The organism is Candidatus Avelusimicrobium luingense (genome assembly GCF_902757105.1).
GTDB lineage: Bacteria > Elusimicrobiota > Elusimicrobia > Elusimicrobiales > Elusimicrobiaceae > Avelusimicrobium > Avelusimicrobium luingense.
Map to the genome: position 1 here is coordinate 44,820 of NZ_CACVTK010000003.1, position 56,388 is coordinate 101,207.

Here is a 56,388-nt window from a genome sequence, read left to right on the forward strand (position 1 = left end):
TGCAGAAAAATTCCGTCAGGAATTTTATCGGAAGGCGATATCTGCCCGCATCTGATTTTGTTTCATAAATCGGGCGTGGCAGCAACACCAACTGCTTGGGCGCATTTGACTAAAAAAAGATACAATAAATCTATATGGCTAAAAGAGATATTGTTCAAGTTACCGTTAAAGGTATTGAGTTGGATATGGAAGGCGAAGGGCTCGGCGTGGTAGAAATGTCCGACCTGGCCGGCCGCGTAGAAGCGTACATGGACCAATTAGATGAAATTGATACGCTCAAACGCGCTTTAATGGCCGCCGTCCATTTTGCCGCCCAAAATTATACACAAACCCAAAACGAAGGCGGCAAACACAAAGAAGAAGTTTCACGCTTAAACGATTTAATTTTGAAATTCAAAAGCGCTTTAGACACACCGCAAAAATAATTTATGCACGACGAAGAAACCACCGTTCCGTTGGCCGCGCGCCAAGCGCCTAAAAAATTGGAAGATTTTGCCGGACAGCCGCATTTATTGGGAGAGGGCAAAATGCTTCGCCGTTTGCTGGAAGCGGATATGATTAAATCGGCGGTTTTCTTTGGGCCGCCCGGTTGCGGCAAAACGGCAACGGCGCGCTATATTGCCTCGCGCACGCAAGCCATCACCGTGGAACTTAATGCCGCCGCTGCCGGAGTTGCCGATATCAAAAAAGTACTCACCGAAGCCAAAGAACGCGCGCGCATGGCAACGTTTGAACAAAAACGCACACTGGTTATTTTGGACGAAATTCACCATTTTAATAAAACCCAACAAGATGTTTTACTGCCGTCCGTAGAAAAAGGCGAAATCATTTTAATCGGCATTACGACGGAAAACCCCTATTTTTATATCAACACGGCTTTACTTTCGCGTTTTTCCGTTTTTGAATTTAAGGCATTGGGCGACAAAGACTTACTTAAAATTTTACACCGCGCCGCCAAAGACGAACACGCACAAATTGACGATGATGCCGCCGAATTTTTTACCGTTCAGGCTAACGGCGACAGCCGCAAAATGTTAAATGCCGCCGAATTGGCGTTTGTTACTACGCAACCGGGCAAAGACGGAATTAAACACATTGATTTGGAAATTGCCAAAGAATGTATCCAACGCCGGCATCTCAATTACGATAAAAAAGGTGACGAACATTACGATATTATTTCCGCTTTTATTAAATCTATGCGCGGCTCGGATCCCGATGCTACCGCCTATTGGTTAGCGCGCATGCTGGAAAGCGGCGAAGATCCGCGCTTTATCGCACGGCGTATTTTAATTTGCGCCAGCGAAGACGTGGGACTCGCCGAGCCGGCCGCCATTATGATTGCACAAGCCGCCTTTTCCGCCGCCGAAGAATTAGGGATGCCGGAAGTAAGAATTCCGCTCGCCCACGCGGCCATTTATGTAGCGTGTTGCCCGAAAAGTAATTCCGCTTATTTAGCCATAGACAGCGCTTTGCAAGAAGTGCGCGAAGGGCGCTACCGCCCCGTTCCCGATCACTTGCGCTCGGGCGGCAAAAACCGCGGTTACAAATACGCGCATGATTTTCCCAATCATTACGTCAAACAATCGTATATGCCGTATCCTAAAAAATTTTTTGAACCGGGAACTCTGGGCAAAGAACCTGCCCTTATTGAACGGCTTAAAAAAATCAAAGGAGAATAAATGGAACCGGAATCTCCCTTTCGCGGACAAGTTTTTACCGTTACCGCCATTACGCTTGCCGTCAAGCAAATGTTAGAAGGCGTGTTTCGCGGTATTTTTGTGGAAGGGGAAGTAAGCAATTTACGCACCGCCGCCAGCGGACACATATATTTTGATTTGAAAGACCGCGAAGCCTTACTTTCCGGCGTGATGTTTAGGTGGGATGCCAAAAAATACGGCGACCAATTACAAGAAGGTATGCAAGTGCGCGTAGGCGGTGATTTTTCGTGTTACGCCAAGCAAGGCCGCTATCAAATTGCCGCTAAAACCGCCGAACTTTTAACCAAGGGAAACCTATTTGCGGAATTTGAAAAACTTAAAAAGAAATTAGAAAGCGAAGGACTTTTTGCCCCCGAACATAAACAAGAAATTCCCGCTTATCCGCAACGAATTGCCGTTATTACTTCGCCTACCGGAGCCGCCGTGCGGGATATTTTATCCGTGTTAAAACGGCGCAGCCCGCATTTGGAAATTTTAATTATTCCTACGCTGGTGCAAGGGGACGAAGCCGCCCCGCAAATTGCGCAAGCCGTGGAAGATGCCAACCACTTTACCCCCAAGCCCGACGTCATTTTGCTGGGCCGCGGCGGCGGAAGTTTGGAAGATTTATGGGCCTTTAACGAAGAAATCGTTGCGCGCGCTATTTTCAAAAGCAAAATTCCGGTCATCTCGTGCGTCGGGCACGAAGTAGATTTTACGATTGCCGATTTCGTGGCCGACTTGCGCGCACCAACACCGTCAGCCGCCGCGGAACTCGTTGTAAAAAATTCGCAAAACACGCAAGAACATATTGCCGATTTGCAAAAACGTCTGTTACAAGCCGTTCATTTATTTTACGAACGTGCCAAACGCCGCTATGATTTGGCAGTTAACTCGCCTGTTTTTAAGCGTCCGTCGGTGCTTACGCAAGAAAAAGAATTGCAATTAGATGATTTGACTTCCCGTTTAGAAACCGCTTATGCACAAAAAACTACGCAATTTGAAACGCGTTTGGAACTTGCTACACAGAAACTCAACGCGCTTGGCCCGCAAGCCGTATTAAAGCGCGGGTACAGTATCACACGCAAAAAAGACGGCTCGGTCATCAGCCGCGTCGGGCAAACGCAAAGCGGCGAAGAAATTTATGTGCAAGTACAAGACGGTATGATTTATACGCAAGTCAAGTGAGGTATTTTATGGCAACAAAGTTTAACTTTGAAAAACAACTTTCGCGTTTGGAAGAAATCGTCGCGAAATTAGAAGAAGAACAAACCGATTTGGACGCTTCGGTCAAATTGTTTGAAGAAGGCGTCGTGCTTTCCAAAGAACTCGCGCAAAAGTTGGAAACGGTTAAGTTCAAAGTAGAAGAACTTAAAAAGAAAGGGGCTGAAATGTTCACAGAACCTTTTGATACGGAACTCGCGGAAAATACCGATGGCGAATAAAAAATTACGTTTGGATATGGCCCTTGTAGAGCAAGGTTTTTTTGCAAGCAGAAACCGTGCGCAAGCGTCTATTATGGCAGGCGAAGTGCTTGTCAACGGCGAGGTAGATACCCGCGCCGACCGAACGATTTTGCCGGAAGATAAAATTTCTCTCAAAGAAAAATCTTGCCCTTATGTCTCGCGCGGCGGCTTAAAATTAGCGGGCGCACTGAAACATTGGGACATTTCTGTTAAAGATAAAGTGTGTGTAGATATCGGCGTAGCCACCGGCGGATTTAGTGATTGTATGATTCAGGCCGGGGCCAAAGAAGTGTACGGCGTGGACGTGGGCAAAGGACAACTGGCTGACGAAATGCGCCGTTATAAAAATTTTCATTTTAAGCCGGAAACAAACGCCCGCTATATGACGGCCGATTTGTTTGAAACCGCCCCGCAGTTTGCTGCAGTAGATGTCTCTTTTATTTCCTTAACTATGATTATGGAACCCTTATTTAAGGTGATGGCAGATAAAAGCGAAATCGTTTTCTTAATTAAACCGCAATTTGAACTCTCCCCTAAACAAGTACCGCACGGTATTGTAAAAACCGACGAAAACCGCCAACTGGCTATCAAACGTGTGAACGATTTCTTTGACAGTATAAAAGAAAAATACGGCGGCGAGTCGGGCGAAGTAATAGAAAGCCCGATAAAGGGCACGCACGGAAATACCGAATTTTTGTGGCACGTGAAGTTAAATAAACAAAGTTAAAAAAAGCGCGGAAAAAATTCCGCGCTTTTTACATACGTTACAGTAAAATTACGGTTGCGTCCGTTGAGTAGCGGCTTCTTCGCCGGCCACCGAACGCACACAAAGCCCTTTCTTGTAATCTGTACCCATATAACGCTTTAAGAAAGCGACGAAATCATCCGTAAGAAGCGCGGTACGTTCCGTGTTGGGGCCGTCGCTACCGCTGCCGAAGCCGACCACATATCCGTTAATGATCCGCGAAGTGCCGGACATTCCCCCCACCGCCGTTCCTATCCAACGCACCGTATGATCATCGTTGGGCGTAATTTGCTCATAGGTAAAATTAAAGACAACCGGCAATTTACGTCTTGTTTCGGGATAGGGGCCTTCTGGCTCAAACCAAAAACTTTTACCCGTTCTGCCGGCCAGTTCCAAGCGGGCGCTTTCCGGGCTGAACGTCATGAAATGATAATCGTCCAGCGGTTGGCGCAAAAAGCGTTTTTTATCGTTTATCTTGCGGGCCATTTGATCGCGCGTCGCCATTTGCATAGAATCAAGAGTATTTATAGTTTGTTCAGACGGTAAAGACGCGGTCGCTTTTTTCATCTGGGCATATTGGGTATCTAATTGTTTTAGATTTTCCGTCATTAAAGAAAGCATCTTGTCTTGTTTATCAAACCCGATAAGCGCAATATCGTCCGCATGGCCGTAAGGGCTATCTTCGGCATAGCCGTTACGGTAAAAATAAATCGTTGCGTTAGCCGGCATATTGGCTTGCGGCTGCGAAAGGCTGACGCGCCATACCCCGTTAGGTTGTTGCTCTACTCCGGCGACCACTCTGGGATTGGTATTGGTGCCGAAACCCACCACACAATGTGCGGCCGTTACAATCCAACGCGAATGATAATGCAAGCCGGAACAAACAGCAAAATGAACCCCTCCGTTGTTATCTTTCGTCGTCATATCCAATGCCACAATGTTAGTAGAAACTTCCGTTCCGGGATAAGCATATTTAATCGTAAAAGGATCATCTAGCGGAGACGTTTTCTTTTGGGCATTTTTTGCCGGTTGTTGCACGCGTCCGGCAACAGACCGCACCGGCGAATCTGCCTTCTTCAAAACAGGGATTTCTGTTTTGGCCTGAACAGCGGACAGCGCAAACAGTACGTTAAAAAGTATGAAATAAAATTTCTTCCGGTTTTTCATAAACACTCCTTTTGTTTTTATATTCTAACATACTAGTGGTAAAAATCAAGGCCGTCTCTCTACTGAACATCCTTGAAAAATCAAGAAAAAAAGACCATACTATTAGTAGCAGTAAAAGGAGATTTTTATGAATAACAAAGCATTTACGTTAATAGAACTTTTAGTTGTTGTGCTGATTATCGGCATTTTAGCGGCGGTGGCTGTACCACAGTATCAAAAAGCCGTTTGGAAAAGCCGCACGGCCCAATTATATGCCGCAGTTAAAGCAATCACTACGGCTCAAGAAACTTACTTTATGGCTAACGGAACGTATGCCACACGGTTTGATGAGTTGGATATTGCCTTTGATAATTTAACAACAGCGGACGCGAGTACTACGGGATACGCCACTTCTTCAACCGATGCCATCAGAAAAACCGACTACATGGAGTTGGTTCTTAATAACAATTCTCCCCAAGGGGTTTGGTCTACCGCCGTATTTAATAAGGCCCCCTATTCCGGACAGGGCATTGTATTTGTCCACCAAGGGACGAGTTCTTATGAGAAAAAGTTTTTCTGCGCGGAAGAAACTTCCACTTCTCCCGCCGGAAAATTCTGTAAAAAGGTCATGGGAATATCTGCTTCTCCCACTACTTATTTAGGAGTACGCTTATATCCTTTATAAGGATGCTATAACCAAAATAAAACCGCCCCCGTTTTACGGGAGCGGTTTTTGCTGAATCTTTTAATTAGAAACGGTAACTGGCTTTGAAGGCAACAGAAAGATAACTGTAATCTTTCTTTCCGGCGCCATCGCCATCTACTTTTCTCATCATTTTATCGGTATCATAGGTAAATGCATTGTAGCGCGCTTCGCCGCCCAGCGACCAGTTGCCTTGCCCGAGGTCAATTTCAAACCCCAAGCCGACAAACCACCCAAACGAATTATAGGAAGCACTTTCTGTGCGTTCCCATCCGCCGACCGTTTCTTTAATACTTTGCGTGGCAGAGGTCAACCCCGCTCCAAACGGAATATAAAAACGAGTGCGTTCTTGGGGATTTAAGTTCGCACGGAAAGACGCCATCAAGTTAAACACGTTCATCGCATTTTCCATTTCGGTTTTGACACCCAAAACCGTAACGTCATCCTCTTCGCCGGCAAAAACGCCATCATTTATTTCTACACCGACGCCGAAATATTCAGACGGGAAAAACATATACGATGCGCCGAAGGTAGCGCCAAACGTACCCCAATCCACATCGTTTCCGTCAAATTGCCAACCGGATTTTTGTAACCCTGCGCCAAAACCAACAGTTCCACTGACCATTTGGTCACCGGCATTGATACCTTCCGCAAAAGACAAGGTACCTAAGCAAAAAACAGCACACAACACAGCAAGTAGTTTTTTCATGGTTTCTCCTTAATGTTAATTTTTTACAAATTTAATTGGCCTGCGGGGGCAACGGACCCACGCCGGTTTCCGGTACTACATAGGGTTTTTTTAATAAACTTTTGGCTTGTTCGTCAAATCCCCATTTATCTTTGAATGATAGCACATATTGATATTGTTTGCGCGCTTTTTCGCGTTCGCCTAAAATATCATACACTTGCCCCAATCGCAGTTCGTTCCACACGCCCCAGCGGCTGGGTTCTTGATTTTTAACGGCTTGCCGGCCTTGTTCAAAAAGGTCGCGGGCAGCCTCAAAATTTCCTTGAGCCATTTGCACCGTTCCCAAAGCGGTGTAGGCGCGGGAAATATAAATGTCTTTATAAAATTGGCTATGCCCGATTTGGTCTAAAAAATATTGGGCTTGCGCGGTAACATCGTTGTAATGGCCCGTTTCATACAGACAAATTACTTCCACATAATGCATCAGCGGATTGGTGGGATATTTGGCGCGCAATTCGCGGATAAACTCCAGCGATTTTTGCGGATTATAAAATTTACTGCCGCGCGTATTTTGCACTTCAATTAAAATCAGTTTAGCACTATCGGAAGTGAACATGGCTTTTTGGCGCGCCATATTTAATTGGCGGACGCCTTCGTCCGGATCGCCTTTGATAGCCACAATTTTGGCAAGGACTTTAATAACCGTGGGCAGCGTTCCCGCGAAATACTGATAAATTCCCAACCCGAAAAAGGCATCATAATACGACGGATCTAACGCCAACGATTTTTCTAAATTGTTAATTGCGCGGCGGCCGGAAAAATAGGCAACGACCCAATTGCGGTTTCGCATGGAAAATAACGCGCGAAGCCCATACAAAGCACCGATACCCATATAAGCATTAGGGTCATCGGGGTGAGTTTTAATCCAACGTTTAATACCGGCAATAGAATCGTCTAAAATTTTTTCAAAGACTTTGCGTTGTTTATCGTCGCTGGTTTCAAACTCGTACTCGTAGCGGCTCCACGCAATCATCGCATTACCGAAGTGCGCAAACGGATGATCGGGGTACGCGTCAAATACTTCTTGAATGTTTTTTTGGGCGGTGGGATAATCTAAACTATACACGCCGTTGATGCCTTGTGTAGCGTGGAGCATCACATCGGGCGGCAGTTTGATTTCCGCGCGAAGCGGCAAAACGGTGTTGGCCGTCAGCCACAACGCGAGAACGATTTTCCCCCACTTACGCATTATTTTTTGGCCTCAATTTTATCTGCACCGAAGTACGGGCGCAAGGCTTTAGGGATAATGACAGAGCCGTCGGCCTGTTGGAAGTTTTCCAAAATAGCCGCGAAAGTGCGCCCGACAGCAAGCCCGCTGCCGTTTAAGGTATGGACATATTCCTGTTTGCCTTGTGCGTTTTTATAGCGAAGCCCCATGCGGCGGGCTTGGAAATCCAAACAGTTAGAGCAAGACGAAATCTCACGGAATTTATTTTCGCTGGGCATCCAGACTTCAATATCATACGTTTTTGCCGACGAAAAGCCAATATCTCCGCTGCAAAGTTCCACGACGTGGTACGGAATTTCCAACGCTTTCAAAACATCTTGTGCGTCGGACACCATTTGCTCTAACATTTCGTACGAATTTTCCGGCTTGGAAAGCATCACGAGTTCCACTTTGTCAAATTGGTGATTGCGAATTAACCCGCGCGTATCTTTGCCGTACGTGCCCGATTCTTTTCTAAAACACGGGGAATAAGCCGTCAGTTTAATCGGCAATTCTTCTTCCGGCACAATGCGGATGCGGTTTAAGTTCGTCAGCGGAATTTCCGCCGTGGAAATTAAAAATTGTTTCGGCTCGCCGGTCAGTTCATACATATCTTCGCGGAATTTGGGCAACTGGCCGGTACCGATTAAAATATCTTCGTTCACAATAACCGGCGGCAAAATTTCCGTATATCCTTTTTTAGCGTGCATATCTAACATAAACGAAATAATCGCACGTTCCAACCGCGCCCCTTGCCCCTTGAAAAGTGCAAAGCGGCTACCGGACAAAGCAGCGGCGGCTTCAAAATCTAAAATGCCTAATTTTTCGCCGACGGCTTGGTGGTCAAGCGGCTTGAAATCAAATTTCGGCAAGGGCAAAGAACAAGGGATATATTCCGGGTTATCCGCGTCACTAACGCCGACGGGAATTTTCTCGTTAGGCATATTGGGAATAGACAAAAGCAAATCGTTCACTTCCTTTTTAAGCGGCTCTAAAGCGGCTTCTTTTTCAGCCATTTCCGCTTTGATTTTGCCTACTTCTGCCATCGCGGTTTTGGCGGCTTCGTCGCCTTGTTCTTTTTTGATTTTACCGATAGATTTAGAAAGTTCGTTGCGTTTGGCGCGCAATTCTTCCACACGGGCTAGTACGGTTTTGTACGACGTATATTTGGCTAAAACTTCATCAATTTGTCCGGCAAGTTCGGGCTTGCGCAAAGACAAACGCTTTTTAAATTCTTCGGGTTTTGCAACGATTTGTTTAATGTCTAACATATAATCCTCTTGTTAATCAGTTTCTAAATGAATTACATACGGCTCCGGAAACAACGGACGATATGGTTTTAATTTGGATACGGCATATTCCATTCCGTACGTCGTTAAAAGCCGCACGCTTATAGGCGCAAAAGCACTCTGCCCGGCAATTAGAACTCCTACCGTTAGCACAACGACCACTATGGCTATTTTTACGGTACCGAAAAATACCTTACAAACAAAAGCAATGGCTTGTTGGGCAAAGGGTGTCTGTGTCATTTTTGTTGTTGCTGTTTGGCTAATTCTTTACGAAAACTTTTGACTAATTTACGCGCCAAGCGATCCGCCGCTTCTACCGGATTGGAAGACGTATCATCCGCCGAACCAACCCATACGATTTCTGCCGTTTCCACATCTATCATTTTGGCAATCAAACCGATATGACCGTCAATGGTATAGGTCGTAGGGCGCACATCGGACGAGCGGGAAACTTCCGTTCCCACGTTACGCAAATATCCGGCGTATGTTCCGTCCGGGCGGCGCACCACTTCTTGCTGATAAATGGGGCGCGTTTTAAGTTGGCGTTGCGCAGTAAGTGCTAACTCCGTACGCGCCGGTGTATAATTGCTAACTTCCCCCACCAACAATACATCCACGCCTAAAATTTTTCCGATTTCGCGCGTAGTTTGCGGCGACAAATACCCGGACACGGCAATGTGGTGTTCGCCTAAAATGCTTTCCAGTTGCGCGCGTTCTACCACCTTAAAACCGCTTTCTAATAAGTATTTGGCAAATAAATTTTCCGCTCCTTGCATTGTTTGCCAAGGGCTGTCAAACGCCATAATACCGATGCGGTGCATTTGCGAAAAATCATACGTCGGGCTGATGACCGTTTTGGGCATACACCCCGCTAGCAAACATAACACCGCTAAAATTCCGGCTATTTTCTTCATACGCTTATTATATAATTTTTCAAGTTATCTCTATAAAAGATATAATAAATATATGAGTGAACTTTCCCCCCTTTTCATCCAAAAAGCAAAAAACTTGCGTGTGTTACTTACCGACGTGGACGGCGTGATGACGGATAGCACTCTCAGTTTTTTTACCGACCATGACGGCACCGTACGCGAGATTAAACATTTTGAATCTTTAGACGGCATGGGCCTGATGTATTTGGCCCATTGCGGAATTAAAACCGGTATTATTTCACGCGGAGCCAGCCCGACACTGGAGTATTGGGCAGCAATTTTGGGAATGGACTTTTTGTTTTATAATACACCGGTTAAACACCACGCACTGGACTATTTACAAGCCAAGTTTGGCGTTCGCCCCGAAGAAACGGCTTTTATCGGAGACGATTTAATCGATTTGGGTGTAATAGACCGGGTGGGACTTCCGTTAGCGGTAGAAAACAGTATCCCCGAAGTGAAAGAGCGTGCCCTTTATGTAAGCCAACGCCATGGCGGAAGCGGCGCCGTACGCGATATTGCCGAACAAATTTTGAAAGCCCGCGGTGAATGGGATCGCGTGGTAGAAGAAAACCGTCAAGGAACTTTCCAAAGTCCTAAGCGACAATTACATATTGTAAAAGGGTTGTAAAATTTTTACAATATAAGCAAGGAGAAAACAAACCCTATGAAAAAACTATTAGCATTATGTGCGTTACTTATCGCCGTACCTGCCGTAGCGCAAGATTACTACGGTTTACAAGAATACGGCCTTCGCAAAAACACGACCCGCGTAGAAATGTACGGAGGCGTGGCTTTGCCCCAAGATAATTGGCAAAAAAACGGCTTTGATTTAGGAACCACCGGTTTTACGGCCGGGCTCGGGTTCACCCGCAATTTGGTGCCTTTCTTCGGCTTAGGGTTGGACGGGAACTATGCCCAACTCGGTGATGGTGAAAAAAATGCCGCCGGCGATTATTATCGTACCGGTGTAGTCACCGGGCTCGTAACGGGACGTTTTAGTTTCTTCCCCTCGCAAGCCACCCGTGTATATATTCCGTTTGGTGCGGGGTTAGCCCATACGTTTGTACGCCAAAAATTGGCGGCAGGCGGACACGTTACCACCGACGGAACCGGCTTGGCCAACATGTTAGGTGCCGGGTTAGAATTTGACTTAGACGACAGTTTGGTTTTCGGTGTAGAAGGCCGCTACTACTACATCAAAACGGCTGACGAAGTAAAAGACACCTTCGGACGCGGGCATTATCACCATATATTAGTAATGCTTAAATTAGGTTGCCGTTTCTAATTCATCAAAAAATGACATCCGCCGCTTTTATGCGGCGGATTTTTTTTGTAGGATAATAGTATGGAAGAAATGTTCTTAAAAGTATTTTTGGCGCTAGTCTTAGGCGGAGCCTTAGGTATGGAACGCCAATACCACGACAAACCCGCCGGTTATGCCACCAACTGTTTGATTTGCTTGGGGGCGCTTTTGTTCACAATCTTGTCTGAACAAATGGGCCACTTGGGCGGCGACCCGGGACGTATTGCCGCGCAAGTAGTAACGGGGTTGGGTTTTATCGGTGCGGGCTCTATCCTGCGCGACGGAAACAAAATCTCCGGCTTAACTACTGCCGCCAGTGTATGGGTGGTGGCGGCTATTGGTATGGCTATCGGTTACGGACAATATGTTTGGGCCACGTTAACCGCCTGCGCCATTTTAATTCTGCAATTCGGTATGCGCCGTACCATCGGGTTCGTGGAATTTCTCAAGCACTACGATACCATTTATCTGACCTGTGAGCCGCGCTGGGAAGTGGTAGAAAACATCACCGCTGCCATTGAAAAGCATAATGTTAAAGTGCTCAAACAAGAAATTACCAAACAAGATAATCAATTTCACTTGAGCCTTGTGGCCACCTTCACCGGAAAAGAATTTTGCAAAATTACGAAAGAACTTTTGGAAATGCCGGAAGTTCATAGTTTGTATAAATAGGAGTTTTTAATATGGAAGAAAAACCGATACCGCTCTTTAATCTCAAAGAACAACACGATAGTTTGAAAGAACAAATCAACGCGGCCGCCGCCGAAGCATTAAATTCCATGCATTGGTTGCTCGGCCCGCAAACCGAAAAATTTGAAGAAGAATTTGCAAAAACTATCGGCGTGAAACATTGTATTACCTGCTCGTCGGGCGCAAGTGCCATTCAAATTGCACTCAAAGCCGCCGGCATCGGCCCGGGGGACGAAGTAATCACTACTCCGTTTACGTTTATTGCTACGACTTCATCCGTATCGTTAACGGGCGCACAATTTGTATTTGCCGACATTGACCCCCACACCTACAATATAGATGTTACCGATGTAGAACGCAAAATCACGAAAAAAACAAAAGCCATTTTGCCCGTCCACTTGTATGGATATCCGGCCAATATGGACGCGATTATGCACTTGGCTAACGAACATGGCTTAAAAGTAATTGAAGACTGCGCCCAAGCCCATTTGGCTACTTGCGACGGCGTGATGGTAGGCGGCATCGGTGATGCAGGATGCTTTAGTTTCTATCCGAGTAAAAATTTAGGGGCTTGTGGGGATGCGGGTTGTATTACCACCAACGATGACGAAATCGCCAACCGCTGCCGCTCGTTACGTCACAGCGGGCGCGCGTTAGGCAAAGCCTATGAATATGATTTGGAAGGCTCTACCTTGCGTATGGACGAAATTCAAGCCGCTATTTTGCGCGTGAAATTACCGCATTTGGAAGAATGGACGGAAAAACGCCGCAAAGCCGCTGCATGGTATGAAGAAGGGCTCTCCGGTGTGCCAGTAATGTTACCGCCGACTCCCCCCGCCGGCTCGTCGCAATCGTACTATGTATTTACGATTCGCGCCGAACGACGCGACGAACTGCAAGCGTATTTGAAAGAACATAATATCGGCTCTGCCGTATATTATCCGGTACCGCTTTATAAGCAACCGGCCTATGCTCACTTGGGCTTAAAAGCGTCCGATTATCCCAACGCGGAAAAGGCCGCACAAGAAGTGCTGTCTATCCCGATGTTCCCGGAAATCACACAAGAACAAGTGATGCGCGTGTGCGACACCATCCGCGCGTTTTACGAAGAAAAATAAACTATAACAAAGTAGTTAAGGGACGGATCTCTTCAAAAGAGCCCGTCCCTTTTTCTTGTAGCGAAACTTAACAAAGACGTTTCGTTATAGACTAACTTTGTAGATGATTATATGATTTTTCAAAACCGTTCTAAGTTGCGTGGGCTAGTGCCCCGCATGGGCGTAGCGCTAGCTACGTCAAGGGGCAGGGACACGCAAATTGGCAGGTTTTGGAAAATTGTTTATCCGGAACACGACACAAGGTCACAAATAAAAAATTTGTGACCTTGTGCGTGCTTACAGAACTTACCAACAGCTGTTATAACATCTTGTGTTTAAGACGGCTGGCAATATTATCTAACTCATCTAACGAATGATAATGAATCACCAGCGTCCCTTTTTTGACATTCTTGCCGCATTTGACTTCTACTTTGGTACCTAGCGCGGCTTGCAAGTCGTTTTCAAAACTCGCAATATCGGCGGCTTTGGCCGTTTTAGCGGGTTTTTTCGTCGGAAACATCAATGCACGCGCCGCATCTTCGGCTTGGCGCACCGACATTTTGCTGCCGTTCATTTTTTTGAATAGCATATCCCGTTTTGCCGGATCGGTTACCATAAGTAGCGCGCGTCCGTGGCCTTCGCTAATGGTGCCGGCTTGCAACGCTTCTTGAATAGCAGGCTCTAATTCCAACAAGCGAAGGGCATTGGAAACGGCGGCTTTTGATTTGCCGCAATATGACGCCAAATCGGTTTGCGTGATGTAAAACTTACTCATCAAATTGCGGTAACCGAGCGCCGTTTCAATGGGGTTCAAATCCTCGCGTTGAATATTTTCAATTAAAGCGAGTGCGCACATTTCTTGGTCGCCCAAATGTTTATGAACGATGGCGTCAATTTCGGTAAGTCCGGCCAGTTGCGTAGCGCGAAAACGACGTTCCCCGACGACGATTTCATATTTATCTAACCCGGCATCATACACCACTACAATCGGTTGTGTAAGGCCGTGTTCTTTAATGGACTGGGCCAGTTCTTGGAGTTTTTCTTCGTCAAATACGCGACGCGGCTGAAAACGGTTGGGAACAATTTTATTAACTGCAATTTTTGAAACAGTTGTCCCCGCCGGAGCCGCTTGTTGCGCTTCTTGCGTTGTCATTTCGGAAATTTCTTGCGTTTGTTTAATAAGGGCATCTAACCCTTTTCCTAAAGCCTGTCTTACCATACTTATCCTCCAAAATCGTAATTTACAGTTCGTTCGCCGGTCATTTGGAACGAGCGGTACTCTTCCGCATCTGCCCCACGGCGGCTTAAAAATTCAATAGCGAGTTGAATATAGGCATTGGCCCCGCGGCAAGCCGGGTCGTAATCAAAGATAGATTGCCCGAAACTCGGCGCTTCGGCAAGCCGGATATTGCGCGGAATAGGTGTTTTATATACTTGGTCACCAAAAAAGCGGCTGACTTCGGAAAACACCTGTTTGGACAAATTCATACGGGAGTCAAACATGGTAAGGACACCGCCGTCTAATTTGAGTTTCGGGTGGAGAAATTGTTTGATTTTGGCCACAGTACTGATAAAGTGAGCCATCCCTTCCATGGCGTAATATTCGCACTGGACAGGCATGATCACGCTATCAGCCGCCATCATGGCGTTTAGCGTTAAAAGACCTAAAGACGGCGGGCAATCAATAATAATATACTTATACATTGCGCGCAACGGCTCTAATGCGTCTTTTAACATATTTTCGCGTCCGCGCACATTGACAAGTTCCACTTCCGCCCCCGCCAAATGTTTACAGGCCGGAATAACATCTAATAATTCATTAGATGTTTGGCGGACAACTTGTTCAAAAGTGGCTGTTTTTGTAAGCAAATGATAAACAGATTTGTCCCCTTCTTGCAAATTGACTCCTAAACCGGAGCCGGCATTGCCTTGCGGGTCAAAATCAATTAAAAGTACTTCTTGGTTCAAACATGCCAACGCATATGACAAATTGATAGATGTAGTGGTTTTTCCTACACCGCCTTTTTGGTTGGCAACAACAACAATTTCTCCCATAGTTCCTCCCAAGTATGATATATATTATTAAACATTATTTACGACTAAAAATCAATCATTTTTCACGTGAAAACTACTGCACTTTACCCATACGCTTTGGCGGCCAGTGAATCAGCCACGCTTTTCCTTTGATATTTTTAAGCGGTACCGGGCCCCAAAAACGAGAATCACATGAATTATCGCGGTTATCCCCCATGGCAAAATAGGTATCTTGCGGCACCACAACCGGGCCGAATTGGTCACGTAAATAAATACCAAAGACTTGTTCTAACTCGTGATCTTGCCAAAATTGTTGGTAGTTTTCTTTGACAATTACCGGGATTTCTTCCGGCGCATAATGAACACGTTTTACATCATCAAATTTTTCATAAGGCATAAGCGGCTGAAGTTCTCCATTAACATAGGCACGGGAGTCTTTCACTTCTACCGTATCTCCGGGCAGCGCAATGACGCGTTTAACAAAATCACGCTTATATTGACTCCCGCCGCAATTTTGCTGCTCACGAGATTCTGCCGGAAATTCAAATATGATAATATCCCCCTTTTGTATGGGTTTGGCCCACAATTTCTTATCCGTAAACGGAATTTGCACGCCATAAGCCATTTTATTGACAAACAAATGATCCCCTTCTAATAAGGTATCCCGCATAGAGGCAGACGGAATTTTGAATGCTTGTAAAAAGAAAAACATAACCACAGACGCTACAAATCCGGCAAAATATACGGTATTGCACCAATCTAAAGCCGATTTAATAAGTGGGGCTTGTGCTTCCTTTGTAAGAGAACGATTTTTAATAAAACTAAATATAGTATAGCCAATTATCGCTAAAGAGCCGATGATGAATTTCCCCCAAGGGAATATCCCCCCCGGCCCGCCGCTCATTACAAATAAGACCAAATACAACGCACTATGTAAAATTAACAACAAATACGCCGTATGCCAATAGACAAATCGTTGAGTCAGTTTGTCTTGTTTTATCCAATATTTGCTTATCTTATAAAAGATAAACATAATACATGCAATTATAAATAATCGTGCTTCCATTTAATTCTCCTACGGGTTAGTTTTCACGTGAAAACTCCCCCTTGATTAGTTGTTGATAAATCTGTTGATACTGTGTAAAAGGATCCGTGATTTTAGCGGCTTTTTCAAGCGATTTTTTCCCCATCTCCCGACGGAGACCTTCGTTATCCGCCAGCAAACTCAATAGGCAACTCAGTAGGGTAATATCTCCGGGGTTAAACAAATACCCGTTTGCCCCATGCTCTACCCAAACAGGCATATCGCCCACCCGGCTAACTACACAAGGCAAGCCCACCTGTATTGCTTCTAATAAAGCAAGCGGCAAACTTTCTTCTTTGGAAGATAAAACAAACACATCTGCCATATTCAAATAAGCGTTTATATTGTCGCGCTCCCCTTCTAAAAAAACCGCTTTATCCATGCCGCTTTGATGAATATAAGCCTCTAATTTAGCGCGCTCTTCCCCTTCTCCTACATATACCAGCCGAGTGTTTTGATTACGCATCCATACATTACGAAAGGCTTGTAATAGAGTTAAAGGATCTTTGACAGCGGCTAATCTTGCCACGCATACAAAAACAACTGTTTTCACGTGAAAACTTTTTCGGGCACGCATGGCATTTCGTAACGAATCATCTTTATAAAATTGCGTTTTATCTATGCCATTCGGCAAGAGATAAACCTTGTTTTTCGGATAGCCTTGATGGTTAATTAAATACTCTGCCGTGGAGAGAGATTCCGCTATGGCCAATGTATCTTTGGCTTCTAATAAACGGTCTGCCAAGCGAAATAAAAACGGCTTTTTAGATAAATCAAAGTGGGGGGTAACTACTAATTTTACTCCGGTTCTTGCACAGGCAATTCGCGCATATTCTATCGCACGAAAAAGCATAGCATGGACAATATCCGGTTTGAAATCAGCCATTTCCGCTTTTAATTTTTGTATGGTTTTTCCCGGCAGTTTACTAGATATGGTTTTTACTTCCAGTCCGTTTTGTTGTAATTCTTGGGCAATACGTCCTAATGGTTTGATACATAAAATACGCACCACATGGCCCTGGCGAACTGTTTCTTGTGCTAAAGCAGACAATGCTTTTTCTGCGCCGCCTGTTTCGGTGGAAGTAATCACATATAAAATCTTCATAGTTGTATTATAGTATTTTTTCAATAGAACTTAAACTATTTTTGATTTTGTAATAACCCCAAAAAAACGGGCGTTTTTCGTAACGCCCGTTTGTTATGAAAAAATCCTTAAAATTTAAGCATTTTTTTCAAAACCGCCCCAAAATTTAATTTTGCGCGGTGAACTGGGCCTTTCCTACCCCGCAAACAGGGCATACCCAATCTTCTTTTACCTGTTCCCAAGCGGTTCCGGCCGGAATTCCGTTTTCCGGATCGCCTACTGCGGGATCATACACATAACCACAAATTTCACAAACATATTTTACCATACATTTTCTCCTTTTCTAAAATTGGTGCGTTGCACCGGGCGGCACTTTGCCTTTGATGACGTGATGATAATATTCATACGTCAAAGCCGGATGATTAGTTTGAAACACGCCGGCATGTTTTACTTCGCCTACAAAAATAGTATGTGTTCCCATGTCTAACGTCTGAGAAACTTCCGCTTCCAAAAACGACAAAGTATGGTCGTTTACAATCGGACAACCTAATTTCCCCGTCGTAAAAGCCACTTTGGAAAATTTATCAAAATTACGTCCGGTACGAAAACCGAAAATACCGATAAAGGGTAATGTCGCCGTCTGATCAAGCGGCATGGCTGCAAAACGACGGATGCGTAACAAAATTTCGTGCGTCAAACTTTGTTTATTGACGGAAATTGCCACGCAGGGGGGAGTAGCCGTTACTTGAAAAACGGTGTTCACAATCATACCGTTTTTTTGTTTTTCGTCGGCAACGGTTAAAATATATAGTCCGTAAGTAATGTATTGCAAGCCTTTATTTATCTCGTTTAGTTCCATATTATGCGTGTAATTTTTCGTTAATTTTTTGCCCGATTTGTACCCCTAATTCATAACATTGGTTTAACATTTTATCGTCGGGGACAAAGGGGGATTTCACTGCAGGTGATATTATTTCTACGCCCATTTCTTCTAACATCTTTGTTACGCTATCTATCGGGGCACCGTTCCATCCGTACGAACCGAACGCCGCGCCGATTAAATTTTTCTTACGAATTCCTTTCAGGTAACAAAGCACATCGGCCATAGAGGGGAAAATTTGACTATTAAGTACCGGCGTACCGACGATAAGCGCCGCACTGTTTAGTAATTCAAGCGCGACATCACTCCTGTCGCTGTGGTGCATAGACACCACTTTTACTTGTGTACCGCACGACGATATACCATCCGCAATTTGGCGGGCCATTTTTTCGCTGCTGCCCCACATACTATCATAGACGATAACCGCTTTATTTGTCGGTTTTTGGGCAGCCCATTTACCGTATAATTCGACGATACGTGCGGGATCTTTGCGCCAAATAAATCCGTGATCGGGAGCGATCATTTTAGGTGATAAATTCATTTTCTTCAACTGTTCTAAAAACCGAAGTACAATATCCGAATAGGGCATGACGATATTGGCGTAGTATTTTTCGGCCTCGGTCATCCAAATTTTTTCATCATTCTCGTCGTCAAACAAACGGGAAGTTGCGTAGTGCATACCAAACACATCGTTACTAAACAGGATATTTTCTTTTTCTAAATACGAAAACATACTGTCCGGCCAGTGAAGCATGCGCGCTTCCACAAAAGAAATAACGTCGCTGCCGATATTGATTTTATCGCCGGTTTTTACCACTTTAAAGCGCAAATCTTGGTGGAAATGACTCATTAAATTTTTCAGTCCCATCGGCGAGACATATACTTCTTCGGGTTCGGTGGCTTGTACCGTTTGCACGAGCGCGCCGGAATGGTCTAATTCCGAATGATTGGAAATAATAATTTGAATTTTTTTCGGATCAATCACACTTTGTATGCGCTCTAACATCTCGTCGTAAAATTCTTTTTTTACTGTATCTATTAAGGTAGGTTTTTCGCCCAACACCAAATAGGCATTATACGTCGTGCCGCGGTGGGTAGAATAACCATGAAAATCACGCAAATTCCAATCAATGGCTCCCACCCAATAGACGTTATCCGAAATTTTGACCGCTTGTCTCATACTTATTCAAACTCCTTAATTTTCCGCTTGCCAAAGTCCGTGTAAATTACAATATTCACGTGCAATTACTTTATCCGCCTTTGTGTAAAAAACGGCTTCGGGTTTATCACCGGGGTTTAAGTGTTTACGCTGGATTTTTCCGCACGACGGACAAATCAGTTCAATCCACTCAATATAATGGGCTTGCGTAGACGGATGTTCCACACTACCTACTTTTACTTTATAACCTCCGTCAATTTTTTCAATCACCGGAACGTGTTTTTCAACGGCTCCGTCGGAAGTACCGGGTACAGCGTGTTTCATCGGTTGACCGCAGCAAACTAATTCTCCGGCGGCTCCTTTTACCACTTCCACCCGGTTTTTACAAACTTCACAAACATAAATATCGTGTAATTGTGTCATATAATCCCCCTAAAATAAACTGGTTATAGTCAAAAGTGTATCATATTTAATGATACCTAACCACCCTTTTATTATAAAGTTCCCTTATTTTTTTCTCAAGGCTAAAAAATGGTTAGAAAAACCATTTTCCCCCTAAAATTAGTTTCTTCCCATTTTAATATCATTTTATGCAAACCCGCTCTTTTAACAAAACGCCCCAATTTAAGCAAATTTAACGCATTTACACGCATTTTGCCATATTGACCTATAATCAAAATAAGTTGTAAGATATATAAGTCTATTTCATAAGTAGGATGGTAGTTTTGTGGAAAATAAAGAGAAGTACCCTCAATTAGTACCCGTTTTTCAAGATTTAGAACAGATTATCGGCAAAGACGATTATGATATGTGGTTACGCCCCGCAACCGTTGAGTTTGACGGGACGAACTTAACTATATTATTGCCTAATGAATTTTGGGGAAAAACCATACGTGACCGATATGAACATACTATTAAAGAAGCATTCTTAAAACATATCGGAGTGGCTATTTCGGTTATATATCAAGTGGCTGCACAACCGCCGGTTTCCCCGGTAAAATCCGTCAGAGATATTATTATTGAATCTCAACCGGTACGTGTTCAACCCGCTGCGGTAAATCCGTTTGCCGGGCGGTTAAATTCGTCTTATACATTTGAAAATTTTATTGAATCACCGTCTAACCGTTTTGCATATAAAGCGGCCCAGGCTGTGACAAAAAAACTCGGCTCGCGGGAAAATAATCCGCTTGTCATTTTTTCTTCTCCGGGATTAGGAAAAACACACTTATTACACGCAATAGGAAATCAAATTTCAAAAGATAACCCGTCAGCAAAAGTACTTTATATGTCCGGTGAAGAATTTGTCAGTGAATATATTGAATCTTTACAAAATAAAGTACAAGACAGTTTCCGTAAAAAATGCCGCACATTAGATTGTTTCTTAATGGACGATATTCAATTCGTGTCCGGTAAAGATGCATGTATAGAAGAATTTTTTAATACATTTAATGCCTTGTTTGAAAGTGGAAAACAAATTGTTTTATCATCCGATAGAACACCCCAACAATTAGAGTGGAACGAACGGCTTTCTTCGCGATTATTATCCGGTATTACTACCGAAATTAAACGCCCTAATTTAGAAACCCGTATCGCTATTTTACGCCAAAAACGTGACTCAATCAATTTTGATATTGGTGATGATGTTCTGGCTTTTATTGCCGAAGGCATCCAAACCAGCGTACGTGAATTGGAAGGCTCTTTATTCCGTTTAATGTCATATTGCGGCTTAAACGGTGTTACACCCTCTATTCCGATTGCAAAAGAATTACTATCCGATATGTTAGTAGTTGGAAAAGATAAGTCAATAAATGTAAATGCGATTAAAAAAATAGTCGGCAAACATTTTAATATTCGTATGGAAGATTTTAATTCCAAACGCAAAACCCAATCCGTAGCGTGGCCGCGGCAAATTGCCATGTTTTTAACAACCGATTTAACAGATTTATCTCTGTCTGAAATCGGACGCGAATTTAACCGCGACCATAGTACTATTGTTCACGCGCGCGATATAGTTAAAGAAAAAATAGATACAGATCCGTTTTTCGCCGCAACAATTAACCAAATTATTTTGGATATTAAGACTGTTGACAGTAAATAAATAATTGGTGGATAACTCAAAATAATTGGGGATAACATTTTCGGTTGTGCATACTGTGTATAAACAAGTTAGGTTATACACAAGCCGGATAAAAAAAAGGATAGACGAGAAATCACACTATCCACATTATAAACAAGACATAATAATAGGAATATAAATATGAAAATAAATATTACTAAAGCCACCCTATTAGAAGGAATTCAGGTTATTTCTTCCGGGGCTTCTTCCCGCACGACGCTTCCTATACTGCATAATTTCTTACTGGAAACTTCGGATGGAAAATTAAAATTGGTACGTACCGATATGGAAATGGCTACTATCCATTTTGTAAATGCTGAAATTGTAGAAGAAGGTAGCATTACCGTACCGATGAAAGAATTTTCAGATATTATTAAAAATTTACCGGATGATAAAGAAATCAATTTAACATTAGACGAAAATAATAAAGTTCATATTAAATCCGGTAAGAGTAAATTTTGGGTAATGGGTATGCCTAAGTCGGAATATCCCAGCATTCCCGAAGTACAACGAGAAAACAGTGTAGAATTAGATCCGGCTGAATTTTTAGACATGGTGGAGAAAACGGCTTTTTCCGCCTCTACTAAAGAAACCCGGTATATTTTAAATGGTTTACTTTGGAATAATACCGCCGATAAATTAGAAGTTGTTGCTACTGACGGTGGCCGTTTAGCATTAGCCACTCATAATGCGTTAGCAGGTTCGGCTCCTTTTAAAATTATTATTCCAACGAAAATTTTAACGGAAGTATGCCGTTTTATTTCGTTAGTTAAACCGGGAAAAGATGATAAAATTAACGTCTATGTATCGGAAAAACAAGTAAGTTTTATTTTAAAAGAAACTACTTTCCTTTCCCGTTTAATTGACGGAAATTTCCCGAATTATAACCAAGTAATTCCTACTAAAAAGAATATTACATTTGAAGTATTTTCTAAAGAATTACAAGCCTCTACCCGCCGTTCTGCGTTATGCTCAGGTGAGTTTGGCAGTGTAGTGAAATATAAGTTAGAAAATAATACTTTAACGGTTACTTCTAACGCACAAAATATGCAATTTACCGATGAAATTTCCGTAGAATATACCGGTGAAGAATTTGAAGTGGCTTTTATTCCGCAATCTATTTTAGATGTTCTTAAAAATATCGGTTCGGATAAAGTTTCATTTTCGTTTGTAAATTCATCTCAGCCGGCACTGATTGAACCGGTGGGAGATAATAAATTTAAGTATGTAATTATGCCGGTGCGGTCCTAATGAAATTTGGGGAAAAACCGCGTCCGGTTTGGTGTCCAAGTTCTGTATTAAATAGTAAGTTTAATCGGTTAAACAGCCGGCTAAACAAATTGATGATTTTAGATCATGTGTGGACACAATTAGTAGGAAATAAAGGTAAATTTTGGGTACTCCATGCAGTACAACGCGATACGATATATGTAAAAGTTCGCGTTGCTGTGGCGAAAAATGAATTAATTGCCCGTCGGGAACAGTTAATAAAAGAACTGAATAAACATTTTGAAACACCATGGATTAAACGTATTGAAATTTACTAGATTTTTGTAATTTTATTAAGGAGTTTTACATGACTGAAGAAGAAAAAGAGAAGGATTATGATTCTTCTAAAATTACAGTTTTAGAAGGTTTAGAGGCAGTACGCAAACGTCCGGCCATGTATATTGGTTCAACGGGTTTGCCGGGGTTACATCACCTTGTATATGAAGTGGTAGATAACTCTGTGGACGAAATTTTAGCGGGTGGTGCTACTACTATTACCGTTACCATTAAAGACGATATGACGTGTTCTATTCAAGACGACGGACGTGGTATTCCGGTGGACTTGATGAAGAACGCCAAAGACGCTAAATTACGCTCTAAATCAGCCTTAGAAGTTGTGATGACGGTATTACACGCCGGTGGTAAATTTGATAGCGGTGCATATAAGGTTTCCGGCGGATTGCACGGGGTAGGTGTATCGTGCGTAAACGCGCTGTCCGAAACCATGGACGTAGAAGTCCGCCGCGACGGTCATATTCACTTCCAACGCTATCACCGCGGTAAGCCGGAAGAAAAAGTTAAAATTATCGGCGATACTAACGAACACGGTACGAAAGTAACGTTCCATGCCGATAAAGAAATCTTCGGCGAACTCGCATTTTCCTACGAAGTTATCGGTAACCGTTTGCGCGAACTGGCGTTCTTAAACGCGGGTGTAAAAATTATTTATACCGATGAACGCAAAGACGAAAATCAAACTGTTACATTCTTTTACGAAGGCGGTATTTCCCAATTTGTTAAATTCTTAAACGCTAACAAAACCGTCTTAAACCCCGAACCGATTTATTTAACCAAAGAGGTGGGGGATAATTATATTTCGTTTGCTATTCAATACAACGAAAGTTATTCCGAAAACGTCTTTTCTTTCGTCAATAACATTCATACCGTAGAAGGCGGTACGCACTTAAGCGGTTTTCGCAGTTCGCTTACGCGTATTATTAACGAATATATTAAAAATAATAACATCTCCAAACATAAAGATATTTCCGTCGGCGGTGATGATATTAAAGAAGGCTTAACGGCTGTTTTATCCGTTAAGATTCCGCACCCGCAATTTGAAGGGCAGACAAAAACTAAACTCGGTAACTCCGAAGTAGAAGGTATTGTTCGCTCGGTCGTGGGGGAAACGTTAGCCACTTTCTTTGAAGAAAACCCGAAAACGGCACGTGCCATTTGTGAAAAATGCGTTGGCGCAGCCGTCGCGCGTGAAGCAGCACGCAAAGCGCGTGATTTAACCCGCCGCAAAGGGGCATTAGAAGGCGGCAGTTTGCCGGGTAAACTGGCCGATTGTCAAGAACGCGATAGCGCCAAATGCGAATTATTCCTCGTGGAAGGGGACTCCGCCGGCGGTTCAGCCAAACAAGGGCGCGACCGCGTATTTCAGGCTATTTTGCCGCTTCGCGGTAAAATCTTAAACGTAGAAAAAGCCCCGCTTGTTAAAATTTTATCCAGTGATACTGTACGCGATTTAATTTCTGCCGTCGGTACCGGCGTGGGTGAAGGCGAAGGCGGATTTGATATTTCCAAATTACGCTACGGCAAAATTATTTTGATGGCTGATGCCGATGTGGACGGACAACATATTTCCACGTTATTACTTACGTTCTTCTACCGTCAATTAAAACCGCTCATTGACGCGGGACACGTCTATTTGGCCCAACCGCCGCTTTACAAAGTCAAAAAAGGCAAAGTGGAGCAATATTTACAGACGGAAGACCAAATGCAACAGTGGCTCATGAAAGAAGGGTTGGCCACGGTAACCGTAACGGATATGCAGAAAAATGCCGAGATGAAACACGACGACCTGCGCGATTTATTAAAAATCTTGCGTGATGTGGAAGACATGCTCTTGAAATTGGAAGTTAAAAACATTACGCTTAAAGATTTCATGGCGTTCTTAGCCGAAGGCCGCGTGCCGCTTTATCGTATCCCCTTACAAAGCGGCGGTTTCCGTTATTTCTATACGGAACAAGAATATCGCGATTACGAAAATCAATATATTCAGGAAAAACGCGAAGAACTCGCGGCGGACGGAGTGGATGTCGCCACGATGACCGACGAAGCGTTAGTACCGGAACACCAAAGTTTGTTTGAATTTGGCAAGTTGCTCGCGTGCGAAAAGAAATTGGAAGCGTATCATTTCACGTTTGCGCAATATCCGCTTATTGAAAACGAAAAAGACCGCGTAAATCCGCTGTTTAAAGTTAATAACGGCAAGAGTGATGTGCTGGTGTACAGTTTAGCCGAACTCTTACATGCGGTCAAAGAAGCGGCCTCATCGGGTGCGTCTATCCAACGCTACAAAGGGTTAGGAGAAATGAACCCCGAACAACTCTGGGAAACCACTATGGACCCGGCCAAACGCAAACTCATCCAAGTCAAAATCAACGACGCTGCCGATACGGAACAAGCGTTCACGATGTTGATGGGAGACCGTGTAGAACCGCGGCGTGATTTTATTCAAACGCACGCGTTAGAGGTCAAAAACTTAGATATTTAACCGTTGTGGCGCGGTATATAGCCGCGCCGCAAGATGATTTGTCCGTAACAGGAGATTTTTAACATGAGTGAAGAAAATACCAACCAGCCGCAAGCCCAGAATGTGAATGTAAATGTGGACTTGTTTGGCAATATTCAACAACGCGATATCGCTAACGAAATGCGTTCGTATTATATTGACTATGCGATGAGCGTAATTGTCGGGCGTGCGTTACCCGACGTGCGTGACGGTCTTAAGCCGGTACACCGCCGCGTATTATATTCCATGAACGAAATGGGCTTAAAATATAACAAAGCCTACAAGAAATCCGCCCGTGTGGTGGGGGATGTACTCGGTAAATACCACCCGCACGGAGACACGGCCGTATATGATACGCTCGTGCGTATGGTGCAAGATTTCTCTTTACGCAAACCTTTAATTGACGGTCAAGGAAACTTCGGTTCTATTGACGGTGACTCTGCCGCCGCCATGCGTTATACCGAATGCCGCTTGCAAAAAATTTCCGAAGAAATGCTCGGCGATTTGGATAAAGATACCGTCAAAATGATTCCCAACTACGACGGCTCTTTATTAGAACCGTCCGTCTTGCCGGCTAAACTTCCGGCGCTACTTGTTAACGGTTCAGCCGGTATCGCCGTCGGTATGGCGACCAACATTCCCACGCACAACTTAAGCGAAGTTTGCGATGGTATTATCGCGTACATTAAAAACCCGAACATTACCGTTAAAGAAATGATGAAGATTGTGAAAGGGCCCGATTTCCCTACGGGTGCTATCATCCGCGGTACGAAAGGTATTTACGAGTATTTTGAAACAGGCCACGGAAGTGTTAAAGTACAAGCCACCACGGAAATTGAAGAACGCAAAAACGGACGTGAAGCCATTATCGTAACGGCTATTCCGTATCAAGTCAACAAAACCTCGCTGATTGAAAGCATTGTGGGGCTTGTGCGCGATAAAAAAATCACCGATATTTCCGATATCCGCGACGAGTCGGACAGACGCGGTATGCGCCTGGTCATTGAAATCAAACGCGACGGAAATGCGCAGGTCGTACTTAATCACTTATTTAAGCATACGCAATTGCAAACGTCATTCCCGGTCAATATGCTGGCGATTGTGGACGGACGCCCGCGCGTATTGTCGCTTAAAGAAGTGATGAAAGCGTACGTCAAACACCGCAAAGAAATTGTTACGAACCGCACCAAATTTGACTTAAACAAAGCGCAAAAACGCGAACATATTTTGAACGGGTTGTTAATTGCTATTGCGAATATGGATGAAGTAGTTGCCATTATCCGCAACGCTAAAGACCCGACGGAAGCCAAATTTACTTTGATGAAACGCTTTACGCTAACGGAAGTGCAAGCACAAGCCATTTTGGATATGCGCTTACACCAGTTAACGCAACTGTCCGCGCTTGCAATTGAGCAAGAACGTAAAGACTTATTAAAACTGATTGAGGATCTCAAATATATTTTGAACAATCCGCAAAAAGTATTAGACATTATTGTAGATGAACTGACGGACTTAAAGAAAAACTACGGCGATCCGCGCCGCACCGAAATCGGCCCGGACATGACGGACTTCTCTATGGAAGACCTCATTGAAAAAGAAGATGTCGTCATCACCATTTCCAATGACGGTTACGCCAAACGTATCCCGCTTTCCACCTACAAGAGCCAGAATCGCGGCGGCAAAGGTATTATCGGCAGCAAGACGAAAGAAGAGGACTTTATGGAACACCTGTTCATTACGTCGTCTCACGCTACGATTTTGATGTTCACCAGCCGCGGGCGCGTATTCTCGCTGCGGGCCTTTGAAATTCCGGAAGGCAACCGTATGTCCAAAGGAAAAGCCCTCGTGAACTTGCTGCAAATTACGGGCGAAGAAAAGGTCACATCTGCTATTGCTATTGAAGATTTTGACCCGAAAAATTGCGAAAATACCTACTTAACCATGTGCACCCGCTTGGGTAGCATTAAACGTGTGGAACTGGGCGAATTTGCGCACCTGCGCCGCACCGGTATTATTGCGATCGGGTTGGACGAAGGCGACGTGCTTGTCGGCGTGCAACTTACGCATGGCAAGTCGGATATTTTGGTGGCTACGAGAAACGGTAAATCCATCCGCTTTGACGAAAACCAAGTCCGCGCCATGGGCCGCCCGGCACACGGTGTACGCGCCATTAACTTAGGCGAAGATGACGTCGTTGTCGGTATGGAACACGCGCCGAACGACGGCGGCGAACAACCGGATGTGTTATCCGTCTGTGAAAACGGATTCGGCAAACGCACCGAATTTAGCGAATATAAACGCCAAAACCGCGGCGGTATGGGTGTTATTACCATCAAAACGACCGCGCGCAACGGAAAAGTCGTCGGTATTAAACTTGTTGATGAAACGAAAGACTTGATGATTATTACCGAAAAAGGCATGACCATTCGCTTACGCTGCGGAGATATCCGCTCCGTCGGGCGCAACGCACAAGGTGTAACGTTGGCGAAGATGGAACAAGGCGATAAGATTGCTCGTATCGCTCCGGTTGTTAAGGACGACGAGGAAGAAGAACAAGCCGAATAACGGCTGTTAGTAACTTCTGGTTATATACGAAACCCAAAACTTTATGTTTTGGGTTTCGTTGTTTCCAAGGATATAATTTCCTTTTTTGTTTCAAAATCTATTTACAACCCCGGCAAAAAATTAGTATAAAAAGATAAGGGGGATTCTATGAGAACCAATCCGCATATCTTGGAAATTCACACCCGTGCTTGGCTAAAACGCTTGGAAGCCAAATACGGTCAAAAATTTACGTTAGACAACATTCCGGAACGATTTTTTGAGACGGCAAAAAGTATGGGTTTTGATGCCGTTTGGTTGATGGGCGTTTGGAAGCAAAGCCCCAAAGCGTGTGAAATTGCCCGCTCCTCCCAAGATTTGCAAAACCAAGTCCGTGCGATTAAACCCGATTTTTCTCCCCAAGATATTGTAGCCTCTCCGTATGCAGTTTATGCGTATGAAGTAGATGATTCGCTGGGCGGACAAGCCGCTTTGGAAATTTTTCGCGGCAAACTCAAAGCGCGCGGAATTTCGCTTTTGTTAGATTTTGTCGGCAACCACATGGCGTTAGATTGCCCGATGGTTGAAGAAGACCCCGATTTGTTTATCAATACCGGAACGGCAGAACCTGCCCATCATAAAGATTGGTTTTTCAAAACGCAAAAAGGCATTTTCATCGCTCATGGACGCGACCCGTATTTCGCGCCGTGGACGGATACGGCGCAACTGAATTATTTTAATCCCAAAACGCGCGAATTTATGCTTAACAATTTGCGTCGTGTGGCCCAATTATGCGACGGTGTTCGTTGCGATATGACCATGCTTGCGCTCAATAAAGTACATCGTGATATTTGGTGGGAATTTATCGGCTCTACGCTACCCAAAGAAGAATTTTGGAGCGAGGCCTTAAATGCTATTCGCGAAGAACATCCCGAATTTACATTTATCGCCGAAGTATATTGGGGATTAGAGTGGGAAATTCAGGAACTCGGTTTTGATTATACATACGATAAAATTTTGTACGACCGCTTGCGCTTTTCCAGCCCGCAAGATATTCGCGGCCATTTAGGCGCGGAACACTTGTATCAGATGCGTTCCATGCGTTTTACTTCTAACCACGACGAAGAAGAATCGCTTAAAGCATTCGGACGTGAAAAATCGTTGGCCGCCAGCGCTATTATTGCGACCTTGCCCGGTGCGCGGCTATTTCAATTTTTCCAACTATTGGGACGTCCGGCCCGTATGCCGATTCAATATATTCAAGATTGGTTTGAAAAAGACGAAGACGTTTTTGCCTATTACCGCAAACTCCTAAACATTGCTTCCGCGCCCGCTTTCCATGGCGGACAATGGAACTTGTGCGACGTTCGCCCCGAAGGCGACGGCTCGTGCGGGAATATTTTGTCGTGGCAATGGAAGCAAATGAACACCGGCAAATTTATTATCATCAATTACAGCAACGCTCCCGCCAAATGCCGTATCCCGTTAAAAGGCGTGGGCGGCAGCACGGTAACGGAAGAATTTTCCGGTGCGAAAGTGATGATTACCGACGAAGCGCGCGCGCAAGGGTTGATGCTAGAGTTAAAACCCTACGAAAGTAAAATCTTCACGTTCCAAATATAATCACCGTCTTGTTATGATGCGCAAAACCCAAAACTGCTGTTTTGGGTTTTGTTATTTGTGGGGGCGTGCTCCGGTAATCAAAAATCCGTAAAGATTTATCATGCGAATCGGGTAAATTTTTTATAATATAATTATATACGCACCCATGCGCGCGTACAGACAATATGGCATTGAACGATTTTTCCAAACAAGACCACGTTGCTATTTCTTCGCTGGGGATGGAATTTGCCTTGGCAGAAGTGTTAGGCTGCGGCGTGGGATATTGGTTGGATAAACGCTGGGGAACACTCCCTTGGATGTTAATTGCCGGCGTATTTTGCGGATTTGGGCTGGGAATATATATCGTTTGGCGCCGAGCGAAGGAATTGGCCCGCCAAACTAAAACGCAAGAGAAACAAAAATGAACGTCGCCGATACTATCGCACATCACATTTTAGACCATAACTGGGGAATCACGCTGGGCGGCATTTCGCTTCCGATCACTACCCATAGTGTGATTATTTTTTCTGTTAGCGTTGTATTGCTTTGTTTGTTAGCGTGGATTAGCCGTCCGCATACCAGCCGTGCGGGGCGTTTGTTAACTACGCTACTGGAAGAATATGTTTCATTTATCCGCGACGGACTTGTTTTGCCTAATATGGGTGCGGAAGGCAAAGGTTTTTTGCCGTACTTCTGCACGCTTTTCTTGTTCATTTTATCCGTCAATTTAGCGGGGATGATTCCCGGCTTAAAAACCGCTACTTCTAACATTTCCGTTACGGCGGCGCTTGCGTTATGTTCGGGCGGAATTATCTTGTATAGCGGACTCAAATTCCATGGTGTTATCGGGTTTATAAAAGGTTTTGTCCCGTCGGGGACGCCGATGTGGCTAGTGCCGCTTATTTTCCCGCTGGAAGTAATTAGTACCGTTATCAAAGTGTGCGTGTTGGCGATTCGTTTATTTGCCAATATGCTTTCCGGGCACATGGTGCTGATATGTTTGCTTTTGATTATTTTTATCGTCGGGCAAATGAAATTTTCAGCCGGTGTGTTGTCGGTTTTTCCCGCGATGGGATTAGAGATTTTTATGACGTGTTTGGAGTTGCTGGTTGCTTTTTTACAAGCGTATGTATTTTCGTTGTTAACGGCTATTTTTGCCGGATCCGTTATTCATACGCATTAACAAATTTTTAATTTACGGGCATTGCCCAACAAGGAGAAAACTATGGAATTAGCCGTCTTAAAGTACATTGCCGCCGGACTGGGTGCCGGTTTAGTGGTTATCGGTGCGGGTTTCGGGTTAGGTAAAATCGGTACTGCTGCATTGGAAGGAACCGCCCGCCAACCGGAAGCCGGTGGTGATTTGCGCACCACGATGATTATTATTGCCGCTCTGTTGGAAGGGGCCGCGATGTTAGGCTTAGTTATTTGTTTATTAACGATGGTCATGTAGGTTTGCACGGACGAAAAATATGGAAGATTTGTTAAAACCCGATATCGGGGTAATGATTCTTACCATTTGCAACTTTTTGCTCTTGGCGTATCTGCTCAAACGATTTGCGTGGAAAGGTATTATCGGCGCGTTGGAAAAACGCGAACAGCAAATCGCGAGCGATAAGCAACAAGCGCAAGAAGCACGCGCCGATGCTGAAAAAATAAAAGCCGAATTGGAAGAAAAATTAAACCGCTTGTCCGAAGAAACGTCCCAAAAAATAGCACAAGCCGTTGCTTTGGGACAAACCCAACGCGAGCAATTACTCGCCGGGGCTAAAGAAGAAGCCGAACGTATGCTTGCCCAAGCGCGTGAGCAAATTGCGGCAGAAAAAGATCAAGCCCTTGCCGAGGTACGAGACGAAATCGTTCGTACGGCCGTGTTGGCGGCAAAACAAGTGGTGCGCGAAGATATAGACGCTTCGCACGCGCAAGCCGCGGTAGATCGCGTATTAAACGAGATAAAACAAAAGTAATATGAACAGTTCCCAGCGTATAGCGGCACAACGTTACGCCGCCGCGTTTGATAAAATCAGTTCTTCACCGGACCAAGCCGTTTTGCGTGCGGAAGAATTGTCCAGCGCGGCGCAAGCGTTAGCACAGGCAAAAGCCTTTTTTACCGCGCCGGAAATTACGCTGGAACAAAAGAAACAGGCCGTTAGCCAAGCCTTGGCGAGTGTGCCGCAAATAGCCTCGTTTGTGCAAGTGCTTTTAGAAGCCAAACGTTACGATTTGTTACCGCAAATTGTAGAAGAAGTAGCGGCATTGGCTGATGAACGGCAAGGAATTTTACGTGCGCAAGTGGTATCGGCGGAGCCTTTGTCTGACACAGAAAAACAGCAGACACAAAAAACCCTTCAAGCGCGTTACGGTAAAACCGTAAAAGCCGTTTTTAAGACGGATAAAAATATTTTAGGCGGCTTAAAAATAACATGCAACGGAGAACTTTTAGACGGCAGTTTGCAAGGACAGTTAGACCGCTTGCAAGAAGAATTAACAAAATAACGGAATAAATATGGCAATCAGACCGGAAGAAATTACAACAATTATTAAAGAAAAAATAGCCCATTTTGACACGTCGGTAGATGTGAGTGAAATCGGCCGCGTTATCCAAGTTGGTGACGGTATCGCGCGCGTGCATGGGTTAAGTAACGTCAAAGCCTCCGAACTCGTAGATTTCGGTAACGGTGTAAAAGGGATGGCGATGAATTTGGAATATGACAACGTCGGCTGTGTGTTGATGGGGGCCGATACCCAAGTCAAAGAAGGCGACATTGTCAAACGTACCGGAGAAGTTATCAGCATTCCCGTAGGGGCAGGTGTTGTCGGGCGCGTGGTCAACCCACTCGGATTACCGCTGGACGGAAAAGGCGAAATCAAAACCGATAAAAATATGCCGCTTGATATCGTGGCTCCCGGTATTATTGACCGCCAACCTGTTAAACAACCGTTGCAAACGGGCATTAAAGCCATTGACGCTATGGTGCCGATCGGAAAAGGCCAACGCGAACTTATCATCGGTGACCGCCAAACCGGTAAGACTGCTATTGCCGTAGATGCTATTATTAACCAAAAAAACATTCCGGATAACGAACGTTGTATTTGTATTTATGTGGCTATCGGACAAAAACAAAGTACGGTAGCGCAAGTCGTTAAAACATTAACCGATTTCGGTGCGATGGATTATACGGTGGTCGTATCGGCTACGGCGTCCGATCCCGCTTCGTTACTCTATATTGCGCCGTATGCCGGATGTGCGATTGCCGAGTATTTTATGTGGCAAGGCAAAGACGTGCTGATTGTGTATGATGATTTGTCTAAACATGCCCAAGCCTACCGCCAGATGTCGCTTTTGTTGCGTCGCCCGCCGGGACGTGAAGCCTACCCCGGTGACGTGTTTTATTTGCATTCTCGTTTGTTGGAACGTGCTTGCAAATTATCTAACGAAAATGGCGGCGGTTCTATCACGGCTTTGCCGATTATTGAAACGCAAGCCAACGACGTTTCGGCCTATATTCCTACCAACGTCATTTCCATTACCGACGGACAAATCTATTTGGAAAGCAACCTCTTTTTAAGTGGTATTAAACCGGCGGTAAACGTCGGGTTATCCGTGTCGCGCGTGGGGGGAAGTGCCCAACGCAAAACCATGCGCAAAGTAGCGGGAACGTTGCGTATTGATTTGTCGCAGTATCAGGAACTGGCCGGGTTTGCACAATTCGGCTCCGAACTGGATAAGGAATCGCAACGTCAAATTGCCCGCGGGCAACGTATGACCGAACTGCTTAAACAAAACCAATACGCTCCGCTAACGGTAGCGGAAGAAGTGCTTGTGTTGTATGCAGGCACACACGGGTATTTGGATGAAATAGCCGTTGCGGATGTGTCGGCGTATGAAAAACAACTTTTAGCATTTGCTAAAGCCAATGCGGCTGATGTATTAAATACATTAGGCGCGGCCAATGAATTAACAGAAGAAGTAGAACAAAAAATTACAGGGTTATTAGAAAATTTCAAAACGGTGTTTCACGCCGGAAAATAGGAGAAGAAAAAAATGGAAACAAAATCAAAGAAAAAATACTTAGTTACCGGCGGTGCGGGATTTGTCGGCAGTAATATCGCCAAAGCCTTGGAAGCCGAAGGGCATGAAGTTACCGTTTTAGATGATTTTTCCAAAAACGGACACTTCAAAAACTTGATCGGTTTTAAGGGAGATGTCATTACCTGCGATTTGTTCCAAAGCGTACCGCACGATATGTATTTTGATGCTATTTTCCACGAAGCGGCCATTACGGATACAACGGTCATGGACCAAAAAGCCATGATGGAACAAAACGTGGAAGCGTTCAAAAATCTGCTCAATTTCGCAGCCGATAACGAAATTAAAAAAGTCATTTATGCTTCTTCTGCCGCGACGTATGGCAACGGCCCCGTACCTAACGTGGAAACACAACCTACTCATCCGGAAAACGTATATGGGTTTTCCAAAGTAATTATGGATAACGTCGCCCGTCAATTTTCCGAAGATAATAACGATATGAAAATTATCGGGCTTCGGTATTTTAACGTCTATGGACCGGGTGAATATCACAAAGGCAAAATGGCCAGTATGGTCTATCAATTGTATAACCAAATGAAAGCCGGCAACCGTCCGCGCGTGTTCAAATACGGCGAACAACAACGCGATTTTGTGTACGTAAAAGATATTGTCAAAATCAATTTATGTGCGCTCAAAAACGGTAAAGAAACGGGTGTGTTTAACGCGGCAACCGGCGTACCGCGCGATTACAATGCCATTATTGCGTGCTTGAATAAAGAACTCGGTACAAATTTGGAACCGGAATATATCGATAATCCGTATCCGTTCTTCCAACTCAAAACGCAAGCCGATATTACAAAGTCCAAAGAAAAACTCGGCTACGAGCCGGACTATACGCTTGAAAAAGGTATTGAAGATTACGTGGCAATTTTGGAAGGCCGCCACGAATAAATCAATCAGGAAAAACTATGCAATCGCTTAGGGACATTCGCCAAAACATCAAGGCCATCAAATCTACGCAGCAGATTATGCAGACGATGAAAATGATTTCAAACGCCCGCATTCGTAAAGCGCAAGATGCTATGGTTGCGGCCCGCCCCTTTGCGACGAAAATGTTGGAAATGGTCAGTGATTTTACGCCCGATGTGCTCGCCTTGCCACAACCGCAAGACGGTACGGAACGTTGGGCAAGCCGTATGTTTATTAACCGCACCGCCGACCCAAACAAAATCGGTTTGTTAGTTATCACCGGCGACAAAGGACTCACGGGTTCGTTTAATGCCGTCATTTTGCGCGCGGCGATGCGGTTTTTAAGAGAACACAAAGACCATGAAATTTTTGTGTTTGCGGTGGGGAAAAAAGGACGTGATTTCTTGGCGCGCTTAAAAATGCCGAACCTGCATATTGTGTATGAAAGTGTAGGGATTTTTCCGAAGGTTTCTTATGCCCATGCGGAATTACTCGGCGAAGCGGTCATCAAAACATTTTTGGAAGAAAAACTCAAAAACGTTACGCTTATTTACAACGATTTTAAGTCGTTGGCCAGCCAAACGTTATTGGAGCAGGAAATTTTACCGTTTGCACAACATGCTAAAAAAGATAACATTTCCGCCAAGAAATTTGAATTTGAGCCGGGCCTGTTGGAAATTTTTAAGTTAATGGTACCGCGCTTAATCAAAGCCAATATGTATCGCGTGCTATTGGAATCGCAAGCGGCCAATTTGGCGGCTACGACCAACGCGATGGACGCGGCCAGTAAAAACGCAGGCGAAATTGCCGCCGCGTTAGGTTTAACGCTTAACAAGGTGCGTCAAGCCGGTATTACCAACGAAATTTTGGATATTGTCAACGGGGCAGAAGCCCTAACCAATTAACGGGGAATTATGAATACGGGAAAAGTGATTCAAGTAATCGGCGCGGCGGTGGACGTGCAATTTTCGCAAGAAAATTTGCCGGCCATTGAAAACGCGATTGAAATTGAAATGGAAGGCGGACGCAAAATTACCGCCGAAGTCGCCCAACAAGTCGGCGACGGAATTGTGCGTTGTGTATCGTTGGAAAGTACCGACGGCTTACAACGCGGTGCAAAAGCCATAGATACGGGTGCCTCTTTGAAAGTGCCGGTGGGCGAAAAATGTTTAGGACGTTTGCTAAATGTGCTGGGCCAACCGCAAGATCACAAAGGCGAAATTGAGGCGGAGATGAAACTGCCCATTCACCGTGCGGCACCGTCTTTAGAAGACCAAAACCCGACCCCGGAAATTTTTGAAACGGGTATTAAAGTTATTGATTTAATTGCCCCGTATATGAAAGGCGGAAAAGTAGGCCTTTTCGGCGGCGCAGGCGTTGGTAAGACCGTTCTTATTATGGAACTTATTAACAACGTGGCGCGCGAACACCACGGCAGTTCCGTATTTGGCGGCGTGGGGGAACGCAGCCGCGAAGGAAACGATTTGATGTTGGAAATGAGCGAATCCAAATTGTCCGACGGTAGCAGTGTATTAGATAAAACAGTGCTCGTGTACGGACAAATGAACGAACCGCCCGGAGCGCGTGCCAAAGTGGCGCTTACGGCTTTGACACAAGCAGAGTATTTCCGCGATGTCAAAGGGCAAGACGTCTTGTTATTTTTGGATAACATTTTCCGCTTTGTGCTTGCTAACTCCGAAGTATCTGCTCTTTTGGGGCGCATGCCTTCCGCCGTCGGTTATCAGCCGACCTTAAATACGGAAATCGGCGGTTTGCAAGAACGTATCACTTCTACCAAAAAAGGCGCTATTACTTCTATTCAAGCCGTTTACGTTCCGGCGGATGATTTAACCGATCCCGGCGTGGCGGCGACATTTACGCACTTGGACTCTACGTCGGTATTATCGCGCCAAATTGCCAGTTTGGGTATTTATCCGGCGGTAGATCCGTTGGAATCTTCCTCTCGCATTTTAGACCCGCGCATTTTGGGCGAAGAACATTATAATGTGTCCCAACGGGTACGCCAAATCTTGCAGAAATACAAAGATTTACAAGATATTATTGCGATTTTGGGTATGGACGAACTTTCCGACGAAGACAAAAAAACCGTCGGTCGTGCGCGCCGTATTCAAAAGTTTTTGTCGCAACCGTTCTCAGTGGCGGAACAATTTACGGGTCATCCCGGCAAGTATGTAAAATTAGCCGATACGATAAAAGCATTCAAGGGTATTGTAGAAGGGGAATATGACCACATCCCCGAATCATGTTTCTATATGTGCGGCGGCATTGAAGATGTGCTTGCCAAGTATGAAGAAGTAAAAGACCGCGAGTAATATGGCCAAGAAATTAAAACTCAATCTCGTGACACCCCAAAAGCAACTGCTTACCGATATGGAAGTAGATATGGTAGTGTTGCCTGCTTTTTTGGGGGAAATGGGTATTTTGCCCGGACACGTGCCGGCGCTTGTCCAACTGACCTATGGAGCGTTGCGTTATAAAAAGGACGGTAAAGATTTTGATTTTGCCGTCATGGGCGGGTTTGTGGAAGTGGAAGACGATGTGGTGAACGTCTTTGCCGAAGGAGCCGACCTCGCCGACGAGATTGACGAAGAAGCCGAAAACCAAAAAATCAAAAAAGCAAAAGAAGCCCTTTCCAAAAAAGATGCGGACATTGATTTTGAACTCGCCGAAATTGAACTGAAACAAGCCATTACGCGCATGAAGGTAAAACGCCGTAAAGTGTAATAAACAGAATGGTTTTGGTTAAAACGACCCCGAGCGGTATTTTCGGGGTTGTTTTTTTAAGGAAGAATTTTCTTGCCAAAAAAATCGGTCCTATGCTATAATATATAAAAGGCCTCCGGGAAGGGGGCCGTTTTTAACGGCAAGAACAGACGAAAAATCTTTTCTTGTGAGTGGTTTTTTTGATATAATAAAGTGATGTTTTTTGCGGGCGTGGTTCAATGGTAGAACACTAGCCTTCCAAGCTTGTGACGTGGGTTCGATTCCCATCGCCCGCTTTGACAATTTTCTGCTGGGGTAGCTCAGTCGGTAGAGCATCTCCATGGTAAGGAGAAGGTCGTGGGTTCGATTCCCACTCCCAGCTTAGCAGATTTGCAGTACAGTAGTAAGGTAGTAGAGTGCTGGGGTAGCTCAGTCGGTAGAGCATCTCCATGGTAAGGAGAAGGTCGTGGGTTCGATTCCCACTCCCAGCTATTTTAAGAGAAGTTATATTAAAACAGGAGAACTAAACAAAATGGCAAAGGAAAAATTTTCCCGCAGCAAACCGCACGTAAACGTCGGTACGATTGGTCACGTAGACCACGGTAAGACCACTCTTACCACTGCTATTACGAAAGTATTAGCCAAAGAAGGTAAAGCCAAAGCTATGGCTTACACCGATATCGCCAAAGGCGGTGTCGTTCGTGACGCTTCTAAAATCGTAACCGTAGCCGTATCTCACGTAGAATACGAAACTGACAAACGCCACTATGCACACATCGACTGCCCCGGCCACGCTGACTACATTAAAAATATGATCACCGGTGCCGCGCAGATGGACGGTGCTATCTTGGTAGTGTCCGCCGAAGACGGCCCGATGCCGCAAACCCGCGAACACGTACTTTTGGCCAAACAGGTCAACGTACCGAAACTCGTCGTATTCTTGAACAAATCCGATTTAGTTGACGATAAAGACATGTTGGATCTCGTAGAAGAAGACGTCCGCGAACTCTTGGGTAAATATGATTTTGATCGCGATAACACGCCGATCATCCGCGGTTCCGCGTTGAAAGCCATCGAAGGCGATCAAGGCGAACTCGGCGAACCCAGCATTCACCGCTTGATGGACGCGTTAGATTCTTGGATCCCCGAACCCAAACGCGAAACCGATAAACCGTTCTTGATGGCCGTAGAAGACGTATTCTCTATTACCGGCCGCGGTACGGTAGCCACCGGTCGTATTGAACGCGGTAAGGTGCACGTAGGTGATCCGCTCGAAATCATTGGTTTCCGCGACACCCTGAACACGGTTGCCACCGGTATCGAAATGTTCCGCAAATTGTTGGACGAAGGTATCGCCGGTGATAACGTCGGTATCTTGTTACGCGGTATTGAAAAGAACCAAGTAGAACGCGGTCAAGTTTTGGCTGCTCCGAAAACGGTTAACCCGCACAAACACTTTATCGGTCAAGTGTACATCTTGAAAAAAGAAGAAGGCGGCCGCCATACCCCGTTAACCCCGGGTTATAAACCGCAATTCTACCTCCGCACCACGGACGTAACCGGTGAACTTTCTTTCAAACAAGAAATGATCATGCCCGGTGACAATGCGGAAATTGAAGTAAAACTTATTACCCCGGTAGCCATGGAAGAAGGCTTGCGCTTCGCTATCCGCGAAGGCGGCCACACCGTAGGTGCTGGTGTAGTAACCAAAATTATTGAGTAGTAAATAAAGATTGTTTAGTTCGCTTGGTGGGGGCGCATAACGCGCCCCCACAGAGAACTTTTTTTCTGCGAACTAACCCTTTTTTGAGCGCAAGAATGCGCTACGTTAATTAAGGATAATAAAGATGGCAAGTGAAAGAATTGCAATCGCGCTGATTTGCACACAATGCAAAAACAAAAACTATTATCAAGTGCGCGGTAAAAAGAAAGAATATAAATTGGAAGTGAACAAGTTCTGCAAAAAATGCGGAAAGAGCACTGTCCATAAAGAAGGAAAGGCTTCGTAAAATTTTTTTGGGGGGGTGTCGGTTAACTGGTAAACCACCGGTCTCCAAAACCGGGACTGAAGGTTCGAGTCCTTCCGCCCCTGCCATGTTTTAGTAAGGATAAAATTCTATGAACAAAGCAATAGATTTTGTGAAGCAATCCATAGGCGAACTCAAAAAATCCACATGGCTTTCCAGACAGGAAGTCATCCAATCTACTATTCTGGTTGCAATCGTAGTTGCGATTGTGGCGGTATATGTAAGTGTAATTGATTGGGGCTTAACGGGTCTATTGGGTAAAGTCGTTGGGGGGCACTAATGGCTGAAGAAAGAGCATGGTACGTCGTGCATACCCAAACCGGGTACGAAGATAAAGTTTGCGAACGCATTAAAATCAGTACGGAAATGCGCGGGTTTTCTGACCGTGTGTTTAACGTATTAGTTCCTACGGAAGAAGTAGTAGAAGTTAAACAAAATAAACAAATCAGACGGAAACGGAAATTTTTCCCCGGTTATGTGCTGGTAGAAATGATTATGACCAGCGAAACCTATTGGTTTATCAAATCTATTACAGGTGCTACCGGATTTTTAGGTGACCCTCACCCGGTTCCTCTGCCGCAAGAAGAAATTGTCGGTATTTTGGAACTTACCGAAAATCCGTCCGGTAAACCTAAACGCTTGGTGGAATTTGAACGCGGCGAAAGTGTCCGCATCACCGAAGGACCCTTCAAACATTTCGTGGGTACCGTAGAAGAAGTCAACGAACAAAAGAACAAACTCAAAGTGATGGTAACGGTGTTTGACCGCGCCACCCCGGTAGAAGTGGACTTCTTACAAGTAGAAAAGAACTAGATTTTACCGCAGTATTGCAGTAAAAATGGAGTAACAATAAAATGGCAAAAGAGAAAAAAATTAAAGGATACATCAAATTGCAGATTCCTGCCGGTGCCGCTAACCCGGCCCCGCCAGTTGGTCCGGCTTTGGGTCAACATGGTGTGAACATCATGGAATTTTGCAAACAATTCAACGCCAAGACGGCGAAAATGGAAAAAGGGATTAAGATCCCGGTCATCATTACTGTTTTTGAAGACCGCTCTTTCACCTTTATTACCAAGATGCCGCCTATGGCCACGCTGATTATCAAGGAGTTGAAACTAGCCAAAGGCTCGGGCACTCCGCACAAAGATAAAGTCGGCAAGATTACACAAGCCCAATGTGAAAAAATCGCGGCTCAAAAACTGCCCGATTTGAACACGAAAGACGTAAAAGCCGCCGCGGAAATGGTAAAAGGTACCTGCCGCAGCATGGGCGTTGATGTAGTCAAATAAAATTTAAGTCAGGGAGGGCGTAAGCCCGTTTGAACCTAAGGAGTTTATAGATGGGAAAAAGAATGCAAGCCGCTGTAAAAGCGTACGATAAAAGCAAAACGTATACGTTGGAACAAGCTGCCGAAATCGTAAAAAATAACGCGAAAGCGAAATTTGACGAAACGGTAGAATTACACGTCAAATTGGGCATTGATACCAAAAAAGCCGACCAACAAGTCCGCACGACGGTAGCCTTGCCGCATGGTACGGGTAAAACCAAACGTATCGCTGTCATTGCCAAAGGCGAACACGCTCAAGAAGCGCAAAAAGCCGGGGCTGACCGCGTTGGAGCCGAAGACATCGTAGAAGAAGTTATCAAAGGCAAAATTGACTTTGATGTACTCGTGGCTACGCCCGATACGATGAAAGACCTCGCCAAAGCCGCCAAAATTTTGGGGCCGCGCGGTTTAATGCCAAACCCGAAAAGCGGAACGGTTACGTTTGACTTGGCTAACACGATTAAAGCCTTAAAAGCCGGCCGCATTGAGTTCAAAGCCGATGCGTACGGTATCGTACACGCCATCATTGGTAAAGCGTCGTTTGACGCAGCCAAATTGGCGGAAAATGCAAAAGCGGTTATAGACACGATTATTCGTGTAAAACCCAGCACCTCTAAAGGGGTGTATGTGAAAAGTATCTCGATGAGTTCCACCATGGGCCCCGGGGTATTTGTAAGCAACAAATAATATCTCTTTTGCGTGACGAAAAACCCACCTTTTCAGGTGGGTTTTTTCTTGGCTAAAATTGCAAAGTATCGGTTTTCAAATTTAGCCAATCTAAAGCCGACTTTCGCTTGCGTACTTGCGGTGCTTTGCACCGTCCGCAAGACGTACGCGGCGCTCAACTTGCGGCGTTACCTTGGCATAAATTTGAAAACAAGAGAATTAACTTGCGTACCTAGAAGTGAGAATAAAAAGTAACAAAAGCCCTGCCTTACGGCGGGGCTTTTTCTTTTCTGCCTAATTTGAAAACAGCAAATTCCCTTGTGTTATTCGTCCTTACCGAAGAAGAATTTTGGGAACTGATTGGGAAAATTTAAGGCAATTTATAAACACGCGAAGAGCCATTGTAAGAGGTTTTTGTTCCTTTGAAAATTTTTTCACAATAACTCCCGGCAGCGAGTTGGAAACCGGCCGCATATTCTATACAAAATACTGTATCTAACGGGATTTCTTCTTCGCTATGTCCGGGGAGTCCTTCCCATTGATATTGAAATCCTGCGCCGCGATACTTCCCTGTTAAGCGTTCCATCCGTATTTGCTTATCTGAAGTTTGGTTAAATAGTATGTTCCAATCTTGTGTTGAATGTACTTCTGGATATGCTGTGTAAACCTTGTCGGTTCCGGTCCAAGAAGGAATTTCTATATCAAAATCGGCCAATGTCTCCGGATAATTGCCGTTTGCCATCTTATATACTTGTCCCGCTTCTCCAAGAGTTTTTAATAAAGTCATTGCTTGCACGGCTTTAGATTTTTCCACGGCTTTTTGATATTGCGGTACGGCCACCGCCGCCAAAATACCGATAATCAAAACGACTACTAATAATTCAATAAGCGTAAACGCTTTGTTGTTTTTCATAAAAATTCTCCGGTTTGATTTTTTTGCTATGAATATATTATGGTTTTTTTTTTGACTTGTCAAAAAAACCTTTCGGTCCGTCAATTTTACGACGTAATGCAATGAGTTAAAAACAAGGAAAGAAAAGAGAAAAGGCGTTATTTCCTTAAAACTTGCTTAATAATTTTTTCTGCTTGCTTATCCATTTCCGCGCGGTCTTTCGGGTCGTGGTCATCCATACCCGATAAGTGTAATGCACCGTGTGTTACATACATCATCATTTCTTGCAAAATGGTGTGATTAAACTGCGGTGCATTTTTCCGCGCCACTTGGTAGCACACAAAAATATCGCCAAACGCCCACGGCTCGCCGGGCGGCAAAATGGGCGGGCGTTCATTGTTAAACGAGATAACATCCGTTACGTAATTATGCCCCAAAAATTCTTTATTTACGCGCAAGATTTCTTTTTCGTCCACAAAAATCACATTAACTTCTATATGTTGACGGGCGAAATTTTTGAGGCCTTTTTCCAAGGCTTTTTTGAACAGTCCGGTGCGGCGCAAATAAGGGGCAACGTCGGTGTTATAAAAAATATGACCTATCATAAAAAATGCGCCGCGTTTTTATGCGCGGCGCGTGTGTGACCATTAAAACTTACTCTTTCCGCGCGGCAGTACCACAATGCCTGACGGATCAATATAGTATTTTTGCGAATCGGCTTCTAAATTATGGCCGATTGTTTGGCGGGCCGCCACGTGATTAAAACGGTCCATAATCACTTTTTTCAGTTTGGCGCCGGCCTTGATTTCGCAATTATCCATAATGACGCAATCTTCAATTTCCACGCCTTCGCCGATGAAAACACCGTCGCTGATGACAGAGTGTTTAATTTTGGCTTTGGGGTGGATGATACAACCGTCGCCGATCATGGAGTTGGTCACCGTGCCGCCCAAAAATTTGGTCGGGGGGAAACGGTGCAAGGTGGTGCTGATGGGCCACTCGGGGTTATTCAAGTCCAATTTCGGTTTCGGCCCTAACAAATCCATGTGCGTTTGCCAGAACGATTGAATCGTTCCTACGTCGCGCCAATAGCCTTGTTCTTCATACGATTTGGCCCCGGGGAGCGTTTGGCTTTGGAAGTTATAGGCAAACGTGCGGTGGTCTTTTAGAATTTTCGGTAAAATATGTTTGCCGAAGTCTAACGCCGGCACATCGCAAAAGCGTTTTTGCAATACTTGCAGTAATACATCCGCATTAAAAATATAGTTGCCCATGGAAGCATAGGCCGATTTGGGATGGCCCGGAATCGGTTTGGGATGGGCCGGTTTTTCGTCAAACTGAATAATGCGGCTTTGTGCATCTACACCAAGCACTCCAAACGCGCTGGCTTCTTCCAACGGTACGGTATTGGCGGCCACGGTAACGTCGGCTTTGTTTTTCAGGTGGAAATCAATCATTTGCCGTACGTCCATGCGGTAGATGTGATCCGCGCCGAAAATCGCTACCAAATCGGGGCCGAAATCTTTAACCAAATTGATGTTTTGCCGCACCGAATCGGCCGTCCCGCGATACCACATTTCTCCCAGTCTCATTTGCGGCGGAACGCAGGTTAAAAAGTGATCGGACATAATACCTTCCGACCGCCACGTGGTGCGTAAATATTCAATTAAACTTTGCGATAAATACTGCACTAACACATAAGACGAGAAAATGCCCGAATTGACAAAGTTGGACAATACAAAATCCACAATGCGGTATTTCCCGCCGAACGGTACAGACGGTTTTGAACGTTCTTTTGTCAGCGGATACAAGCGTTCGCCTTTTCCGCCGGCCATAATCATTCCCAGTATTTTCATAATTCCCCTGTTATAAACGAATTTTATTCCGAACCTAACGGCAGTTGACGGTGTAACTCTTCAAAGGCTTCCCACGACCACGGCATTTTTTGCGCCACGATTTTGGCAATCTCGTCGGCATAGACGCGGATTTCTGCTTGGGCGTGTTTGTCGGTACGCAGGCATAAAAAGTTAAACAGACTTCTGGCGTTAACGCTCCAGTAAAATTGGGTATATTGGCATACCGGTAAAACACCGCGTGCCATTTCACGCGCCACGCCGGCTTCAATCAGTTTATGATAAGCGGCGTACGACGCTTCTACACTTTCTTCATATATTTTGCGTAATTTTTCGTTATCTAACGAAGAATCGGCCACGGAGCCTTGTTTGTTTTTGGTATCTTGTCCGCGGAAAGAAGAAGGAATATAAAATTCGTCTTTTACTTCGGTATAGCGCGCGCTGACTTCGTTATACGAACCCCAACGGTGGCGCATCCATTGGCGGGCTACATAAATCGGGCAGCAAATATGAAACTGAAAATAACAATGTTCAAACGGTGTATGGTGTGCGTGTTGCATTAAGTATTTAATTAAGCGTTTGTCTTGTTCTTCGCCTTTGGAAACGGCGCCGAACGATACGCGGGCTGCTTGTACGGCACGGTCATCGCCGCCCATAAAATCAACTAAGCGTACGAAACCTTTATCTAATACATTGATTTTTTCGTTGGTGTCTTGAGCCATAAGGAAATTCTCCTAATTCAAAATTTCTACGACGGAACTATTGCCGTCCGATAATACTTCTGCGGTGAGTAACGCCGCGGGGGTGCAAGCGGTGTCATACATAAAGCCGTCCATTTCAACGGTTTGTGTGGGAGTCAGCCGCCCTTTTGCAAAAGCCAAAAAGTGAATTTTTCCGCCGCTGTATTGCCCGAACGTGCCGGAAAGTAAGCCGAAGTTGGCCGTATTTTCTACGACAGCCGCTTGCGGGCGGTCTTGCCATTTAAGCACTTGCAGCGCGGGATAAAAACGCACCATTTCCTGCTTATATTTTACACGATTTGGAGCCCCAACGGAAACATCTTTATAGGTAGCCGTTTTTCCTTTGGAAGGTTCCAATTTAATTTGCCCGGTAGGGGTTGTGTAAATCAGTTTTTTTTCGTCTTTATCAACGGGGAACATATTTAAGCCGGTCAGCCAATTATGGCGCGTATCAAGTTGTAATTCCCCTGCTACAAATTTTCTGTCTTTATAGATAATGTTACGTGCGTTGCCCGGGCGCGCACCAAGTATAAAGGGGCGTTGCATCCAAACGGTTTTTTCGTCACACCCTGTTTCTTTGACGAAATACGGCAAGGTGGCAAGCGTTGTCCATTGTCCGTTTTCATATGCTAAAACGAGCGTGGAAATGCGGGAAAGAGATTCTTCATATACCGACACAAAAACTTCGGCCGTATCGTTACCGCGAATTTTTCCGGCCGACACAGAGAGCGGTGTTTTACCGACGGGAAGTTGATAAGAAGTAACTTCTTGTAATTTTTCTTTATTGCGGTTCCATACGGTTAATTTTCCTTTTGTGGAAAGCGTAATAATGTTGTCGGCATTTGTTGCGGAAACCGCACCGGTGGTTAGCGCGACTACTTCTTGTTCAATCGGTTCGTAAATAATTTTTTTCACGTCGGAAGTGGCAGGGGCTTGTTCTTTTTGTGCTGTTTTTTCTTGCGGTTGCACGTTTGGTTGCGTGCTTTCCATCACGGCTTCTTGCCCGATTTGAATTCCTTTTTCCGACGGTAATTTCCCTACCGCATACAGCGGTTGTACTTCGGTAATAACGCCGGGTTCGGAGTAATTATACAGTAGCCCCAATTCTTTTCCCGTTTTGGGATTGGTCAGTTTTTCCGACGATAAAATCACTTTGAAAGTATCCCCTTTGTGCACAGTTTGCTGGGCCGAGGACGTATCTAGATATACTTGGTGATTTTGGACGCGCACAACGGTAATTTGTGCGGTGGCGCTAAACGCAAAAAAACAAAAAAAGGTTAAAAGGAAGAATTTTATTTTCATATAATAATTGTATATTATTTCTAACGGAGTTGCAGATGAAAAATACATTTGACGAGTTAGTGGAAACTTTTGCTATTTTGCGCGGGCCGAACGGATGCCCGTGGGACAAAAAACAAACACATGAAAGCCTAATTAAAAATATGCGCGAAGAAGCGGAAGAATTAGTGGCCGCTATTGAAAAAAAAGACGTGGACAATATGAAGGAAGAACTCGGCGATGTGTTGTTGCAAGTCCTTTTACACGCGCAAATTGCCAAAGAAGAAGGGTTTTTCACCATTGACGACGTGATACAAGGCTTATACGATAAACTCCACCGCCGTCATCCGCATGTGTTCGGCGATCACGCCAAGGCGGCTACCCCCGAAGAAGCCCTTGCGGTGTGGAAAGAAATGAAGAAAAAAGAAAAAGGGAAATAGATACCGTTATTTTGCTTTTTTTGCCCGCCCATCAGGCAAAACTTGACATCGTTTTTTTTTTTGCTAGTTTTTATAAAAGGACATGAAAAAGGAGTCTTTGTATGAACAATAAAGCATTTACGTTAATAGAACTATTAGTGGTAGTTTTGATTATCGGTATATTGGCGAGTGTAGCCTTGCCGCAATATCAAAAAGCCGTGTGGAAAAGTCGCAATGCACAACTGAAAACATTGGCACAATCTGTTGCGCAAGCAGAGCAAGCATACTATATGGCCAACGGGCAATATTCTTTTAATTTTGACGTGTTGGATTTAGATTTGCCGCTTTCCGCGCCCGTTCAAAACGGCTCGGCGGAAGATAAATGCGGATTTGCCATTGGCGGTACCGATGCGGTTCGCCGCGGAAAAAATTTTGAAATTGTGTTAGGCGGGCACGCAAATGATCCTTCTTATATAAGCGTGCAAGCCGTGTGGCTGGAGAATCCCTATAAATGTACGGGGTTTTTCTTTGATAGTATCAATCAACATCTCCGGTGCCGCGAAAAACATTCTTCCGGTGATAGCACCATAGGTGATTTTTGCGCCAAATTGGAAAAAGGTACTTATACTGACACTACGGGCAGTTGGTATTATTACGATTTGCCCTAATTCTTTGCGAACAAAAACTCCCCGTTTGCGCGGGGAGTTTTTATTTCTACCAAACTTTTATTTCTTCTTTTGGTCTTTAAGCGCCAGATATCCCATTAAGCGGTAAATCAGTTTGGATACGTTGAACTCCGTAATCGTATCGGCGCTGCGTTTGCATGATTCCACCACGTCAATGGCCACAATTTTTTTGTGTTTGATGACTTCGCGGAACAAGTCCAACGCTTCATACCACATAAATCCGCCCGGTTGCGGGGTGCCCGTTGCCGGAATGACCGACGGATCAAAGCCGTCCACATCAATGGTAATATAAACGGTGTCCGTCAGTTTTTTAACCACTTGCGGAATCAGTTTTTTAATGTCGCGGTGTTCGTGCATTAAATAGGTGGTTACGTTGCCCGCGTTGCAGAATTGCTTTTCTTCGCTGGCGACGCTTCTGATCCCTACTTGCACTACTTTGACTTGGCGCGACGCCGGATATAACGCGCACGCATGGCTTTTGGGCGTTCCTTCAAACGTCGGGCGCAAATCGGCATGTGCGTCAAAGTGCAAAATGCTTAAATTCTTATATTTTTCAATATAAGGTTGAGCAAGGGCTTGCGTGACGGTGTGTTCTCCGCCGATATAAAACGGAATGGCCTTATATTGCATTAAGTTACGCACCGTTTTATCAATGTTTTTGAAAACGGTGTTAGTGGAACCTTTGCAATTGATTGCCGGTTGGGTATTGATGCCGAGTTCCCACGTTTCGGTTTTGGTTTCTTCGTCCCATAACTCAATTTGGGTGGAGGCTTCAATAACGGCGGCCGGGCCTTTGGCAGTACCGTGTCCGTAGCAGACCGTTTTTTCAAACGGCACGGGCACGACTACGAATTTACAAAGGGGCAGAGAACTTGTTTTGCTCTCTAACCCCATAAACTTATCAGTCTGTACGTTGTCTTCGCTCACAAAAATACCGTTCACTATCTGACAAATACAGCAGCGGCAAGAACCGTCGTCCACATACCATCTACACAGATAGCAGATTGTGTGATGTTAGTGGTGCGGACAATTTTACCGCTCATTTTCCAAATTTCTTCTTTTTTATCCCACGTGGTATCGTTATCAAAATCAATACCGAGCGTGGTGGAAAGCATCAAGGCCGCCAAGTCTTCGGCGTAGTCGCCGGCTTGTTTATCGGTCTCGCCGAAACTATGGTGTTCGGACAAATAGCCGTAGTTGTTTTTGCCGTCTTTGGGAATAGCCACACCGACGGACGCTGCAATCATGCGGCGATATTCGTTGCTGGTGTTGCGGCTGATGACGCAGTGCAAAATTTGCCCGGGTCTTAATTTTTCGCGGCCTTTGCTGGCGGGAATAAGTTTGCAACCGGGCGGAAAAATGCTGGACACCGGCACAATGTTAAACGGCGCAATGTGTGCATCGCGCAAGGCCTCTTCAAAACTGGCCAGTTTTTCTTTGTGACGTCCGATCCCCTTGGTAAGGAAGATCTCTTTTGCTACAAACGGTTCGTACATGTTTGTTTTCCACAGTTCCTTTTTGTGTGAATTTTCAGTGCCTAAATCGGCTACATAAAATTATAACAAATAAATATGGGTAACACATTATTTGTTACAATTTATATACGGTTCCTACCGTACACTAAAGAGTGTAGTATATTACTATGAAAAAAACAAAAATAATTTTAATTGCGGCATTGTTTTTTGCCGTAACGGGAGTGCAAGGTATGCCAAGTATGTTTAACGAAAAAGGAGTTTTACACTTTAATTATAAGGCCGAAGACCTTGCCCCTACCGAAGCCGCCGCCCGCAAGCAGTTAGAAAAAGAACTTGCTGAATTTGTGGCGATGCCCGCCGAAAAACGCACGTTTGATAATACCATTTTGGGGTATTATCGTATCTTTCAAAAATATCACGATGCGCTTGGTGTCAGCGGATTTTTAGGATATGTTTCCACCGATAAAAAATTGCGCGACGCCGTGGTGGAATTGGAAATGCAAACCAGTCAGTATTTGGTGGACGTTGCCGCCCGACGCGATATTTACCGTGCGATCCGCCAATATACGGACACCAACCCGCAATTAGATCCGGTGCAGGCTAAACTCGTTAAAGAAATGCTAATCGGGTTTAAGTACAAAGGGATGGATCTTAACGACGAAGATTTAGAAAAATATAAAGCCCTTAATAAAAAAGAATCGCAAAATGCGATTTCCTTTGACCAAAATATTCGCGAATATAAAGATCCGCTTTATGTAACACGCGAACAATTAAACGGTTTGGACGAAGATTATATCCAAAAACTCCAAAAAACAGATGACGGAAAATATATTGTTACGTTAGATTATCCCGACGTTATCCCGTTTATGAAAAGTGCCGAAGACGAAAACGCACGCAAGGAACTTAACTATAAATATAACCGCCGCGGCGGAGAAAAAAACGTAGCGTTATTAGAAGAGTCTCTTACGCTTCGCCGCGATGCTGCGCACCTGCTCGGTTACAAGACTTATGCCGACGTACAATTAGAAAACCGCATGGCTAAAAATCCCAAAAAAGTGATGACGTTTTTGAAAGATCTGCAAAAGAAATTAACGCCGCTGGGAAAAGAAGAAACCAAAAAAATGGTGGCCTATAAAAACGAAAAAACCGGTAAAAAATCACGCGAACTTTTCCCGTGGGAAAGTGCCTACTGGGGTTATAAATACAGCAAAGAATATTTGAATTTAGACAGTGAAAAAATCAAAGAATATTTTCCGTCGCAAGTAGTGGTGGACGGTATGCTGGATTTATTCGGCAATTTGTTTGGCATTACGTTTGAGCCGGTAAATATTCCCGTTTGGCACGAGGATGTTAAAGCATTTGCCATTAAAGACAAACAAGACAAACATTTAATTGCTTACTTTTATATGGACCTTTACCCGCGCGAAGGGAAATATAAACACGCGGCCTGTTTTGATTTAGTCGGCGGAGAAGAAAAACAAGACGGCACCTATCAAACGCCGTTTGTGGCGATTGTGGCTAACATGAATAAGCCGTCTAAAGATACACCGTCTTTATTAAAACACAGCGAAGTGGAAACCTTGTTTCATGAGTTTGGTCACGTCTTGCACAATGCTTTAACGCGCGCTAAATATGCGCCGCAAGCAGGCACCAGCGTCAGTTGGGACTTCGTGGAAGCCCCCAGCCAACTTTTAGAGCGTTGGGCATGGAATCCGACGGTGCTTAAAAAAATCAGCAAGCACTACAAAACGGGTGAGCCGCTGCCGGATGATATTATCAAACGTATGATTGATGCTAAAAATTTCGGTACGGGCAACGCTTATTTGCGCCAAAACTTTTTTGCGCAATATGATATGACGCTTCATACGATGGATAAAACACCCGATACCACTAAACTTTACTACGATATGACCAAAAAAATCTGTCATATCCGGTTACAGAAAGATACCATTCCGCAAGCCGCGTTCGGGCATATTATGGGCGGGTATGATGCGGGATATTACGGATATTTATGGTCGGAAGTGATTGCGGAAGACTTCTTCAGCGAGTTTGAAAAAAACGGTATTTTTGACACGAACACCGGCTTAAAATACCGCCGCGAAATTTTAGAAAAAGGCAGCACCATAGAAGAAGAAGATATGGTTAAAAACTTTTTGGGCCGCCCGGTCAGTAACGAGCCGTTCTTAAAATCTATCGGGTTAAAATAAGGAGAAATATGAGCATAGTTATCGGTATTGATGTCGGTGGTTCTACCACAAAAATCGTGGGTTATACAGACGACGGAAAGCCTGTTTCTTTTCTCAAAGTGGAAGCGGCTGATCCGCAAACATCCGCGTACGGTGCCTTTGGAAAATTTGTGAGCGAAAACGGACTTTCGCTTACGGACATTACCCGTATTATTTTAACCGGGGTTGGCGCTTCGCTTTTTACCAAAGACATTTACGGAATCCCTACCGAAAAAGTAGATGAGTTTTTGGCAATCGGTTTGGGCGGATTGGAATTATCCGGTAAAAAAGAAGGGTTGATTGTCAGTATGGGTACCGGAACGGCATTTGTCCGCGCCGGGCAAAACGGCATTTCCCACATCGGCGGTTCGGGTATCGGCGGAGGAACGGTGGTAGGTTTGTGCGGTAAAATGTGCGGGGCCACTTCGTTTAAGACGGTGACCGAACTTGCCAAAACCGGTAAGTTGGGCAAGGTAGATTTGAACATTAAAGATATCAGCTCGGCGGAAATTCCCACCTTGCCGCCCGATACAACCGCATCCAACTTCGGCAAAATGGAAGACGGCGCAACCCCGGCCGATATCACGCTGGGCATTTTGAATATGACGTTCCAAACGATCGGTATGTTGGCTGTTTTTGCTTGCCGCAACGATCGGGTAAAAGATGTCGTGCTGACGGGTACGCTGACGCAAGTACCGTTTGCCAAAAAAGTATTTGATGCGCTTTACAAAATGCATGGTGTCAAATTTACTATTCCGCAAAATGCGCTGTATGCTACGGCCACAGGGGCGGCCTTGTCGTACTTAAAAAAACATGGAAGAAAATAAACCGTCTGTAAATACGTCCTATAAAAAATCCAGTTTCGGCCCGGCGTTTTTCTTTGTATCCAAACGCCGCCGGACGGCTTTGGCGGCCTATTACGAGTTTTGCCGTTTAATGGATGATATTGCCGATGAACCGAATGTCAAGGATCCGCTTAAAGAATTAGATTTTTGGCAGGAAGAAGTAACGCACATTTTTAATCATACGCCGCAAACCCCCTTGGGCCAACAATTAGCGCAAGCGGTGGATGAATTTGCTATCGGTAAAGAAAGTTTTGTGCAACTGATTGAAGGCATGCGCGATGATCTAAAAGGCAAAATTTATCATACGCAAGAGGAACTCAATACCTATTTGTACCGAGTGGCGGTGGTGGTGGGGCTGGCTACATTGGATATCTTGGAAGTTTCTAAACAGCCCGCTCGCACCTTGGCCGAAAATTTAGGCCGCGCGGTACAACTAACCAATATTATTCGGGATGTTTGCGAAGATGCCAAATTAAATCGCGTTTATTTGCCCGTAGATTTGTTGACGAAATACGGCTTAACGCGTGATGATATTTTAGCCGGAAAATCACAAGAAAAAACATCGCAAGTGCTGGCCGAATTGGCGCAAACGGCGCGTGCATATTATCAAAAAGCCTTTGCCCAAATGAAAACGTTACCCCGCCTGAAAATGCTTCCTTGCCGGATGATGGGGTGCGTTTATGCTAAAAATCTTGCTAAAATAAGTAAAAGCGGTTTTATCGTTTCTCGCAGCGTAAAACTGACCAAAGCCGAAAAATTGATAGGAGTTGTTTATGCGTGTAGTCAAACCGTTTTGGGTTAGCGGATTATTATTTTTAGGTGCCATATCTTGGACGTATGCGGCCCAAAATTTTACGAACATGCAATCTTGTTTGGAACAAGGCAAAAAAGAGTTTAATGCCCAAAATTATCAAGCGGCTAAAACTACTTTTACCCAATGTGTTCAATTGGATCCTAAAAATTCCGATGCGCAATTATCGTTGGGCGGAGCCCTTTTAACGCTGGATGATTTAGACGGAGCAGATACCGCTTTTCGTGCGGCCCTTGCGGAAATGAAACGCACCTCTCCGTATTTTTCTTATACCTATTCTATGTTGGGGGATATCGCCCTGAAACGCCAGAAAAACGACGAAGCGTTAGAGTGGTACAGCAAGTCGCTCGTGTCCAACGCGGCCAACGTTAATTCTTTAGTAGGCAAAGGTGTTATTACCGAATATAAGGGCGATAAAAAAGGCGCCGCGGGCTTTTACCGCTCGGCACTGGCCGTAGAGCCGCTTAACTTAGTAGCGCGTCAACGGCTTATCAATTTAGAGCCGGATTACATGAGTGATGAAGAAATTTTAGATGCCTTAAAACAACGCTATGCCATCCAACCGGATGTTACAGAACTGACCGATTCTTTGCGTAAATTATTTAGTGAAATTCACCTTGCCGAACAACGCATGGGTGTTAGTTATTTACATAATAAATATCCTAAAGTCCCCGGTGATTATTTGGTAACGCTTAATAAAGGAACGGCTTTTGAGCGTGAAATTTTAACGTTAGCCGGCTATCAAGCCTTACAAAAACATATCGGCCAAGATGCCATTGCCGTTTTCCAACGGGCGGGCGTTCCGGTGCAAGATGTGTTCAAATTACGCGATTTGAAAGGGTATAAGTTATTTAAAAAAGATAATACGCTTACGCCCAGCGGTTTCTTTGCTTATACGGAAGCGTTGAAAAACCGTAAAGTGTTTTTACTCCCTAACGAATCTACCCCGCCGAGCCAAGAATTACTCAAACAAATGGCGCGGTTGGAAGAAGAACTTAAAAAAGCCGGCTATGTGGAAATTTCTGCTAAAGAATTAAAATTTTTAAAGAAAAATACCAAATGTTCCGATGAAACCTTACGTGAACAATTGGGCTTGTATTTAATGCCGGTTAGTAAAACCGAAAACCGGTATTTTATTATTTCTCGCCAAACTCCGGATCCGAAAAAAAGCGCATTGTATTGTTTGCTGATGAAAGAAAAATCAAAATACGATAAAACCGTAACCGTTCCGCGCAATTCACTCGTGGAAAGTTATGCATATTATGGTTATTCGTTGTGTTTAGGTGACGGAAAACTCGTCAAATAATCTTATTTACGGATTAAAGATGTTGTTCTAAAAGGTAAAACTTGTATGCCCCAGTATTTTGCGGATATCAAAGAAACCGAATTTTTCTTACTAGATGACGAGGCCCACCACGCGGCTACTGTTCAACGCCATAAAGAAGGCGACACCATACTTGTGTTTGACGGTACAGGCCGCCAATACGACGGGCGCATTGATAAAATCCAAAAAAAATTTGTGCGCGGCACACTTCTTAAAAAGCATGACGTGCGCCGCGTTCCTTTGCAAATTACGCTTTGTTTTGTGCCTAATTCGCGCGTTGGGTTAGAAGAAGTATTGGATAAATGCACGCAGTTGGGCGTCACGTTTTTTCAGCCGGTTTCTTCCGCGCGCAGTGAATATGATATTTTCAAAAAGTGGGAAGAAAAACAAATCCGCTGGGAGCAAATTATGCTTGCCGCGTGCAAACAGTGTAACACACCTTTTTTACCGAAATTAGTAAAACCCGCGCCTTTTTCGCAAGTCATTACGGAGCAAAAAATACCGTCTTTGCTCGCTTATGAAGCCGAACAAAATCACACGCTTTCGTGGGGATTAGCACAATTAAATCACCCGCAACACGTTCGCCTTTTTATCGGCCCGGCGGGCGGTTGGACGGCGGACGAAGTTGCGCTGGCGGCCTCGCATCATACGCCGGCGGTAACTTTGGGTGTAAATATCTTGCGGGCCGAAACGGCTTGTATCGCCGCCTGTGCTAAACTTTTATGACCACTTTTTTTATTAAAACGTTCGGGTGTCGCGTCAACCAAGTAGAAAGCCAAGCGCTTTTAGAAGATTTTTTACGCCATCATTTTACGCCTGCGGCCGATTTTGAAACGGCGGATATTTGCGTATTAAACACGTGTACCGTTACTCATCAGGCCGATAAAGATGTAGAAAAATTAATTCGCCAAATTCTGCGTCGCAATCCAAACACAAAACTGATTTTAACCGGGTGTTATGCTGCGGCGCACCGGGCGCATATTCGGGAGATTTTTCCCACCGCGCGAATCGTAGGAAAATACGATTTGGGCCGCGTGCTTTTTGATGAAGAAGATCTTTGTTGGACCGTGTCCGGACATGAAGGCCATAGCCGCGCGTTTATTAAAATTCAAGACGGGTGTGACTGTTTTTGCTCGTACTGCATTGTGCCGTTTGCACGAACGGAAAAACGCTCTAAACCGTTGGCGGATGTTTTAACGGAAATCAAAAATCTCGTACAAAACGGGTTTGCCGAAATTGTACTTACGGGTATCAATATCGGTAATTTTTGCTGCCCGAAAACGGGGGCCGATTTAGCGGCACTCTGTGAAGAAATAACCAAACTGCCGGGCAATTTCCGCGTGCGATTTTCGTCCATAGAACTCCAAACAGTAACGGATGGAATTATCCGCGCCATGCAAAATTATCCTGCGCGGTTTTGTAATTATTTGCACTTGCCGTTGCAGGCGGGGAGCGACCCGGTATTACAAGCGATGAACCGCCATTACAATACGGCGCAGTACGCCGCGCGCGTGGCGGACTTACGTAAAAACGTGCCCGGTATCGGCATTTTTGCAGACGTAATTGCCGGGTTCCCTACGGAAACAAAAGATAATTTTGAAGAAACGGTTGCTTTTATCCGTGCCCAAAAATTGGCGGGGCTTCACGTGTTTAGTTATTCGCCGCGCCCCGGCACCAAAGCCGCCAAACTGCCGCAACTGCCCGCGGAAGAAATCAAACGCCGCGCGGAAATTTTGCGCGCGTTGGATAAAGAGTTGCGGGGGCAATTTGCCGCATCTTTTGTAGGAACGGAACAAACGGTATTTGTGGAAGAATACAAAGAAGGCCAAACGCGCGGGCTAACTTCCAATTTTCAAACCGTATTTATTGAAAACGCCCCGAAAGATTTACACGGTTTGGCGCATGTGAAAATTACGCATGCCGACGCAAACTCCTGCTATGGGAAAGTTGTGCCTTTTACGGTTTAAGGTAATAAATAATATCTACCGGAGGCTCCGGTTGATAAAGTTCCTTTGAATAACTTTACGCAATAATCTCCGGCTGATAAATTGGTATCAAACAAAAGATCTGCGCTGCTTGTTCTTTCAAAACATAAAATTTGTTGTTTAGGTGCTCCGGATGTTGTTTCAAACACCCATTCAAATCCGGCCCCGGCATATTTCCCGCGGGTTCGACAGATGTGCGTATTTACATAACCACCATTATTTTGAATTTCTATTGTCCAATCGGCATTTGATCTGGGGTCTTTTGAGCCGCCCCAACAAGCGCTTCCGGTTGCCCACGGAATTTCTAGGGCCAGTTCATCAAAATTGGTGGCATAATCGCCGTTAGCAATGTGATACGCTTCTTGGGCTTGAACAACTGACTTTAGCAAACTTAATGCTTGGGCTCCGCGTGATTTTTCCACGGCTTTTTGATATTGCGGCAGCGCAACGCTCGCCAATATACCGATTATTAAAACTACTACCAATAATTCAATAAGTGTAAATGCTTTATTATTTTTCA

At 44.6% G+C, this 56,388-nt stretch carries 62 protein-coding genes and 4 tRNA genes (1 of these 66 cut by a window edge); 44 read left to right on the top strand and 22 right to left on the bottom strand.

Annotation, left to right across the window (positions count from 1 at the left end):
* Positions 1-134: 134 nt before the first annotated feature.
* Genes ACQY3H_RS03500 through ACQY3H_RS03520 form a run of 5 tightly spaced genes read left to right on the top strand, consistent with a single transcriptional unit; the run spans position 135 to position 3,890 of the window.
* On the top strand, positions 135-425 hold the full coding sequence (locus ACQY3H_RS03500) for a hypothetical protein (RefSeq protein WP_428074917.1): 291 nt from the start codon (positions 135-137) through the stop codon (positions 423-425).
* 3 nt (positions 426-428) lie between these two features.
* Positions 429-1,679: a replication-associated recombination protein A gene (locus ACQY3H_RS03505; protein ID WP_428074919.1), complete on the top strand. Its 1,251-nt coding sequence runs from the start codon at positions 429-431 to the stop codon at positions 1,677-1,679.
* Entirely contained in the window at positions 1,680-2,885 is a 1,206-nt protein-coding gene (gene xseA / locus ACQY3H_RS03510) for an exodeoxyribonuclease VII large subunit (protein ID WP_428074921.1), read from the top strand.
* Positions 2,886-2,893: 8 nt separating this feature from the next.
* The gene (gene xseB / locus ACQY3H_RS03515) at positions 2,894-3,142 is read left to right on the top strand and encodes an exodeoxyribonuclease VII small subunit (RefSeq protein WP_428074923.1); all 249 of its coding nucleotides are present in this window, start codon (positions 2,894-2,896) and stop codon (positions 3,140-3,142) included.
* Positions 3,132-3,890 carry a TlyA family RNA methyltransferase gene (locus tag ACQY3H_RS03520; RefSeq protein ID WP_428074925.1) on the top strand — a complete coding sequence of 253 codons (759 nt, stop codon included), beginning with the start codon at positions 3,132-3,134 and terminating at the stop codon, positions 3,888-3,890. The genes xseB and ACQY3H_RS03520 overlap by 11 nt, the downstream gene beginning before the upstream one ends.
* 48 nt (positions 3,891-3,938) lie before the next feature.
* Here ACQY3H_RS03520 and ACQY3H_RS03525 read toward each other — a convergent pair whose 3' ends face one another.
* The gene (locus ACQY3H_RS03525) at positions 3,939-5,075 is read right to left on the bottom strand and encodes a trypsin-like serine protease (protein WP_428074928.1); all 1,137 of its coding nucleotides are present in this window, start codon (positions 5,073-5,075) and stop codon (positions 3,939-3,941) included.
* A 127-nt stretch (positions 5,076-5,202) separates the two neighbouring features.
* Here ACQY3H_RS03525 and ACQY3H_RS03530 point away from each other — a divergent pair, with 127 nt between their 5' ends.
* Positions 5,203-5,739, top strand: coding sequence for a type IV pilin protein (locus ACQY3H_RS03530; RefSeq protein ID WP_428074930.1), 537 nt, complete (start codon positions 5,203-5,205; stop codon positions 5,737-5,739).
* A 64-nt stretch (positions 5,740-5,803) separates the two neighbouring features.
* On the opposite strand, the gene ACQY3H_RS03535 is transcribed toward ACQY3H_RS03530, so the two are convergent.
* From ACQY3H_RS03535 to ACQY3H_RS03555, 5 genes are read right to left on the bottom strand one after another with little or no spacing between them, the layout of a single operon-like run.
* Entirely contained in the window at positions 5,804-6,466 is a 663-nt protein-coding gene (locus tag ACQY3H_RS03535; protein WP_428074932.1) for an outer membrane beta-barrel protein, read from the bottom strand.
* A 31-nt stretch (positions 6,467-6,497) separates the two neighbouring features.
* Entirely contained in the window at positions 6,498-7,694 is a 1,197-nt protein-coding gene (locus ACQY3H_RS03540; protein ID WP_428074934.1) for a tetratricopeptide repeat protein, read from the bottom strand.
* Entirely contained in the window at positions 7,694-8,983 is a 1,290-nt protein-coding gene (gene serS, locus ACQY3H_RS03545) for a serine--tRNA ligase (RefSeq protein ID WP_428074937.1), read from the bottom strand. The genes ACQY3H_RS03540 and serS overlap by 1 nt, the downstream gene beginning before the upstream one ends.
* Positions 8,984-8,995: 12 nt before the next feature.
* Positions 8,996-9,241, bottom strand: coding sequence for a hypothetical protein (locus ACQY3H_RS03550; protein ID WP_428074939.1), 246 nt, complete (start codon positions 9,239-9,241; stop codon positions 8,996-8,998).
* Entirely contained in the window at positions 9,238-9,915 is a 678-nt protein-coding gene (locus tag ACQY3H_RS03555; protein ID WP_428074940.1) for a CsgG/HfaB family protein, read from the bottom strand. The genes ACQY3H_RS03550 and ACQY3H_RS03555 overlap by 4 nt, the downstream gene beginning before the upstream one ends.
* A 52-nt stretch (positions 9,916-9,967) precedes the next feature.
* On the opposite strand from ACQY3H_RS03555, the gene ACQY3H_RS03560 reads away from it, so the two are divergent.
* The 4 genes from ACQY3H_RS03560 to ACQY3H_RS03575 are packed head-to-tail and all read left to right on the top strand — an operon-like array spanning position 9,968 to position 13,047.
* The gene (locus ACQY3H_RS03560; RefSeq protein ID WP_428074942.1) at positions 9,968-10,564 is read left to right on the top strand and encodes a KdsC family phosphatase; all 597 of its coding nucleotides are present in this window, start codon (positions 9,968-9,970) and stop codon (positions 10,562-10,564) included.
* Between the two features lie 36 nt (positions 10,565-10,600).
* The gene (locus ACQY3H_RS03565; protein WP_428074944.1) at positions 10,601-11,221 is read left to right on the top strand and encodes an outer membrane protein; all 621 of its coding nucleotides are present in this window, start codon (positions 10,601-10,603) and stop codon (positions 11,219-11,221) included.
* A gap of 60 nt (positions 11,222-11,281) precedes the next feature.
* Positions 11,282-11,911: an MgtC/SapB family protein gene (locus ACQY3H_RS03570; RefSeq protein WP_428074946.1), complete on the top strand. Its 630-nt coding sequence runs from the start codon at positions 11,282-11,284 to the stop codon at positions 11,909-11,911.
* 11 nt (positions 11,912-11,922) lie between these two features.
* Positions 11,923-13,047, top strand: coding sequence for a DegT/DnrJ/EryC1/StrS family aminotransferase (locus tag ACQY3H_RS03575; RefSeq protein ID WP_428074948.1), 1,125 nt, complete (start codon positions 11,923-11,925; stop codon positions 13,045-13,047).
* Positions 13,048-13,345: 298 nt separating this feature from the next.
* On the opposite strand, the gene ACQY3H_RS03580 is transcribed toward ACQY3H_RS03575, so the two are convergent.
* From ACQY3H_RS03580 to ACQY3H_RS03615, 8 genes are all read right to left on the bottom strand, one after another.
* Positions 13,346-14,245 carry a ParB/RepB/Spo0J family partition protein gene (locus ACQY3H_RS03580; RefSeq protein WP_428074950.1) on the bottom strand — a complete coding sequence of 300 codons (900 nt, stop codon included), beginning with the start codon at positions 14,243-14,245 and terminating at the stop codon, positions 13,346-13,348.
* A 2-nt stretch (positions 14,246-14,247) separates the two neighbouring features.
* Complete coding sequence (locus ACQY3H_RS03585; RefSeq protein WP_428074952.1) at positions 14,248-15,081, bottom strand: ParA family protein; 834 nt, start codon at positions 15,079-15,081, stop codon at positions 14,248-14,250.
* Positions 15,082-15,154: 73 nt separating this feature from the next.
* Complete coding sequence (gene lepB, locus ACQY3H_RS03590) at positions 15,155-16,126, bottom strand: signal peptidase I (protein WP_428074954.1); 972 nt, start codon at positions 16,124-16,126, stop codon at positions 15,155-15,157.
* Between the two features lie 16 nt (positions 16,127-16,142).
* Positions 16,143-17,249 carry a glycosyltransferase gene (locus ACQY3H_RS03595; protein WP_428074956.1) on the bottom strand — a complete coding sequence of 369 codons (1,107 nt, stop codon included), beginning with the start codon at positions 17,247-17,249 and terminating at the stop codon, positions 16,143-16,145.
* A 145-nt stretch (positions 17,250-17,394) separates the two neighbouring features.
* Complete coding sequence (rd, locus tag ACQY3H_RS03600; RefSeq protein WP_428074958.1) at positions 17,395-17,556, bottom strand: rubredoxin; 162 nt, start codon at positions 17,554-17,556, stop codon at positions 17,395-17,397.
* 15 nt (positions 17,557-17,571) lie between these two features.
* Complete coding sequence (locus ACQY3H_RS03605) at positions 17,572-18,087, bottom strand: flavin reductase family protein (RefSeq protein WP_428074960.1); 516 nt, start codon at positions 18,085-18,087, stop codon at positions 17,572-17,574.
* A 1-nt stretch (position 18,088) separates the two neighbouring features.
* Positions 18,089-19,288: an FprA family A-type flavoprotein gene (locus tag ACQY3H_RS03610; RefSeq protein WP_428074962.1), complete on the bottom strand. Its 1,200-nt coding sequence runs from the start codon at positions 19,286-19,288 to the stop codon at positions 18,089-18,091.
* Positions 19,289-19,303: 15 nt separating this feature from the next.
* On the bottom strand, positions 19,304-19,690 hold the full coding sequence (locus tag ACQY3H_RS03615; RefSeq protein ID WP_428074964.1) for a desulfoferrodoxin: 387 nt from the start codon (positions 19,688-19,690) through the stop codon (positions 19,304-19,306).
* Between the two features lie 304 nt (positions 19,691-19,994).
* Between ACQY3H_RS03615 and dnaA the strand changes: the two genes are divergently transcribed.
* The 26 genes from dnaA (at position 19,995) to rplA (ending at position 41,356) form a co-directional block, all read left to right on the top strand.
* A complete protein-coding gene (gene dnaA / locus ACQY3H_RS03620; RefSeq protein WP_428074966.1) occupies positions 19,995-21,365 on the top strand; it encodes a chromosomal replication initiator protein DnaA in 1,371 nt (456 codons plus the stop codon).
* A gap of 159 nt (positions 21,366-21,524) precedes the next feature.
* The gene (dnaN, locus tag ACQY3H_RS03625) at positions 21,525-22,634 is read left to right on the top strand and encodes a DNA polymerase III subunit beta (protein ID WP_428074968.1); all 1,110 of its coding nucleotides are present in this window, start codon (positions 21,525-21,527) and stop codon (positions 22,632-22,634) included.
* Positions 22,634-22,930: a DciA family protein gene (locus tag ACQY3H_RS03630; RefSeq protein WP_428074970.1), complete on the top strand. Its 297-nt coding sequence runs from the start codon at positions 22,634-22,636 to the stop codon at positions 22,928-22,930. The genes dnaN and ACQY3H_RS03630 overlap by 1 nt, the downstream gene beginning before the upstream one ends.
* A 29-nt stretch (positions 22,931-22,959) precedes the next feature.
* The gene (gyrB, locus tag ACQY3H_RS03635; protein WP_428074972.1) at positions 22,960-25,431 is read left to right on the top strand and encodes a DNA topoisomerase (ATP-hydrolyzing) subunit B; all 2,472 of its coding nucleotides are present in this window, start codon (positions 22,960-22,962) and stop codon (positions 25,429-25,431) included.
* A gap of 63 nt (positions 25,432-25,494) precedes the next feature.
* Complete coding sequence (gyrA, locus tag ACQY3H_RS03640) at positions 25,495-28,014, top strand: DNA gyrase subunit A (RefSeq protein WP_428074974.1); 2,520 nt, start codon at positions 25,495-25,497, stop codon at positions 28,012-28,014.
* Positions 28,015-28,161: 147 nt separating this feature from the next.
* A complete protein-coding gene (locus ACQY3H_RS03645; protein WP_428074976.1) occupies positions 28,162-29,613 on the top strand; it encodes an alpha-amylase family glycosyl hydrolase in 1,452 nt (483 codons plus the stop codon).
* Between the two features lie 164 nt (positions 29,614-29,777).
* Positions 29,778-30,017 (top strand): AtpZ/AtpI family protein, encoded by a 240-nt coding sequence (locus ACQY3H_RS03650; RefSeq protein ID WP_428074978.1) that lies wholly within the window; start codon positions 29,778-29,780, stop codon positions 30,015-30,017.
* A complete protein-coding gene (gene atpB / locus ACQY3H_RS03655; protein WP_428074980.1) occupies positions 30,014-30,775 on the top strand; it encodes a F0F1 ATP synthase subunit A in 762 nt (253 codons plus the stop codon). The genes ACQY3H_RS03650 and atpB overlap by 4 nt, the downstream gene beginning before the upstream one ends.
* Before the next feature lie 42 nt (positions 30,776-30,817).
* Positions 30,818-31,045: an ATP synthase F0 subunit C gene (gene atpE, locus ACQY3H_RS03660; protein WP_428074982.1), complete on the top strand. Its 228-nt coding sequence runs from the start codon at positions 30,818-30,820 to the stop codon at positions 31,043-31,045.
* A gap of 19 nt (positions 31,046-31,064) precedes the next feature.
* Positions 31,065-31,559 (top strand): F0F1 ATP synthase subunit B, encoded by a 495-nt coding sequence (gene atpF / locus ACQY3H_RS03665; protein WP_428074984.1) that lies wholly within the window; start codon positions 31,065-31,067, stop codon positions 31,557-31,559.
* A gap of 1 nt (position 31,560) precedes the next feature.
* The gene (gene atpH, locus ACQY3H_RS03670) at positions 31,561-32,088 is read left to right on the top strand and encodes an ATP synthase F1 subunit delta (RefSeq protein WP_428074986.1); all 528 of its coding nucleotides are present in this window, start codon (positions 31,561-31,563) and stop codon (positions 32,086-32,088) included.
* A 10-nt stretch (positions 32,089-32,098) separates the two neighbouring features.
* Positions 32,099-33,625, top strand: a complete 1,527-nt coding sequence (gene atpA, locus ACQY3H_RS03675; protein WP_428074988.1) for a F0F1 ATP synthase subunit alpha — start codon at positions 32,099-32,101, stop codon at positions 33,623-33,625.
* Positions 33,626-33,637: 12 nt separating this feature from the next.
* Positions 33,638-34,573 carry an ADP-glyceromanno-heptose 6-epimerase gene (gene rfaD, locus ACQY3H_RS03680; RefSeq protein WP_428074990.1) on the top strand — a complete coding sequence of 312 codons (936 nt, stop codon included), beginning with the start codon at positions 33,638-33,640 and terminating at the stop codon, positions 34,571-34,573.
* A gap of 17 nt (positions 34,574-34,590) precedes the next feature.
* Positions 34,591-35,496, top strand: a complete 906-nt coding sequence (gene atpG / locus ACQY3H_RS03685) for an ATP synthase F1 subunit gamma (RefSeq protein WP_428074992.1) — start codon at positions 34,591-34,593, stop codon at positions 35,494-35,496.
* A 9-nt stretch (positions 35,497-35,505) separates the two neighbouring features.
* On the top strand, positions 35,506-36,924 hold the full coding sequence (atpD, locus tag ACQY3H_RS03690) for a F0F1 ATP synthase subunit beta (protein ID WP_428074994.1): 1,419 nt from the start codon (positions 35,506-35,508) through the stop codon (positions 36,922-36,924).
* A gap of 1 nt (position 36,925) precedes the next feature.
* The gene (gene atpC, locus ACQY3H_RS03695; protein ID WP_428074996.1) at positions 36,926-37,336 is read left to right on the top strand and encodes an ATP synthase F1 subunit epsilon; all 411 of its coding nucleotides are present in this window, start codon (positions 36,926-36,928) and stop codon (positions 37,334-37,336) included.
* A gap of 204 nt (positions 37,337-37,540) precedes the next feature.
* Positions 37,541-37,611: transfer RNA gene (locus ACQY3H_RS03700), tRNA-Gly, on the top strand.
* 13 nt (positions 37,612-37,624) lie between these two features.
* Positions 37,625-37,697 (top strand) — tRNA-Thr (locus ACQY3H_RS03705).
* Between the two features lie 36 nt (positions 37,698-37,733).
* Positions 37,734-37,806, top strand: a tRNA-Thr gene (locus ACQY3H_RS03710).
* A 41-nt stretch (positions 37,807-37,847) separates the two neighbouring features.
* The gene (gene tuf / locus ACQY3H_RS03715; RefSeq protein ID WP_428074998.1) at positions 37,848-39,038 is read left to right on the top strand and encodes an elongation factor Tu; all 1,191 of its coding nucleotides are present in this window, start codon (positions 37,848-37,850) and stop codon (positions 39,036-39,038) included.
* Between the two features lie 124 nt (positions 39,039-39,162).
* Positions 39,163-39,324, top strand: a complete 162-nt coding sequence (gene rpmG, locus ACQY3H_RS03720) for a 50S ribosomal protein L33 (protein ID WP_428075000.1) — start codon at positions 39,163-39,165, stop codon at positions 39,322-39,324.
* Positions 39,325-39,335: 11 nt separating this feature from the next.
* Positions 39,336-39,410, top strand: a tRNA-Trp gene (locus tag ACQY3H_RS03725).
* A gap of 44 nt (positions 39,411-39,454) precedes the next feature.
* The gene (secE, locus tag ACQY3H_RS03730) at positions 39,455-39,622 is read left to right on the top strand and encodes a preprotein translocase subunit SecE (protein ID WP_428075002.1); all 168 of its coding nucleotides are present in this window, start codon (positions 39,455-39,457) and stop codon (positions 39,620-39,622) included.
* Positions 39,622-40,155: a transcription termination/antitermination protein NusG gene (nusG, locus tag ACQY3H_RS03735; protein WP_428075004.1), complete on the top strand. Its 534-nt coding sequence runs from the start codon at positions 39,622-39,624 to the stop codon at positions 40,153-40,155. The genes secE and nusG overlap by 1 nt, the downstream gene beginning before the upstream one ends.
* Positions 40,156-40,196: 41 nt before the next feature.
* Positions 40,197-40,631, top strand: a complete 435-nt coding sequence (rplK, locus tag ACQY3H_RS03740; RefSeq protein WP_428075006.1) for a 50S ribosomal protein L11 — start codon at positions 40,197-40,199, stop codon at positions 40,629-40,631.
* A gap of 50 nt (positions 40,632-40,681) precedes the next feature.
* On the top strand, positions 40,682-41,356 hold the full coding sequence (gene rplA, locus ACQY3H_RS03745; protein WP_428075008.1) for a 50S ribosomal protein L1: 675 nt from the start codon (positions 40,682-40,684) through the stop codon (positions 41,354-41,356).
* Positions 41,357-41,705: 349 nt separating this feature from the next.
* Here rplA and ACQY3H_RS03750 read toward each other — a convergent pair whose 3' ends face one another.
* The 5 genes from ACQY3H_RS03750 to ACQY3H_RS03770 all read right to left on the bottom strand — a co-directional run bounded on the left by ACQY3H_RS03750 (position 41,706) and on the right by ACQY3H_RS03770 (position 46,122).
* Positions 41,706-42,248 carry a type IV pilin protein gene (locus ACQY3H_RS03750; RefSeq protein WP_428075010.1) on the bottom strand — a complete coding sequence of 181 codons (543 nt, stop codon included), beginning with the start codon at positions 42,246-42,248 and terminating at the stop codon, positions 41,706-41,708.
* A 137-nt stretch (positions 42,249-42,385) separates the two neighbouring features.
* Entirely contained in the window at positions 42,386-42,832 is a 447-nt protein-coding gene (gene ybeY, locus ACQY3H_RS03755; RefSeq protein WP_428075012.1) for an rRNA maturation RNase YbeY, read from the bottom strand.
* Positions 42,833-42,874: 42 nt separating this feature from the next.
* Positions 42,875-44,083, bottom strand: a complete 1,209-nt coding sequence (gene glgC / locus ACQY3H_RS03760) for a glucose-1-phosphate adenylyltransferase (protein ID WP_428075015.1) — start codon at positions 44,081-44,083, stop codon at positions 42,875-42,877.
* 23 nt (positions 44,084-44,106) lie between these two features.
* Positions 44,107-44,802, bottom strand: coding sequence for an FAD-dependent thymidylate synthase (gene thyX, locus ACQY3H_RS03765; RefSeq protein WP_428075017.1), 696 nt, complete (start codon positions 44,800-44,802; stop codon positions 44,107-44,109).
* A gap of 12 nt (positions 44,803-44,814) precedes the next feature.
* Positions 44,815-46,122 (bottom strand): hypothetical protein, encoded by a 1,308-nt coding sequence (locus ACQY3H_RS03770; protein WP_428075019.1) that lies wholly within the window; start codon positions 46,120-46,122, stop codon positions 44,815-44,817.
* Between the two features lie 35 nt (positions 46,123-46,157).
* Here ACQY3H_RS03770 and ACQY3H_RS03775 point away from each other — a divergent pair, with 35 nt between their 5' ends.
* Together ACQY3H_RS03775 and ACQY3H_RS03780 are read left to right on the top strand one after the other, a co-directional pair.
* The gene (locus ACQY3H_RS03775; RefSeq protein WP_428075021.1) at positions 46,158-46,538 is read left to right on the top strand and encodes a MazG family protein; all 381 of its coding nucleotides are present in this window, start codon (positions 46,158-46,160) and stop codon (positions 46,536-46,538) included.
* Positions 46,539-46,639: 101 nt separating this feature from the next.
* A complete protein-coding gene (locus tag ACQY3H_RS03780; protein WP_428075023.1) occupies positions 46,640-47,185 on the top strand; it encodes a type IV pilin protein in 546 nt (181 codons plus the stop codon).
* 57 nt (positions 47,186-47,242) lie between these two features.
* Here ACQY3H_RS03780 and speB read toward each other — a convergent pair whose 3' ends face one another.
* A complete protein-coding gene (gene speB, locus ACQY3H_RS03785; RefSeq protein ID WP_428075025.1) occupies positions 47,243-48,184 on the bottom strand; it encodes an agmatinase in 942 nt (313 codons plus the stop codon).
* Positions 48,145-48,699 carry a pyruvoyl-dependent arginine decarboxylase gene (locus ACQY3H_RS03790; RefSeq protein WP_428075027.1) on the bottom strand — a complete coding sequence of 185 codons (555 nt, stop codon included), beginning with the start codon at positions 48,697-48,699 and terminating at the stop codon, positions 48,145-48,147. Before ACQY3H_RS03790 ends, speB begins: the two co-directional genes overlap by 40 nt.
* A 146-nt stretch (positions 48,700-48,845) precedes the next feature.
* Between ACQY3H_RS03790 and ACQY3H_RS03795 the strand changes: the two genes are divergently transcribed.
* The 6 genes from ACQY3H_RS03795 to mtaB are packed head-to-tail and all read left to right on the top strand — an operon-like array spanning position 48,846 to position 55,850.
* Entirely contained in the window at positions 48,846-50,885 is a 2,040-nt protein-coding gene (locus tag ACQY3H_RS03795; RefSeq protein WP_428075029.1) for a M3 family metallopeptidase, read from the top strand.
* Positions 50,886-50,893: 8 nt separating this feature from the next.
* Positions 50,894-51,730, top strand: a complete 837-nt coding sequence (locus ACQY3H_RS03800; RefSeq protein WP_428075031.1) for a pantothenate kinase — start codon at positions 50,894-50,896, stop codon at positions 51,728-51,730.
* Positions 51,717-52,550 carry a phytoene/squalene synthase family protein gene (locus tag ACQY3H_RS03805; protein WP_428075033.1) on the top strand — a complete coding sequence of 278 codons (834 nt, stop codon included), beginning with the start codon at positions 51,717-51,719 and terminating at the stop codon, positions 52,548-52,550. Before ACQY3H_RS03800 ends, ACQY3H_RS03805 begins: the two co-directional genes overlap by 14 nt.
* A complete protein-coding gene (locus ACQY3H_RS03810; RefSeq protein ID WP_428075035.1) occupies positions 52,522-53,865 on the top strand; it encodes a tetratricopeptide repeat protein in 1,344 nt (447 codons plus the stop codon). The genes ACQY3H_RS03805 and ACQY3H_RS03810 overlap by 29 nt, the downstream gene beginning before the upstream one ends.
* A gap of 45 nt (positions 53,866-53,910) precedes the next feature.
* Positions 53,911-54,609 (top strand): RsmE family RNA methyltransferase, encoded by a 699-nt coding sequence (locus tag ACQY3H_RS03815; protein WP_428075037.1) that lies wholly within the window; start codon positions 53,911-53,913, stop codon positions 54,607-54,609.
* Positions 54,606-55,850, top strand: coding sequence for a tRNA (N(6)-L-threonylcarbamoyladenosine(37)-C(2))-methylthiotransferase MtaB (gene mtaB, locus ACQY3H_RS03820; protein WP_428075039.1), 1,245 nt, complete (start codon positions 54,606-54,608; stop codon positions 55,848-55,850). The genes ACQY3H_RS03815 and mtaB overlap by 4 nt, the downstream gene beginning before the upstream one ends.
* Here the strand turns inward: mtaB and ACQY3H_RS03825 are convergent.
* Positions 55,847-56,388, bottom strand: the 3' portion of a protein-coding gene (locus ACQY3H_RS03825) for a prepilin-type N-terminal cleavage/methylation domain-containing protein (RefSeq protein ID WP_428075041.1). It continues 1 nt past the right edge of the window; only the last 542 of its 543 coding nucleotides appear in the window; the start codon is cut by the window's right edge — 2 of its three bases fall inside, at positions 56,387-56,388; it ends in the stop codon at positions 55,847-55,849. The two genes, mtaB and ACQY3H_RS03825, sit on opposite strands and share 4 nt — an antisense overlap.

Coding starts and splice junctions, on each gene's coding strand:
- ACQY3H_RS03500 (WP_428074917.1), top strand. CDS start 135: ATGGCTAAAAGAGATATTGTTCAAGTTACCGTTAAAGGTATTGAGTTG.
- ACQY3H_RS03505 (WP_428074919.1), top strand. CDS start 429: ATGCACGACGAAGAAACCACCGTTCCGTTGGCCGCGCGCCAAGCGCCT.
- xseA (WP_428074921.1), top strand. CDS start 1,680: ATGGAACCGGAATCTCCCTTTCGCGGACAAGTTTTTACCGTTACCGCC.
- xseB (WP_428074923.1), top strand. CDS start 2,894: ATGGCAACAAAGTTTAACTTTGAAAAACAACTTTCGCGTTTGGAAGAA.
- ACQY3H_RS03520 (WP_428074925.1), top strand. CDS start 3,132: ATGGCGAATAAAAAATTACGTTTGGATATGGCCCTTGTAGAGCAAGGT.
- ACQY3H_RS03525 (WP_428074928.1), bottom strand. CDS start 5,075: ATGAAAAACCGGAAGAAATTTTATTTCATACTTTTTAACGTACTGTTT.
- ACQY3H_RS03530 (WP_428074930.1), top strand. CDS start 5,203: ATGAATAACAAAGCATTTACGTTAATAGAACTTTTAGTTGTTGTGCTG.
- ACQY3H_RS03535 (WP_428074932.1), bottom strand. CDS start 6,466: ATGAAAAAACTACTTGCTGTGTTGTGTGCTGTTTTTTGCTTAGGTACC.
- ACQY3H_RS03540 (WP_428074934.1), bottom strand. CDS start 7,694: ATGCGTAAGTGGGGGAAAATCGTTCTCGCGTTGTGGCTGACGGCCAAC.
- serS (WP_428074937.1), bottom strand. CDS start 8,983: ATGTTAGACATTAAACAAATCGTTGCAAAACCCGAAGAATTTAAAAAG.
- ACQY3H_RS03550 (WP_428074939.1), bottom strand. CDS start 9,241: ATGACACAGACACCCTTTGCCCAACAAGCCATTGCTTTTGTTTGTAAG.
- ACQY3H_RS03555 (WP_428074940.1), bottom strand. CDS start 9,915: ATGAAGAAAATAGCCGGAATTTTAGCGGTGTTATGTTTGCTAGCGGGG.
- ACQY3H_RS03560 (WP_428074942.1), top strand. CDS start 9,968: ATGAGTGAACTTTCCCCCCTTTTCATCCAAAAAGCAAAAAACTTGCGT.
- ACQY3H_RS03565 (WP_428074944.1), top strand. CDS start 10,601: ATGAAAAAACTATTAGCATTATGTGCGTTACTTATCGCCGTACCTGCC.
- ACQY3H_RS03570 (WP_428074946.1), top strand. CDS start 11,282: ATGGAAGAAATGTTCTTAAAAGTATTTTTGGCGCTAGTCTTAGGCGGA.
- ACQY3H_RS03575 (WP_428074948.1), top strand. CDS start 11,923: ATGGAAGAAAAACCGATACCGCTCTTTAATCTCAAAGAACAACACGAT.
- ACQY3H_RS03580 (WP_428074950.1), bottom strand. CDS start 14,245: ATGGTAAGACAGGCTTTAGGAAAAGGGTTAGATGCCCTTATTAAACAA.
- ACQY3H_RS03585 (WP_428074952.1), bottom strand. CDS start 15,081: ATGGGAGAAATTGTTGTTGTTGCCAACCAAAAAGGCGGTGTAGGAAAA.
- lepB (WP_428074954.1), bottom strand. CDS start 16,126: ATGGAAGCACGATTATTTATAATTGCATGTATTATGTTTATCTTTTAT.
- ACQY3H_RS03595 (WP_428074956.1), bottom strand. CDS start 17,249: ATGAAGATTTTATATGTGATTACTTCCACCGAAACAGGCGGCGCAGAA.
- rd (WP_428074958.1), bottom strand. CDS start 17,556: ATGGTAAAATATGTTTGTGAAATTTGTGGTTATGTGTATGATCCCGCA.
- ACQY3H_RS03605 (WP_428074960.1), bottom strand. CDS start 18,087: ATGGAACTAAACGAGATAAATAAAGGCTTGCAATACATTACTTACGGA.
- ACQY3H_RS03610 (WP_428074962.1), bottom strand. CDS start 19,288: ATGAGACAAGCGGTCAAAATTTCGGATAACGTCTATTGGGTGGGAGCC.
- ACQY3H_RS03615 (WP_428074964.1), bottom strand. CDS start 19,690: ATGACACAATTACACGATATTTATGTTTGTGAAGTTTGTAAAAACCGG.
- dnaN (WP_428074968.1), top strand. CDS start 21,525: ATGAAAATAAATATTACTAAAGCCACCCTATTAGAAGGAATTCAGGTT.
- ACQY3H_RS03630 (WP_428074970.1), top strand. CDS start 22,634: ATGAAATTTGGGGAAAAACCGCGTCCGGTTTGGTGTCCAAGTTCTGTA.
- gyrB (WP_428074972.1), top strand. CDS start 22,960: ATGACTGAAGAAGAAAAAGAGAAGGATTATGATTCTTCTAAAATTACA.
- gyrA (WP_428074974.1), top strand. CDS start 25,495: ATGAGTGAAGAAAATACCAACCAGCCGCAAGCCCAGAATGTGAATGTA.
- ACQY3H_RS03645 (WP_428074976.1), top strand. CDS start 28,162: ATGAGAACCAATCCGCATATCTTGGAAATTCACACCCGTGCTTGGCTA.
- ACQY3H_RS03650 (WP_428074978.1), top strand. CDS start 29,778: ATGGCATTGAACGATTTTTCCAAACAAGACCACGTTGCTATTTCTTCG.
- atpB (WP_428074980.1), top strand. CDS start 30,014: ATGAACGTCGCCGATACTATCGCACATCACATTTTAGACCATAACTGG.
- atpE (WP_428074982.1), top strand. CDS start 30,818: ATGGAATTAGCCGTCTTAAAGTACATTGCCGCCGGACTGGGTGCCGGT.
- atpF (WP_428074984.1), top strand. CDS start 31,065: ATGGAAGATTTGTTAAAACCCGATATCGGGGTAATGATTCTTACCATT.
- atpH (WP_428074986.1), top strand. CDS start 31,561: ATGAACAGTTCCCAGCGTATAGCGGCACAACGTTACGCCGCCGCGTTT.
- atpA (WP_428074988.1), top strand. CDS start 32,099: ATGGCAATCAGACCGGAAGAAATTACAACAATTATTAAAGAAAAAATA.
- rfaD (WP_428074990.1), top strand. CDS start 33,638: ATGGAAACAAAATCAAAGAAAAAATACTTAGTTACCGGCGGTGCGGGA.
- atpG (WP_428074992.1), top strand. CDS start 34,591: ATGCAATCGCTTAGGGACATTCGCCAAAACATCAAGGCCATCAAATCT.
- atpD (WP_428074994.1), top strand. CDS start 35,506: ATGAATACGGGAAAAGTGATTCAAGTAATCGGCGCGGCGGTGGACGTG.
- atpC (WP_428074996.1), top strand. CDS start 36,926: ATGGCCAAGAAATTAAAACTCAATCTCGTGACACCCCAAAAGCAACTG.
- tuf (WP_428074998.1), top strand. CDS start 37,848: ATGGCAAAGGAAAAATTTTCCCGCAGCAAACCGCACGTAAACGTCGGT.
- rpmG (WP_428075000.1), top strand. CDS start 39,163: ATGGCAAGTGAAAGAATTGCAATCGCGCTGATTTGCACACAATGCAAA.
- nusG (WP_428075004.1), top strand. CDS start 39,622: ATGGCTGAAGAAAGAGCATGGTACGTCGTGCATACCCAAACCGGGTAC.
- rplK (WP_428075006.1), top strand. CDS start 40,197: ATGGCAAAAGAGAAAAAAATTAAAGGATACATCAAATTGCAGATTCCT.
- rplA (WP_428075008.1), top strand. CDS start 40,682: ATGGGAAAAAGAATGCAAGCCGCTGTAAAAGCGTACGATAAAAGCAAA.
- ACQY3H_RS03750 (WP_428075010.1), bottom strand. CDS start 42,248: ATGAAAAACAACAAAGCGTTTACGCTTATTGAATTATTAGTAGTCGTT.
- ybeY (WP_428075012.1), bottom strand. CDS start 42,832: ATGATAGGTCATATTTTTTATAACACCGACGTTGCCCCTTATTTGCGC.
- glgC (WP_428075015.1), bottom strand. CDS start 44,083: ATGAAAATACTGGGAATGATTATGGCCGGCGGAAAAGGCGAACGCTTG.
- thyX (WP_428075017.1), bottom strand. CDS start 44,802: ATGGCTCAAGACACCAACGAAAAAATCAATGTATTAGATAAAGGTTTC.
- ACQY3H_RS03770 (WP_428075019.1), bottom strand. CDS start 46,122: ATGAAAATAAAATTCTTCCTTTTAACCTTTTTTTGTTTTTTTGCGTTT.
- ACQY3H_RS03775 (WP_428075021.1), top strand. CDS start 46,158: ATGAAAAATACATTTGACGAGTTAGTGGAAACTTTTGCTATTTTGCGC.
- ACQY3H_RS03780 (WP_428075023.1), top strand. CDS start 46,640: ATGAACAATAAAGCATTTACGTTAATAGAACTATTAGTGGTAGTTTTG.
- ACQY3H_RS03790 (WP_428075027.1), bottom strand. CDS start 48,699: ATGTACGAACCGTTTGTAGCAAAAGAGATCTTCCTTACCAAGGGGATC.
- ACQY3H_RS03795 (WP_428075029.1), top strand. CDS start 48,846: ATGAAAAAAACAAAAATAATTTTAATTGCGGCATTGTTTTTTGCCGTA.
- ACQY3H_RS03800 (WP_428075031.1), top strand. CDS start 50,894: ATGAGCATAGTTATCGGTATTGATGTCGGTGGTTCTACCACAAAAATC.
- ACQY3H_RS03805 (WP_428075033.1), top strand. CDS start 51,717: ATGGAAGAAAATAAACCGTCTGTAAATACGTCCTATAAAAAATCCAGT.
- ACQY3H_RS03810 (WP_428075035.1), top strand. CDS start 52,522: ATGCGTGTAGTCAAACCGTTTTGGGTTAGCGGATTATTATTTTTAGGT.
- ACQY3H_RS03815 (WP_428075037.1), top strand. CDS start 53,911: ATGCCCCAGTATTTTGCGGATATCAAAGAAACCGAATTTTTCTTACTA.
- mtaB (WP_428075039.1), top strand. CDS start 54,606: ATGACCACTTTTTTTATTAAAACGTTCGGGTGTCGCGTCAACCAAGTA.